The organism is Bacillus sp. z33, assembly GCF_058313615.1.
In genome coordinates this window covers 230,687-287,282 of record NZ_JBZFQN010000002.1, presented here as the reverse complement: position 1 = coordinate 287,282, position 56,596 = coordinate 230,687, and the positions used below count along the sequence as shown (strand labels likewise).

The 56,596-nt window shown below is 38.4% G+C and carries 62 protein-coding genes, 1 pseudogene and 2 riboswitches (2 of these 65 cut by a window edge); of the genes and pseudogenes, 24 read left to right on the top strand and 39 right to left on the bottom strand.

What is annotated here, in order from left to right; genetic code table 11:
* Positions 1 to 392: the 3' portion of a tryptophan--tRNA ligase gene (gene trpS / locus AC4G3L_RS08505; RefSeq protein ID WP_491076529.1), read on the top strand. It extends 598 nt beyond the left edge of the window; the window shows 392 of its 990 coding nt (coding positions 599–990); its start codon lies beyond the left edge, outside the window; it ends in the stop codon at positions 390 to 392.
* A gap of 694 nt (positions 393 to 1,086) precedes the next feature.
* Here the strand turns inward: trpS and AC4G3L_RS08500 are convergent.
* From AC4G3L_RS08500 to AC4G3L_RS08485, 4 genes are all read right to left on the bottom strand, one after another.
* Positions 1,087 to 1,848: a YjbA family protein gene (locus tag AC4G3L_RS08500; protein WP_491076528.1), complete on the bottom strand. Its 762-nt coding sequence runs from the start codon at positions 1,846 to 1,848 to the stop codon at positions 1,087 to 1,089.
* 93 nt (positions 1,849 to 1,941) lie between these two features.
* Positions 1,942 to 2,724 (bottom strand): DUF2268 domain-containing putative Zn-dependent protease, encoded by a 783-nt coding sequence (locus AC4G3L_RS08495; RefSeq protein WP_491076527.1) that lies wholly within the window; start codon positions 2,722 to 2,724, stop codon positions 1,942 to 1,944.
* Positions 2,725 to 2,861: 137 nt separating this feature from the next.
* Entirely contained in the window at positions 2,862 to 4,103 is a 1,242-nt protein-coding gene (gene fabF / locus AC4G3L_RS08490) for a beta-ketoacyl-ACP synthase II (protein ID WP_491076526.1), read from the bottom strand.
* A gap of 33 nt (positions 4,104 to 4,136) precedes the next feature.
* A complete protein-coding gene (locus AC4G3L_RS08485; protein WP_491076525.1) occupies positions 4,137 to 5,072 on the bottom strand; it encodes a beta-ketoacyl-ACP synthase III in 936 nt (311 codons plus the stop codon).
* A gap of 184 nt (positions 5,073 to 5,256) precedes the next feature.
* Here AC4G3L_RS08485 and AC4G3L_RS08480 point away from each other — a divergent pair, with 184 nt between their 5' ends.
* The gene (locus AC4G3L_RS08480; RefSeq protein ID WP_491076524.1) at positions 5,257 to 5,502 is read left to right on the top strand and encodes a hypothetical protein; all 246 of its coding nucleotides are present in this window, start codon (positions 5,257 to 5,259) and stop codon (positions 5,500 to 5,502) included.
* Positions 5,503 to 5,506: 4 nt separating this feature from the next.
* On the opposite strand, the gene AC4G3L_RS08475 is transcribed toward AC4G3L_RS08480, so the two are convergent.
* From AC4G3L_RS08475 to AC4G3L_RS08465, 3 genes are all read right to left on the bottom strand, one after another.
* Positions 5,507 to 5,698, bottom strand: a complete 192-nt coding sequence (locus AC4G3L_RS08475) for a ComZ family protein (RefSeq protein WP_491076523.1) — start codon at positions 5,696 to 5,698, stop codon at positions 5,507 to 5,509.
* Between the two features lie 66 nt (positions 5,699 to 5,764).
* Positions 5,765 to 6,517, bottom strand: a complete 753-nt coding sequence (locus tag AC4G3L_RS08470; RefSeq protein WP_491076522.1) for a Rossmann-fold NAD(P)-binding domain-containing protein — start codon at positions 6,515 to 6,517, stop codon at positions 5,765 to 5,767.
* Between the two features lie 59 nt (positions 6,518 to 6,576).
* A complete protein-coding gene (locus AC4G3L_RS08465; RefSeq protein WP_491076521.1) occupies positions 6,577 to 7,299 on the bottom strand; it encodes a hydrolase in 723 nt (240 codons plus the stop codon).
* A 263-nt stretch (positions 7,300 to 7,562) separates the two neighbouring features.
* On the opposite strand from AC4G3L_RS08465, the gene AC4G3L_RS08460 reads away from it, so the two are divergent.
* Positions 7,563 to 7,754, top strand: coding sequence for a YjzD family protein (locus tag AC4G3L_RS08460; protein ID WP_491076520.1), 192 nt, complete (start codon positions 7,563 to 7,565; stop codon positions 7,752 to 7,754).
* A 24-nt stretch (positions 7,755 to 7,778) separates the two neighbouring features.
* Here AC4G3L_RS08460 and AC4G3L_RS08455 read toward each other — a convergent pair whose 3' ends face one another.
* Genes AC4G3L_RS08455 through argC form a run of 6 tightly spaced genes read right to left on the bottom strand, consistent with a single transcriptional unit; the run spans position 7,779 to position 13,269 of the window.
* The gene (locus tag AC4G3L_RS08455) at positions 7,779 to 7,964 is read right to left on the bottom strand and encodes a YjzC family protein (protein ID WP_491076519.1); all 186 of its coding nucleotides are present in this window, start codon (positions 7,962 to 7,964) and stop codon (positions 7,779 to 7,781) included.
* Between the two features lie 47 nt (positions 7,965 to 8,011).
* On the bottom strand, positions 8,012 to 8,974 hold the full coding sequence (gene argF / locus AC4G3L_RS08450; RefSeq protein ID WP_491076518.1) for an ornithine carbamoyltransferase: 963 nt from the start codon (positions 8,972 to 8,974) through the stop codon (positions 8,012 to 8,014).
* Between the two features lie 57 nt (positions 8,975 to 9,031).
* Positions 9,032 to 10,195 (bottom strand): acetylornithine transaminase, encoded by a 1,164-nt coding sequence (gene argD / locus AC4G3L_RS08445; protein WP_491076517.1) that lies wholly within the window; start codon positions 10,193 to 10,195, stop codon positions 9,032 to 9,034.
* The gene (gene argB, locus AC4G3L_RS08440) at positions 10,195 to 10,965 is read right to left on the bottom strand and encodes an acetylglutamate kinase (protein WP_491076516.1); all 771 of its coding nucleotides are present in this window, start codon (positions 10,963 to 10,965) and stop codon (positions 10,195 to 10,197) included. Before argB ends, argD begins: the two co-directional genes overlap by 1 nt.
* 14 nt (positions 10,966 to 10,979) lie before the next feature.
* The gene (gene argJ / locus AC4G3L_RS08435) at positions 10,980 to 12,206 is read right to left on the bottom strand and encodes a bifunctional ornithine acetyltransferase/N-acetylglutamate synthase (protein WP_491076515.1); all 1,227 of its coding nucleotides are present in this window, start codon (positions 12,204 to 12,206) and stop codon (positions 10,980 to 10,982) included.
* A gap of 25 nt (positions 12,207 to 12,231) precedes the next feature.
* The gene (gene argC, locus AC4G3L_RS08430) at positions 12,232 to 13,269 is read right to left on the bottom strand and encodes an N-acetyl-gamma-glutamyl-phosphate reductase (RefSeq protein ID WP_491076514.1); all 1,038 of its coding nucleotides are present in this window, start codon (positions 13,267 to 13,269) and stop codon (positions 12,232 to 12,234) included.
* 501 nt (positions 13,270 to 13,770) lie between these two features.
* On the opposite strand from argC, the gene AC4G3L_RS08425 reads away from it, so the two are divergent.
* A complete protein-coding gene (locus AC4G3L_RS08425) occupies positions 13,771 to 14,406 on the top strand; it encodes a pentapeptide repeat-containing protein (protein WP_491076513.1) in 636 nt (211 codons plus the stop codon).
* A 212-nt stretch (positions 14,407 to 14,618) separates the two neighbouring features.
* Here the strand turns inward: AC4G3L_RS08425 and AC4G3L_RS08420 are convergent, their stop codons facing one another.
* The 8 genes from AC4G3L_RS08420 to AC4G3L_RS08385 all read right to left on the bottom strand — a co-directional run bounded on the left by AC4G3L_RS08420 (position 14,619) and on the right by AC4G3L_RS08385 (position 19,944).
* Positions 14,619 to 14,819, bottom strand: coding sequence for a twin-arginine translocase TatA/TatE family subunit (locus tag AC4G3L_RS08420; RefSeq protein WP_491076512.1), 201 nt, complete (start codon positions 14,817 to 14,819; stop codon positions 14,619 to 14,621).
* 141 nt (positions 14,820 to 14,960) lie between these two features.
* Entirely contained in the window at positions 14,961 to 15,419 is a 459-nt protein-coding gene (locus AC4G3L_RS08415; protein ID WP_491076511.1) for a GNAT family N-acetyltransferase, read from the bottom strand.
* Between the two features lie 394 nt (positions 15,420 to 15,813).
* A complete protein-coding gene (gene thiE / locus AC4G3L_RS08410; RefSeq protein ID WP_491076510.1) occupies positions 15,814 to 16,458 on the bottom strand; it encodes a thiamine phosphate synthase in 645 nt (214 codons plus the stop codon).
* Entirely contained in the window at positions 16,455 to 17,270 is an 816-nt protein-coding gene (thiD, locus tag AC4G3L_RS08405; RefSeq protein WP_491076509.1) for a bifunctional hydroxymethylpyrimidine kinase/phosphomethylpyrimidine kinase, read from the bottom strand. The genes thiE and thiD overlap by 4 nt, the downstream gene beginning before the upstream one ends.
* Positions 17,267 to 18,022: a hydroxyethylthiazole kinase gene (gene thiM / locus AC4G3L_RS08400; protein ID WP_491076508.1), complete on the bottom strand. Its 756-nt coding sequence runs from the start codon at positions 18,020 to 18,022 to the stop codon at positions 17,267 to 17,269. The genes thiD and thiM overlap by 4 nt, the downstream gene beginning before the upstream one ends.
* Positions 18,022 to 18,270, bottom strand: coding sequence for a hypothetical protein (locus AC4G3L_RS08395; protein WP_491076507.1), 249 nt, complete (start codon positions 18,268 to 18,270; stop codon positions 18,022 to 18,024). The genes thiM and AC4G3L_RS08395 overlap by 1 nt, the downstream gene beginning before the upstream one ends.
* An 85-nt stretch (positions 18,271 to 18,355) precedes the next feature.
* A riboswitch (TPP riboswitch) is annotated at positions 18,356 to 18,458 on the bottom strand.
* A 66-nt stretch (positions 18,459 to 18,524) separates the two neighbouring features.
* Positions 18,525 to 18,628, bottom strand: a riboswitch (TPP riboswitch).
* Positions 18,629 to 18,802: 174 nt separating this feature from the next.
* Positions 18,803 to 19,111, bottom strand: a complete 309-nt coding sequence (locus AC4G3L_RS08390; RefSeq protein WP_491076506.1) for a metal-sulfur cluster assembly factor — start codon at positions 19,109 to 19,111, stop codon at positions 18,803 to 18,805.
* 71 nt (positions 19,112 to 19,182) lie between these two features.
* Positions 19,183 to 19,944 (bottom strand): prolyl oligopeptidase family serine peptidase, encoded by a 762-nt coding sequence (locus AC4G3L_RS08385; RefSeq protein WP_491076505.1) that lies wholly within the window; start codon positions 19,942 to 19,944, stop codon positions 19,183 to 19,185.
* Between the two features lie 146 nt (positions 19,945 to 20,090).
* Here AC4G3L_RS08385 and AC4G3L_RS08380 point away from each other — a divergent pair, with 146 nt between their 5' ends.
* From AC4G3L_RS08380 to AC4G3L_RS08370, 3 genes are all read left to right on the top strand, one after another.
* Positions 20,091 to 20,909: a Cof-type HAD-IIB family hydrolase gene (locus AC4G3L_RS08380; RefSeq protein ID WP_491076504.1), complete on the top strand. Its 819-nt coding sequence runs from the start codon at positions 20,091 to 20,093 to the stop codon at positions 20,907 to 20,909.
* A gap of 75 nt (positions 20,910 to 20,984) precedes the next feature.
* Complete coding sequence (locus AC4G3L_RS08375; RefSeq protein WP_491076503.1) at positions 20,985 to 21,122, top strand: hypothetical protein; 138 nt, start codon at positions 20,985 to 20,987, stop codon at positions 21,120 to 21,122.
* Entirely contained in the window at positions 21,122 to 21,316 is a 195-nt protein-coding gene (locus tag AC4G3L_RS08370; RefSeq protein WP_491076502.1) for a DUF3813 domain-containing protein, read from the top strand. The genes AC4G3L_RS08375 and AC4G3L_RS08370 overlap by 1 nt, the downstream gene beginning before the upstream one ends.
* Positions 21,317 to 21,354: 38 nt before the next feature.
* Here AC4G3L_RS08370 and AC4G3L_RS08365 read toward each other — a convergent pair whose 3' ends face one another.
* Entirely contained in the window at positions 21,355 to 22,197 is an 843-nt protein-coding gene (locus AC4G3L_RS08365) for a YitT family protein (RefSeq protein ID WP_491076501.1), read from the bottom strand.
* Between the two features lie 135 nt (positions 22,198 to 22,332).
* Between AC4G3L_RS08365 and AC4G3L_RS08360 the strand changes: the two genes are divergently transcribed.
* The 5 genes from AC4G3L_RS08360 (at position 22,333) to AC4G3L_RS08340 (ending at position 26,262) form a co-directional block, all read left to right on the top strand.
* On the top strand, positions 22,333 to 23,190 hold the full coding sequence (locus AC4G3L_RS08360; RefSeq protein WP_491076500.1) for a DegV family protein: 858 nt from the start codon (positions 22,333 to 22,335) through the stop codon (positions 23,188 to 23,190).
* An 88-nt stretch (positions 23,191 to 23,278) separates the two neighbouring features.
* Positions 23,279 to 23,413 carry a DUF3941 domain-containing protein gene (locus AC4G3L_RS08355; RefSeq protein ID WP_491076499.1) on the top strand — a complete coding sequence of 45 codons (135 nt, stop codon included), beginning with the start codon at positions 23,279 to 23,281 and terminating at the stop codon, positions 23,411 to 23,413.
* 125 nt (positions 23,414 to 23,538) lie between these two features.
* A complete protein-coding gene (locus AC4G3L_RS08350; RefSeq protein WP_491076498.1) occupies positions 23,539 to 24,030 on the top strand; it encodes a YajQ family cyclic di-GMP-binding protein in 492 nt (163 codons plus the stop codon).
* Between the two features lie 261 nt (positions 24,031 to 24,291).
* On the top strand, positions 24,292 to 25,164 hold the full coding sequence (locus tag AC4G3L_RS08345) for an SDR family oxidoreductase (protein ID WP_491076497.1): 873 nt from the start codon (positions 24,292 to 24,294) through the stop codon (positions 25,162 to 25,164).
* Positions 25,165 to 25,395: 231 nt separating this feature from the next.
* Positions 25,396 to 26,262: an SDR family oxidoreductase gene (locus tag AC4G3L_RS08340; RefSeq protein ID WP_491076496.1), complete on the top strand. Its 867-nt coding sequence runs from the start codon at positions 25,396 to 25,398 to the stop codon at positions 26,260 to 26,262.
* A 66-nt stretch (positions 26,263 to 26,328) separates the two neighbouring features.
* Here AC4G3L_RS08340 and AC4G3L_RS08335 read toward each other — a convergent pair whose 3' ends face one another.
* From AC4G3L_RS08335 to AC4G3L_RS08320, 4 genes and pseudogenes are all read right to left on the bottom strand, one after another.
* Positions 26,329 to 27,357 (bottom strand): LacI family DNA-binding transcriptional regulator, encoded by a 1,029-nt coding sequence (locus AC4G3L_RS08335; protein ID WP_491076495.1) that lies wholly within the window; start codon positions 27,355 to 27,357, stop codon positions 26,329 to 26,331.
* An 18-nt stretch (positions 27,358 to 27,375) separates the two neighbouring features.
* Positions 27,376 to 29,055 (bottom strand): glycoside hydrolase family 13 protein, encoded by a 1,680-nt coding sequence (locus AC4G3L_RS08330; RefSeq protein WP_491076494.1) that lies wholly within the window; start codon positions 29,053 to 29,055, stop codon positions 27,376 to 27,378.
* A gap of 82 nt (positions 29,056 to 29,137) precedes the next feature.
* A complete protein-coding gene (locus AC4G3L_RS08325) occupies positions 29,138 to 30,679 on the bottom strand; it encodes an alpha-amylase family glycosyl hydrolase (protein ID WP_491076493.1) in 1,542 nt (513 codons plus the stop codon).
* Between the two features lie 34 nt (positions 30,680 to 30,713).
* Positions 30,714 to 30,799: pseudogene (locus AC4G3L_RS08320) on the bottom strand (sugar ABC transporter permease); the annotation flags it as partial.
* 170 nt (positions 30,800 to 30,969) lie between these two features.
* On the opposite strand from AC4G3L_RS08320, the gene AC4G3L_RS08315 reads away from it, so the two are divergent.
* From AC4G3L_RS08315 to AC4G3L_RS08305, 3 genes are all read left to right on the top strand, one after another.
* On the top strand, positions 30,970 to 32,712 hold the full coding sequence (locus AC4G3L_RS08315; protein WP_491076492.1) for a glycoside hydrolase family 13 protein: 1,743 nt from the start codon (positions 30,970 to 30,972) through the stop codon (positions 32,710 to 32,712).
* A 288-nt stretch (positions 32,713 to 33,000) separates the two neighbouring features.
* Entirely contained in the window at positions 33,001 to 33,384 is a 384-nt protein-coding gene (locus AC4G3L_RS08310) for a hypothetical protein (protein WP_491076491.1), read from the top strand.
* The gene (locus AC4G3L_RS08305) at positions 33,374 to 33,856 is read left to right on the top strand and encodes an aminodeoxychorismate lyase (protein ID WP_491076490.1); all 483 of its coding nucleotides are present in this window, start codon (positions 33,374 to 33,376) and stop codon (positions 33,854 to 33,856) included. Before AC4G3L_RS08310 ends, AC4G3L_RS08305 begins: the two co-directional genes overlap by 11 nt.
* 90 nt (positions 33,857 to 33,946) lie before the next feature.
* Here the strand turns inward: AC4G3L_RS08305 and AC4G3L_RS08300 are convergent, their stop codons facing one another.
* Complete coding sequence (locus AC4G3L_RS08300) at positions 33,947 to 34,393, bottom strand: DUF4240 domain-containing protein (RefSeq protein WP_491076489.1); 447 nt, start codon at positions 34,391 to 34,393, stop codon at positions 33,947 to 33,949.
* A 99-nt stretch (positions 34,394 to 34,492) separates the two neighbouring features.
* A complete protein-coding gene (asnB, locus tag AC4G3L_RS08295; protein ID WP_491076488.1) occupies positions 34,493 to 36,343 on the bottom strand; it encodes an asparagine synthase (glutamine-hydrolyzing) in 1,851 nt (616 codons plus the stop codon).
* A gap of 221 nt (positions 36,344 to 36,564) precedes the next feature.
* On the opposite strand from asnB, the gene AC4G3L_RS08290 reads away from it, so the two are divergent.
* Positions 36,565 to 37,134 carry a DUF2777 family protein gene (locus tag AC4G3L_RS08290; RefSeq protein WP_491076487.1) on the top strand — a complete coding sequence of 190 codons (570 nt, stop codon included), beginning with the start codon at positions 36,565 to 36,567 and terminating at the stop codon, positions 37,132 to 37,134.
* A 128-nt stretch (positions 37,135 to 37,262) separates the two neighbouring features.
* On the opposite strand, the gene AC4G3L_RS08285 is transcribed toward AC4G3L_RS08290, so the two are convergent.
* The 7 genes from AC4G3L_RS08285 to AC4G3L_RS08255 all read right to left on the bottom strand — a co-directional run bounded on the left by AC4G3L_RS08285 (position 37,263) and on the right by AC4G3L_RS08255 (position 42,295).
* Positions 37,263 to 37,568 (bottom strand): copper homeostasis protein CutC, encoded by a 306-nt coding sequence (locus tag AC4G3L_RS08285; protein ID WP_491077171.1) that lies wholly within the window; start codon positions 37,566 to 37,568, stop codon positions 37,263 to 37,265.
* Positions 37,504 to 37,956, bottom strand: coding sequence for a copper homeostasis protein CutC (locus tag AC4G3L_RS08280; protein WP_491076486.1), 453 nt, complete (start codon positions 37,954 to 37,956; stop codon positions 37,504 to 37,506). The genes AC4G3L_RS08285 and AC4G3L_RS08280 overlap by 65 nt, the downstream gene beginning before the upstream one ends.
* Before the next feature lie 245 nt (positions 37,957 to 38,201).
* Positions 38,202 to 38,903 carry a GNAT family N-acetyltransferase gene (locus tag AC4G3L_RS08275; protein ID WP_491076485.1) on the bottom strand — a complete coding sequence of 234 codons (702 nt, stop codon included), beginning with the start codon at positions 38,901 to 38,903 and terminating at the stop codon, positions 38,202 to 38,204.
* Positions 38,904 to 39,271: 368 nt separating this feature from the next.
* Positions 39,272 to 39,625: a YisL family protein gene (locus AC4G3L_RS08270; protein ID WP_491076484.1), complete on the bottom strand. Its 354-nt coding sequence runs from the start codon at positions 39,623 to 39,625 to the stop codon at positions 39,272 to 39,274.
* Positions 39,626 to 39,697: 72 nt separating this feature from the next.
* A complete protein-coding gene (locus tag AC4G3L_RS08265; protein WP_491076483.1) occupies positions 39,698 to 40,585 on the bottom strand; it encodes a fumarylacetoacetate hydrolase family protein in 888 nt (295 codons plus the stop codon).
* A gap of 16 nt (positions 40,586 to 40,601) precedes the next feature.
* A complete protein-coding gene (locus AC4G3L_RS08260; RefSeq protein ID WP_491076482.1) occupies positions 40,602 to 41,105 on the bottom strand; it encodes a DNA topology modulation protein in 504 nt (167 codons plus the stop codon).
* Entirely contained in the window at positions 41,102 to 42,295 is a 1,194-nt protein-coding gene (locus tag AC4G3L_RS08255; protein ID WP_491076481.1) for a DUF418 domain-containing protein, read from the bottom strand. The genes AC4G3L_RS08260 and AC4G3L_RS08255 overlap by 4 nt, the downstream gene beginning before the upstream one ends.
* Before the next feature lie 184 nt (positions 42,296 to 42,479).
* Between AC4G3L_RS08255 and AC4G3L_RS08250 the strand changes: the two genes are divergently transcribed.
* The 6 genes from AC4G3L_RS08250 to AC4G3L_RS08225 are packed head-to-tail and all read left to right on the top strand — an operon-like array spanning position 42,480 to position 44,359.
* Positions 42,480 to 42,701, top strand: coding sequence for a spore germination protein (locus AC4G3L_RS08250; RefSeq protein ID WP_491076480.1), 222 nt, complete (start codon positions 42,480 to 42,482; stop codon positions 42,699 to 42,701).
* A gap of 11 nt (positions 42,702 to 42,712) precedes the next feature.
* Positions 42,713 to 42,934 (top strand): spore germination protein GerPB, encoded by a 222-nt coding sequence (locus tag AC4G3L_RS08245; protein WP_491076479.1) that lies wholly within the window; start codon positions 42,713 to 42,715, stop codon positions 42,932 to 42,934.
* Positions 42,931 to 43,548 carry a spore germination protein GerPC gene (gerPC, locus tag AC4G3L_RS08240; RefSeq protein ID WP_491076478.1) on the top strand — a complete coding sequence of 206 codons (618 nt, stop codon included), beginning with the start codon at positions 42,931 to 42,933 and terminating at the stop codon, positions 43,546 to 43,548. The genes AC4G3L_RS08245 and gerPC overlap by 4 nt, the downstream gene beginning before the upstream one ends.
* 8 nt (positions 43,549 to 43,556) lie before the next feature.
* Positions 43,557 to 43,733, top strand: a complete 177-nt coding sequence (locus AC4G3L_RS08235; RefSeq protein WP_491077170.1) for a spore gernimation protein GerPD — start codon at positions 43,557 to 43,559, stop codon at positions 43,731 to 43,733.
* A 12-nt stretch (positions 43,734 to 43,745) separates the two neighbouring features.
* On the top strand, positions 43,746 to 44,141 hold the full coding sequence (locus tag AC4G3L_RS08230; protein ID WP_491076477.1) for a spore germination protein GerPE: 396 nt from the start codon (positions 43,746 to 43,748) through the stop codon (positions 44,139 to 44,141).
* Positions 44,141 to 44,359 (top strand): spore germination protein, encoded by a 219-nt coding sequence (locus tag AC4G3L_RS08225; RefSeq protein WP_491076476.1) that lies wholly within the window; start codon positions 44,141 to 44,143, stop codon positions 44,357 to 44,359. Before AC4G3L_RS08230 ends, AC4G3L_RS08225 begins: the two co-directional genes overlap by 1 nt.
* 5 nt (positions 44,360 to 44,364) lie before the next feature.
* Here the strand turns inward: AC4G3L_RS08225 and hlpB are convergent, their stop codons facing one another.
* Complete coding sequence (gene hlpB, locus AC4G3L_RS08220; protein WP_491076475.1) at positions 44,365 to 44,667, bottom strand: HNH nuclease-like protein HlpB; 303 nt, start codon at positions 44,665 to 44,667, stop codon at positions 44,365 to 44,367.
* Positions 44,668 to 44,964: 297 nt separating this feature from the next.
* On the opposite strand from hlpB, the gene AC4G3L_RS08215 reads away from it, so the two are divergent.
* Complete coding sequence (locus AC4G3L_RS08215) at positions 44,965 to 46,284, top strand: glycosyltransferase (RefSeq protein WP_491076474.1); 1,320 nt, start codon at positions 44,965 to 44,967, stop codon at positions 46,282 to 46,284.
* An 11-nt stretch (positions 46,285 to 46,295) separates the two neighbouring features.
* Positions 46,296 to 47,630, top strand: a complete 1,335-nt coding sequence (locus AC4G3L_RS08210; protein WP_491076473.1) for a nucleotide sugar dehydrogenase — start codon at positions 46,296 to 46,298, stop codon at positions 47,628 to 47,630.
* A 352-nt stretch (positions 47,631 to 47,982) separates the two neighbouring features.
* On the opposite strand, the gene addA is transcribed toward AC4G3L_RS08210, so the two are convergent.
* The 3 genes from addA to AC4G3L_RS08195 form a co-directional block, all read right to left on the bottom strand.
* On the bottom strand, positions 47,983 to 51,726 hold the full coding sequence (addA, locus tag AC4G3L_RS08205; RefSeq protein ID WP_491076472.1) for a helicase-exonuclease AddAB subunit AddA: 3,744 nt from the start codon (positions 51,724 to 51,726) through the stop codon (positions 47,983 to 47,985).
* A complete protein-coding gene (gene addB / locus AC4G3L_RS08200) occupies positions 51,716 to 55,198 on the bottom strand; it encodes a helicase-exonuclease AddAB subunit AddB (RefSeq protein WP_491076471.1) in 3,483 nt (1,160 codons plus the stop codon). The genes addA and addB overlap by 11 nt, the downstream gene beginning before the upstream one ends.
* An 807-nt stretch (positions 55,199 to 56,005) precedes the next feature.
* Positions 56,006 to 56,596, bottom strand: partial view of a TVP38/TMEM64 family protein gene (locus AC4G3L_RS08195; RefSeq protein WP_491076470.1) — the 3' portion only. The gene runs 21 nt beyond the window's last position; only the last 591 of its 612 coding nucleotides appear in the window; the start codon falls outside the window, past its right edge; its stop codon occupies positions 56,006 to 56,008.

Below are 56,596 nucleotides of genomic sequence, written 5' to 3'. Positions count from 1 at the left end.
AAAAATCGACGATCTCTTTATTGGATGATTTAAAACAGGTAGAAAAAAAGATCAAGAGCGCTGTTACAGATTCTGAAGGAATCGTGAAATTTGATAAGGAAAATAAACCAGGCATATCAAACCTTTTATCTATTCATTCTGCGCTTAGCGGAGAAAGCATTGAATCCATTGAAAAACGATTCGAAGGTAAAGGGTATGGAGACTTTAAAGCGGAAGTAGCTCAAGTTGTCGTTGACACCCTTCGGCCAATCCAGGAACGTCATCAGGAATTATTAAACTCTCCAGAGTTAGATGAAATCCTTGATAAAGGTGCACTTGAGGCAAATAAAGCGGCTAATAAAACATTACGAAAAATGAAAAATGCAGTTGGATTGGGCCGTAAAAGAAGATAACGATAAAACTTTAAAAGCTGAAGGAAGCTATATAGCTACTTTCAGCTTTTTTTGTAATCCAGCTTCAGGGCCTAACCGCTCGAGGTCATAAGGATAGCCACAGCGGAGGTCAACAGGATGTTGGTCACAAAGACGTTGCCACACGATGTGGCGTTTTTAGTCTTTGCTCCTTAAATAACCCTCCCTTCGCACCTCCTCTTATGCTTGTCGCGGCTGACCAAGGCCCTTTAGCTTTTTATTCAATCTAGCTTCAGGGCCTAACCGCTCGAGGTCATAAGGGTAGCTGCTGCGGGAGAGGAAAGCGCTCTCCCTTCGCACCTCCTCTTATGCTTGTCGCGGCTGACCAAGGCCCTTCAGCTTTTTATTCAATCTAGCTTCAACAGCTAGAAGCTCAGGACATAAGCATGACCTCTACAGGAGGGGAAAGCACCTCCTTCCGAGTCCCTGTCTTATGCTCCTCGCGGGCCAACAGGATGTTGGTCATGAAGACGTTGCCACAGGACGTGGCGTATTTTGTCTTCGTTCCTTAATTGAGCTGTTTCAGCTTTTTATTCAATCCAGCTTCGGCTCCTAGGAGCTCGAGTCATAAGCAAATACTCTGCGGGAGAAAAACCCTCCCTCCGAGTATTCGTCTTATGCTTGTCGCTCCTAGGCAGTCGCCTCAGCCTTTTAAGTAAAAAAGATCGACGATCCATTAGAGCATGGATGGTCGATCTCCTACTTCCATTTCCCAAAGCTTTTCAAAAAATGGTTGTCCTTTTATTAGTCGTTCGCATAACATGGCGTGTTTCTCTGTCCAGCCTATCTTCATTTCTGAATATAGCTTGTCCCAAATTTCATCGAAATCCATTTTTACAACAGTTGAATAGTGCTCCGGTGCCCATTCCGTATACCAATAGCGAATTTCGGCCGTATTGCTTGAACTTTTTAGTTGATCAAGTACCATGAACAGGAGTTGCTTTAGTTGACGTTCCCTTCTCGTTAACCCAAGCATAAAAGCCGGAGAGGGAGAAAGAATATGGTACTCTTTCTTCTTATAATCGGCAACCATTGTCTCGTAATCATATGGATGAGCATCAACATTACGGACCATATCATAGGCCAATTGCTCTTGCCTGGGTATTAATCTGCTCTTACGGATAGGGGTGGTATATCCTATCGTATCAATGGCAATGATACCAGTCCCATCTGTAGCAACAAAACAATAATCCATCGGAATTCTCTCATGATTCTTTCGAACATATGCCTTTTTGTATACATCTTGAAGAAGAGTGGAAGGCAATTCTAATAAATCATTTTCAATGTAATGAAAAAGAACTGGCTCCACTTTCAAAAGCGGAACCTGGTCAAGTAATTCAACCGTATCCTCTTTCCTCCACTCGTGAAAGCTGCAAATGTTATAACTGTTTTCTTCTCCTTCAAACCAATTTACCCAAACATCATGGAGATACAACATTCCCGAATATCCCTCACTTCTATCCTATTTGTCAATCATTATAGGCAAGTTGCTTGTATAATATTCCTTAATTGAGTGGCAAATTAATTTTCCTTAGCTTTTGGATAATCCTTTTAGAAATTTATCTGCAGATAGATCAATCATTTCCTTCGTTGTCAGCGAGTGAAGTTCTGCATAATCTTTAACCAGCTTATAACCTACCGCATACCCAGCCATTTTCGGCACGGTTCCGTGCCCAAACAACAACTTATCATGTAGCGGTTCAGACCTCTTCAATTCAAAATTCGGTTTAAATTCATTTTTAATCAGATTCTCTAAATCTGTTTTTTTCTCACTTGTAGTCCAGGGAGCTAAATAAGCTTCATTACAATATTCTGATACCGCAAATTCTGCAAGGCCTTCCATAATAATAGAGTCAGCCAGCCTATATTTAACCCGATTTCCTAAATGGTTCAATCTAGTCGTATGATGATACTCATGGACAAATAACGCTTCAAGCTCTTTTTCGTTCACGTTCTCTGTAATAAACAAAAATAGTTTATCCACATAAGCAATACCAGACTTATAATTATTGGGTGAGCGAAATAAGCTAAACACTTCACTCGCCATCGGGAATAGAAATATAGGTATTTCGGGTCCATTCCACGCTTTTCTATATTTTTTGTAATGATGCGCGACCCTGTTCCATACCTTACGTGTCTTCATCTCCTGGAATGTCTTTTTTGTTTTATAATTGGGCCTGTATAATCCTATTCTATTCAAAGCTTCAATCAAAACCTGTTCTCTCATATTCACCGTATCTAAAATATGTTCTTCAATTTGGTCACGATTATAAAAGGACTCATCTAACCATTTATCCGTGCCGATAACTCCCATTCCATTCACCCATCTTTGTTTATATTTGAATAGAGCATTATATGATAGGACATATAAATGGGAATCAATTAGGTAACGATAAAAAATAGCCCCTACCTTTTGGTTACCATTCCAAAAGGGGGACTAATTAAAAATGACTAACTGTCATATTTTTTAAAAACAATTGTGGCATTGTGGCCGCCAAATCCAAGTGAGTTACTCATTGCACAGTCTACCTGGCATTTTCTTGCTTCATTTGGGACATAATCCAAATCGCATACCGGATCTGGTGTTTCCAGATTAATAGTGGGTGGAACTATATCATTTTTGATTGCTAAAACCGTATAGATGGCCTCAACTCCACCTGCCGCACCCAATAAATGCCCGGTCATTGATTTAGTTGAACTTACTGGCAGTTTATATGCGTGGTCGCCAAAGACTGTTTTAATTGCCATCGTTTCATAGGAATCATTGTATTCTGTGCTCGTTCCATGAGCATTTATATAATCAATCTGTTCAGGAGCTAAGTTCGCATCATTAATGGCCATTTTCATTGCCCTTGCTCCACCTTCTCCCTCAGGGGCCGGTGCAGTGATATGATGAGCATCTCCTGTCGATCCATATCCAACAATCTCTGCGTAAATTTGTGCATTTCTAGCAAGCGCATGTGACAATTCTTCAAGTACCAGAATTCCTGCACCTTCTCCAATAACAAAACCGTCTCGATTTTTGTCAAATGGACGGCTTGACGTTTTAGGATCTGGATTAAAGGATAAAGCCGTATTGGCACAAAATCCAGCTACTGACATTTTCGTAATGGGCGCCTCCGCTCCACCTGTAATCATCACATCTGCATCCCCACGCTGAATGACTTTAAATGCATCACCAATGGAATTCGTACCCGTGGCACACGCTGTGACTGTACAGGAATTTACTCCTTTCGCTCCAAGAAGTATGGATACTTGTCCAGCAGCCATATCTGGAATAAGCATAGGTACAAAAAATGGACTGACCCGTCGATAGCCTCTTTTTTGGAATGTTTCATATTGCTGTTCGAAAGTCTCCATGCCGCCAATTCCGGATCCAATCCATACACCAACACGATTTTCATTCTCAGGAGTAATCTCCAATTTGGCATCCTCAACAGCCATTTTTGATGCTGCAACTGCATAATGGGTGAATCTGTCCATTTTTCTGGCTTCTTTACGATCAATAAAATCTGTAATCTCAAAGTTCTTGACTTCTCCAGCGGTTTTGGCAGGATATTCATCAGCATTAACTCGGGTTAATGGACCGATTCCTGAAACTCCCGCCAGGAGGTTCTCCCAATTTTCCTGCAGGGTATTGCCTATGGGAGATATAATCCCCATACCGGTTACAACTACACGTTTACTTTCCATCACAATCTCTCCTTGAGTTAGACTCGGTTTTTCTTATTTACCCCAACGCATCGCAACGGCTCCCCATGTTAAACCAGCTCCAAAGCCAACTAACACCAACAAATCACCATCCTTAATTTTTCCAGCTTGTACTTCTTCAGCAAGCGCAATCGGAATTGTGGATGAAGATGTATTTCCGTATTTATGAATTGTTTTGGACATTTTTTCGATTGGCAGCTCCAATCTTTGTCTTGCAGCTTCCATAATACGTATATTTGCCTGATGCGGAATAAGAAAGTCCACATCCTCTTTTGTCAGTCCTGCTTTATTTAGAACATTGATGGATGATTCGCCCATTTGTCTAACTGCAAACTTATAGACTTCCCGACCATTCATAGTGAGATAATCTTGCTTTTTTTGCAAGTGTATACCGCCAGATCCATCCGCACCAAGCTCAAAAGATAGAATGCCCTTTCCCTCACTGACAGGGCCCATTACTGCTGCTCCGGCTCCGTCTCCGAATAATACAGCCGTATTGCGGTCATTCCAATCTGTAATTTTTGAAAGTTTTTCTACACCTACTACTAAAATCGTACGGTAACTGCCTGCGATAATAAATTGACTTGCTGTTATTATTCCATAGGTAAAACCAGCACAAGCGGCACTGATATCCATCGCCGCCGCATTCACCGCACCCAATCTTTCCTGAATCATACAGGAAACAGTAGGAAAAGATTGATCTGGTGTAACGGTTGCCACTAAAATCATATCGATTTCTTCAGCAGTCACACCAGCATCTTGCATAGCCCTGATCGCCGCCTCATAGGCCATATGCGAAGAATCCATTGAATCATCGGCAATTCTTCTCTCTTCTATTCCAGTGCGTGTTCGGATCCATTCATCTGACGTATCAACCTTTTTTTCCAAATCAAAGTTTGTCACCACATTTTCAGGAAGATATTTTCCAACTCCTATTATGCCAGCATTCATCCTTACACCCCTCTTGCTATATTCATCTGATTATATTAATTGATATTATGACTTGGTGCTAATTTTAAAAGATTTCTGTCCCTATTGCAACAATTTTCCTAAAAAGATGAATGAATGTCCATACAAGCAAGCATAAGCAACATACATTATTTAGTAAGAATAATTCGTAAATGAGGTGACTGTCTTGAACGAGGAACAACAGAAAGATAGTACAGGAAATCAGGAGGCTTTTAATCGTTTCATGTTTGGTGAACGCGCTATTAAAAGCCAGACGAATAGTCCTCCCCCTGTAGAACAGCAACCATCCAATATAGATTACACTAAACTAATGGAGCATTCCGAAGTATTGATGACAACTTTCAATGAACTGAGTCCATATTTCAAGAAACTACCCGCGCTATTGAGTAAGTTTACAACTTTAATCAAGTAATTACCTATTGCTCATTTCTTTTTAAACGCCCGTCTTTAAATCCCTTTTCATAAGCTTCATCCATAACCGTAAAGAAAATTTCCATAAACGGCTGCATTTGCTGACGTTCTATTTCTAAACCAGCCTCACTTAATTTCTGTTTAATTTCTGAATAATGTTTCATAGCCATGGCCATATATTCAAGTTTTCTCTTCATGTATAACACAACCTTTCTAACTAACGTAAAAAAGAAAAGAGAGGAGGAGATAGGAGATACAGCAACCTAATAGCGCTTGATTTCCCTAACCCTTATATGCTTCTTAACTAAATTAATCCCCTCTTGCGGGGATATTTTTGTGACAGCCACATATTCCTTCATCCCTTGTCTTTGAGAAATCGGATTCCTCGTTTCTCCGTCATCTACAATAATCTGATATCCAATTTCTTTTAATACAAGTTGCCAATGCTTTTCAATATCAGAGTAAACCTGAAAAATACCATCTTCGATTCTTGATATATTTAAAATAGCTGTAACGGCATCACTTATATAGATTGCATCTCTTCTATATTCGAGTTCATATTGTTCAAAGGGAAATTGATCATGACTGAAGCATTTGTAAAAGAAGGTATTCGCTGGCTGCCATGGACCATAGATGGTTGGCATAATGATGGTGGTATTCACTTGATTGGATATATGATCGTTTTCCAGCCACTCTTTATCCATTACAACATAAATAAATGTATCCTCATTTTTTTTAGGGATTTTTTCTATATATTTAAGGCATTCTTTAGATTTTATATCTATGTCACTGATATAGAGAAAATAATTCTCCTTCCATTCACCCATTAGTTGTTCCTGATTTTTTAGTGTAAAATTTGAATTCCTGCCTAAAAATAATTCTTTTTCTTCCTTTTCTATTGGATTGACCCCAGTGGCCAAATCTACCCCAATAACCTCCAAACCTTCTTCCATTAACTTATTGCATATCTCAAATCCAACAAAGGAAAATGGAGACAGAATAATATGTTCAGGCATATAAAAACCCCCTGTCGGTTTATATAAATGTATTAAACCAAACAGAAGGTTATTCAGTTTTAAAGTTTTTTTTCATATTTTTTAAAAAATGAACTGATTTGATATGGAATAATATATCTTTTTTCGGCTGTAATATACTTAATCTCTGCTAAAGGATGTTTATTCAGGAAAGATTGATATTTAAACGGCAGATGACTTTCAAGCTTTTCGAGAATATGAATAACTAATATCGGTACATCCTCGCTTAATCTAATATCTTGTTTTTCCTCCATCCAATCTGCGAATGTATGATCATTCAAATGATAGGCCTGGTATAGCTCGTTTTTCATTTTTTTTAAGAAAAGCTTATTAGCTTTTTCTTTTGCATAGCTCTGTTTTACGGATAATGTCGGGTTCATTAATACAATGGAGCGTATCTTTTCTTTTAATTTTTCACAAATTGTATTTAATAATAATGCACCGGTTCCTTCAGCTAGGATATGAATTCGTTCATTCACAATTTCCTGGCGGATAAAAAAAGCATATAATTCAACAGCCAAGTCCGCTGCTTCATCATTCCCCCAGTGTGCACTGGATAAATGGGAACTAAATAAGGTATATCCTTTAGCCAATAAATTTTCAATCATCTGCTTTTTGCCAGGATGATCCAGCCAAAAATTAGCATTTTCACTTATATAGTGTCGATCCCCACCAAGTAACATAATCGCAAAACCGCTTGGCTGCTCCGGGTAAAAAATGGTTGTCCATTCTTTATTAAGTTGAAACGTTTTATGATTGATCATAACTTTCCCCTCAAATAACCTTAGTCCATTTTAATGTATGTCGTTATAAATCAATATGTCCGGGCTTATTAACCCTCTTATCAGAAAGGAAAATTTATTCAATTATTTCGCATTCATAAACTCTCTTCATTTGGGCTATGTTATGATAAAACCCAATGTAATAAAGGACAAACCATTTTTACATAATTTATTTAAATTGTTTCCAGGGTTTTGTAATGTATGATAAAATAATAACGGATTGTAAATGAACGGGGTGAGAAAATATGAAATATATTTTGACATTTATATGGACATTTGCATTAACACATATGGTGATTTATGTGACAAGTTCAATGGTTGAGGGCGGTAAATATGATTTCAATACGGCTACCATTCTAAGTGTGGTTATTACCTTATTGATTCTAGTCGTTTCAGCCATAATTCCCAATGATCCAGTACAAGAATCCGGACATTAATTTATTTCAAAAAAGGGCTGCTATTTAGCGGCCCTTTTTTGATACATATGTCCAATGACGATCATCATTGGTTGTTTCAGGAAAATACTCTCCTGCCTTTAATCTAACCTTCTTCGGGTTAACGACATTACTGCCAGTCTCCCCGATTTCAATATACTCACCATTGTTCGGTGCCTTTTGACCATGTTTAAAATGACGATTCTGTCCCAAAAAAATCCCTCCTTTTGTTCTAGAATCCCCAATTATTCTTTATCTTATTAGCTTGGTTTGACCATTAAATCCACCAAAAGTGCTTTTTGAGCATGTAAGCGATTCCCTGCCTGTTTAATGACGATTGAATGTGCAGAATCAATAATGGATGATGCTACCTCTTCACCTCGGTGTGCAGGTAAACAGTGCATAAATAGGTAATCTGCTTTGGCGCTGGCTGCTAATTGTTCACTTACTTGAAACCCTTTAAAATCAGCCCGCCTTTTTTCATTTTCTTTTTCTTGCCCCATACTGGTCCAAACATCACTATAAATGATATCTGCTTCGGAAACCGCATCCTCTGGACTATAGAACAATTCTATCTTTCCACCAGTAATAATGGACTCTGCCCTTGCTTTCTCCACCAAGCCAAGATTTGGTTCATAACCTGCCGGCGTAGCAATCGCGATATGCATACCCGATTTAACGGCTGCCATCATCAGAGAATTGGCAACATTATTGCCATCACCCACATAGGCAATCTTAATTCCCTGTAGATATCCCTTCTCTTCCTTAATAGTTAATAAATCCGCCAATGCCTGGCATGGATGTTCCAAATCGGTCAATCCATTAATGACTGGTACATTAGCGCTTGCTGCCAATGTATCCGCTCTTTCATGATCGGTAGTGCGTATCATAAGTGCATCTACATATTCTGATAAAACTTTAGCTGTGTCAGCTATCGGTTCACCTCTTCCAAGCTGCGAGTCATTTCCACTTAAAAAGATAGCATGTCCTCCAAGCTGAAGCATACCTGCTTCAAAAGAGACACGTGTTCTCGTTGAATTTTTTTCAAATATCATTCCTAAAATTTTCCCTTTTAAGGGAGTGTCCATATATCCTCTATTCATTCGCGCTTTTAACTCTTCTGCTAAATTCAGCAAATCAGTCAATTGTTCCGCATTAATGTCCTCAATGGACAGAAAATCTTTTTGGCTGAGTATTGATGTAGTGCCATACAGTAGTTTCATATCTGTTTTCCTTTCAGTAATAATATCGATTAATACTTGATACAGAATAAATAAGCATTATACCGTTGTGATACGTAGAGACATTTTGCATACTTCCTTCAGTATAGCTAAAGCTAATAAAAGCTCATCCTTTGAAACAGTCAGAGGGGGAAGCAAACGAATAACATGTGAACCAGCCGGTAAAACAAGTAATTGATGATCAAGGATTTGGCTGATATATGGAGCGGCCTCTACATGTAATTCAATCCCTATCATCATTCCGTCTCCCCTAATTTCTTTTATAACGGGAAGATCGTCAGCCGCTTTTTTCAATTCATTCATGAACCATTCAGCCTTATGCCTGACTCCTGCTAAAAATTCTGGATTACTTATTTGCATTAAGACCGCTTTACTCGCCACCAATGATATGGGATTGCCACCAAAGGTAGAACCATGCACACCCTTGCCGAATGCTTCATTCAATTCTTTTTTAGCAATCATGGCCCCTATCGGAAGACCATTACCAAGTCCTTTTGCTGTGGTTACAATGTCCGGTTTTATCCCTTGATACTTTAAATATGCATATGGATAGCCTGTTCTCCCATTTCCTGTTTGCACTTCATCTATAATCAGCAAAATATTAGCCTCATTGCATAATTGATAAAGACTCTGGAGAAAAGCTTCTTCAATTGGGATAATACCGCCTTCTCCTTGAATAACTTCTACCATAATCGCCGCGGTATCTTCATCAACAGCTGCACGGACTGCCTCCATATCATTAAATGGAACGTAGACAAAGCCTTCGAGCAAAGGCCCGAAACCCTCATGTATGCTGCTTTGCCCAGTAGCAGCCATAGCTCCAAATGTACGTCCATGAAAGGACTGTTGAAAGGTGATGATTTTTGTTTTTCCAGTTGCTCTTCTGGCCAGCTTAAGTGCCGCTTCATTCGCTTCTGCACCGCTGTTGCAAAAAAATACACCCTCCAATCCGGTAAGTTCATTCAGCTTTTCCGCGACTTCTTCCTGTATTGGAAGCTGAAATAAATTAGAGGTATGCCAAAATAACTGTAATTGATTCTCAACAGATTTTTTAACTTCTTCATTCTGATGACCGAGATTAACCACCCCAATGCCGGAAGTAAAATCAAGATACTTCTTTTTCCCCTTAGCTTCAATCCACGAACCTTCCGCTTTTATCGGGGTAATATCCCATTTTTTATAAACTGGTAATAGAGCAGACATTACATCACCCTCTCTTCAGCTCCAAGGAATGTACCCGACCACTTATTATTGGAGAAAAATCCGGATACACCGCTTGTAATTAATATCATTGACGCACCGTGCCTTTTAGCAGTTAAAGCAGCCTGCACTTTCGGAATCATTCCTCCATATATCATGCCTTGATCAATCATTTCGGTAATCTCATATTCCGTTATATGTCTAAGGATTTGATTGCCATTTTGTATGCCTATAACATCCGTTACAAATATGCACATTTCAGCCTGCAATGCCACTGCGACTGCTCCTGCAGCGGAATCTGCATTCACATTAAGCTTTTTGCCTTCTCTAGACATTGAGATTGGGGTTAGCACAGGATACATTCCATTTGATAATAGACTCTCCAAAAAATGGATGTTCACCTTTGTGATGGTCCCAACCTCCCCAAGCTCTTCTTTATTAATATAATCTGCTTCTAAAATGAATCCGTCTGACCCGTTTATACCGACTGTTTGAAATCCCCTGGATTGTAACTTATGCACTAGCTGCCTATTGGTCTTGCCTGCAAGGACAAGTTCTGCAATCTCAAGAGTCTTCACGGATGTTTTTCTTAATCCATTTTCAAACTGGACAGGGATCTCGAATTTCGCGAGCATGTCATTAATATCAGGACCGCCTCCATGAACAAATACAAAAGAATATCCACGAATCTCTAATTCTGTTATGCTATCAAAGAAATCATCGGTTAATTGATCAATAATACTGCCACCGCATTTGACAACGATTACCTTCATCAACACATCTCCCTTTATGTTCGATAGCTTGCATTAATTTTTACATAATCATATGTGAGGTCACATCCCCATGCAGTCCCTGTACCAAGTCCATCTGTCAATTGAATCTTGATTTGAACTTCATCACCAAGTAAATAGTCACGTGCTTGTTCCTCATCAAAAAGAATCGGTGCTCCAAAATGAAGAACTTCCACATGTCCAAAAAAGATGCTAACCCGCTCCTGGTTAAAAGGAATATTGCTTCTCCCCATCGCCCCTATAATCCGTCCCCAATTGGCATCTGCACCATATACGGCGGTTTTAACTAAATTTGAGCCAATAACAGTTTTAGCAAGGGCTTGAGCCTCTTGATCTGTTTCTGCCCCTGTTACGAGCACCTCCACAAGTTTAGTAGCCCCCTCACCATCACGAGCAATTTGTTTAGCCAAAGATTCAGAGACCACTTTTAACAGATCGACAAAACGGTTCCACTCCGGATGCTTTTCTGAGAGCATTTGATTATTTGCCATTCCATTCGCCATCACAATGACCATATCATTAGTTGATGTATCACCATCTACAGTAATTTGATTAAAAGATACATTCGTGACCTTTCTTAATGCTCGATGCAAGGCGCTTTTATCCACATTGGCATCTGTTGTAATAAAGCCAAGCATCGTAGCCATATTTGGATGTATCATGCCTGACCCCTTTGCCGCTCCACCCATTGAGACGACAACCCCATCGATTTCTGTTTGAAAAGCACAACTCTTTGTCCTTGTATCTGTTGTCAAAATAGCTTCTTCAAAATGGTCGGCCCCTGTCCCATGGTCTGTCAAATTCAGTTTGGCTATTCCATCGCATATTTTATCGATATCCAAGAATTCACCAATTACTCCGGTAGAGGCAACACCCACGTAGGAAGGTGGTAAATCTAATTTTTCCGCGACTTGTGAACGCATCAGATAGGCATCTTTTAATCCACGGCTTCCTGTACATGCATTGGCACAAGCACTATTTACTACAATTGCCTGAAGTTTCCCGTCAAATTTTAAGCTTTCTTTTGTTACCAGGATTGGAGCTGCCTGATACGTGTTTAATGTATATACTGCCGCAGCATTCGCCGGAACAGTCGAATATAAAATGGCCAAGTCATTACGTGAATATCGCAAACCTGCATGGATTCCTTCTGCCTGATACCCTTGCGGTGTAAGAATTCCTCCTTTTACTGCCTTGATCTCTTCATTCATAAGTACATTCATTAGTGATCTCCACTCCCTTTGTCTCTTATGGATAGACTGGATAAAAACCTAACCCTTCTGTTTCTTCTAGCCCCATCATGATATTTGCATTCTGAATTGCCTGACCAGCAGCTCCCTTAACTAGATTATCAATCACAGAAACCACCGTAACTCTTCCGGTTCTTTCATCTAATCGGAAACTGATATCACAAAAGTTTGAGCCATAGACTTCCTTTGTGGAAGAAAAGCAATTTTCACCTCGATATCGGAGAAAGTATTCATTTTGATAAGATTCAAGGAAAGCATTGTTGATATGATCAGCTGTAACATCAGGCTTTACTTTTGCATGCATCGTTACCATAATTCCGCGTGTCATAGGGGTGAGATGTGTAGTAAACATAATCGGAGTGAGCGCAGAATCCCATTCTGTTAATTGTTGCTCAATCTCTGGAATATGCTGATGCTGATGAACTTTATAGATTGATAGATTTTCATTTACATGAGAAAAATGGGTTGAATCATTACTCTTTTTACCTGCTCCTGATACACCTGATTTTGCATCGATAATAATGTCAGATGATTCAATTAATTCACTCGATAAAAGTGGTCCCAATCCTAACAAAACAGCAGTAGGGTAACAACCGGGATTTGCAATCAAACGACTCTCACGAATCTTATCCCTGTTCCATTCAGAGAGCCCATACACGCTTTTGTCTAATAAATGACTAGGTGCAGGTGTCTCTTTATACCACTTTTTATACATTTCGCCACTTTTCAACCTGAAATCGCCGGATAGATCTATAATTTTCACGTCATATTCAGATAATTCCGGGATAAGCTCCTTTGAAATACCGCTGGGCAAAGCTAAAAATACAAGCTCACTTTGTTTTGCAATGAGCCCGGGTTCTACTTCATTTAAAATATGTGGGAGAAGTCCATAATATTGCCTATTCTCAGAATCAAGGCTATTTCCAGCACTCGACGATGAATATACAGCCGTTAAACAGAAAGTTGGATGATTCGAAAGTAAACGTATCAATTCCATTCCGCTATATCCTGTAGCCCCTACAACAGAGACATCCATGTTTCCACCCCGCTTATTGATTGTATATTCTGTAATATCTATCTATTATAGTATGTATATTTATAAAATTAAATGTATTTTTATTTAAATTCTAAAAATTGGTCTTTATCCCTAATCAACATCGTTAAAATCATTAGCTTCCATGATTAAATGAGTAATAGGTAGAGCAAGTGCCAATCATTCATATATTATTAATCCTTACCTGTTATGGTTGCAAAAGCCGCTATTCACCAAAATTATGATTAACCACCTACCATTTATGTATAGTTTTAATGATCTTTCCAACCTTTATTTAACAACAAAATAAAAGATACTCTAATTTGATCACTACATAGAGGATCCTTATAGCACTGGACTTTTAATAATTTGCTTCATACTTCGTGATATACTAAAGCCTCACTCTAAAAGGACAGTTCTTTCATTCGATATATGAAAAGGTTTTGTTAAAATGCTATATAATTGTTTTTAGATAAAAAATGAAGGTTAGAAAGTGGGAAGGTTATGAAAATTGATACACCAAAAATATCGTTAGAGTTAACCGAAAGGAACTTTTCTGATATTTTTCATGAGGAAGATCCCATACTAGAAATGTGTATAATCTCCAACTCTGATTTTACAAATGAAGTTGTTGATCGAGCACGCCTATATAATTCAGTGATTACTAATTGTCGGTTTTCTAATACCGATTTTAGTCATATTGAATTGGTAGATGTCCGTTTTGAAAATTGCGATTTATCCAATGTTAACTTAAGTAATTCTTCCATTCATAGAGTAGAATTTATTAACTGCAAATTACTGGGATGTAATTTTCCTGAGTCTTCTATTCGTAATGTGAAATTCGAGAATTCGATATTAAACTTATCTACATTTGGATATTCAAAGCTTGAAAAAGTAATATTCAATGAGGTTTCATTAGAAAACGCAGATTTTTATGACTGTAAACTTAAAAAAATAGAATTTAATTTATGTAACCTGAATGGAGCAAACTTTGAACAAACATCATTAAAAGGAATCGATATTAGTTCTTCTAATTTTGACTCACTTATGATTTCCATAAATGATTTAAATGGATGTAAAGTATCAACACACCAGGCTATTCAATTTGCCTCCTTATTAGGATTAATTATTAAAGAATAGTGCTGATGCTTGATATATGGATTTCCTCGGTATCAGATAGCAATTCTCTCTTTTTTAATCATTAAAGGACCTAAAGAAAACCATTGATAAGGGCTTAACGTATGCGTAAGAAACCCTCAACAATATTCAAAAAATAAAGAAGGAATTCAGAATATGGACTCTATAACATCCTTCTGAATTCCTTTTGTCTACAATCAGAAACTCTTATAGAATTAAAGAGTTTTTGTTTTGTCAATTTCTATCTTTTCATTCTTTTTATCATCATCTTCAATCATACCTTTTGTCGCAGTTTTAAACTCTCTTAATGTTTTTCCGAATGCTCTCCCTATTTCCGGAAGCTTTGATGGTCCAAAAATCATTAGTGCGAGTACTAAAATCAGAATAAGCCCTGGTATTCCAATATTTTGAAGCATATATTTCTCTCCCATCCGAATATAAGTCTGCTAAAATTTAACATTATTCTCATAGTCATCCTAACATTCTCATAACTTAAAGACAATTATCTCTACTAGTATTCATTTACAATTGACCCAATCCCGCAATCTTTAGTATGACTATAGTTTTCTTTCCAAGCGGATCATATCCCTGCATAATATTCCGTTTTCATATATGGGCTCAGGGTAATTCCGACTAAAATAATCATGGTCGATCCCCATTATTCTAAAGCCTGCTTTTTGATATAAAGCCAGTTGATTGAGACTAGAGTTCCCGGTTCCAATTTCTGCAATGCGATACCCTTTAGATACTGAAAAAGAACAGCCATATTCAATCAGGGTTTTCGCGTATCCTCTTCCCTGCCATTTTTCATCGATTGATAGGTTCTTAATTTCAACCCGGTCTGGTGTATTTGGACGGATTATTATGATTCCTGCCACATTCCCATTCAGGCAGAGTTCAAAAATCCAGCCTGTTTTACTATACTCATCTATCTGCTGTTTAGAAGGATCTGCTTTCAATAATAGCTCCCAATGTTTGTCAGTGAGTTCTGTACAACTGCTAATCTTTTCAATCATCACTTGTTTCATCCCCATTAATTAATCTATATGTCTAATGCTCGTATGTTTAGTTCATCTAAAGAGAGACAAAATGTCTATTCTAACCTTAACCCAACTCCTAATGTTTTACCAAATAATCACAATCCGGTAGCGCTCATATGAAAAAAGACGAACAGCTGTTTATAACAGTGATCGCCTTTTCATACGAAATTATTTGGTTACCTCATCATGATAAGCAATTAAAATAATATCTTTATCTAATTGCTCACTTAGTTCATCCTGATACTCATTTGATTTAATCTTCATTTAATTGTGCTACGTCATAACGATGCATGATGTTCCTCCTGTATGTGTAATGACAAAGAGAACTTCTCTTTCCTTTTTTATCATTCCCATAGGCATTGCATCCGTTTCATGCTTTTACACTTTTTGTCATCTCAAGCTTAAACAGTTCAACTGCCTTAGTTGGATGTTCACTTAATGAGATGGCAGAAACAACGGCAATTCCATCTGCACCTGCTTCTAACACTTCGCGTGTATTGTCCGGTGTTATGCCGCCTATCCCTACAATCGGCAGTTCTGGATAAAGATCTGCCACTTCTCTTAAAAATCTGGTCCCGCTAGGTTTCTTGGCATCACTTTTCGAATTTGTAGGAAATATAGGTCCTATTCCTACATAATCGGTTCGATATTTAATGGCTTCTTCCACTTCAGCCATAGTGTGTACAGATACGCCAACCCATTTGTTCCCCATCATTTTCCTAACTTTTTGTACCGGTAGATCATCCTGTCCGATATGAATACCATCCGCATTAAGAGCAATCGCTAATTCGAGATCATCATTTACAATAAACGGTACATCATATTGTTTACAAAGGCGCTGGCAGTTTTTTGCAAATTCCAGATATTTAGTTCCTGAGAATGCTCCCTCACCCTTTTCCCGAAATTGAAAAGCAGTGATTCCCCCTTTTAATGCTTCTTCAAGCACTTCTAATGGATTGTTTAAGATATTTTGTGAACCCATTACAAAATAAATACGAAGGAGATGTCGATTCAATTTAGAATCACCTCACATTTTTCATACTGATTATAGGCAAAATGATTCGTCGGCCCATGCCCATGTCCCAATTGCAAATCATATTTGATTCCCATTTGGATGAATTTTTTCGCCTCTAAAATTGCTCCAAGGGTCGAATATTCATTTGCAAGAAAAGCCGTAATCGCTGCAGAAAAGGTACATCCTGTTCCATGCGTATTTTTTGTGTGTACTCTTTCCGATTGCAAACTGAATGTCTCTCTACCCACCAAATAGACTGTATCCTCAGCAACCTGTTGATTATCTATATGGCCGCCTTTAATGACCACGCATTCTGCTCCATAGCTCATCATGATTTCTGCTGCCTTTTTTCTATCATCTGCAGTTACGATGTCTATTCCACTCAGTACTTCCGCTTCCGGTATATTGGGCGTAATCATAGTAGAGATAGAGAATAACTTTTTACGCAGGCTGTGAACTGCCTTTTCATGCAATAGACTCGCTCCGCCTTTTGCAACCATAACCGGGTCAATAATAAGTGGGATGTCGAGATCCTTTAGTACGTGGTATACTTCCTCAATAATTTCCTCAGAATATAACATACCTGTTTTAATCGCTGCTACATTAAAATCTTCAACAAGTACTTCAATTTGCTTCCGAACAAACAAAGGATCAACAGGATAGATTTCATGTACTCCGTTTGTATTCTGCGCTGTTAAAGACGTAATGGCTGATGTCCCAAATACTTTTAACTCCTGAAAAGTCTTTAAATCAGCCTGGATTCCTGCTCCACCACCACTATCAGAACCAGCAATCGTCATAACTACTTTCATATCAAGTCCTCCCCTCTGGATAACCGATTCAATTCATTTAAAATAACTGTCTGGAAATCACCTACATAGTTAGATTGTTTACCGGCCAAACTGCCGATAAGTTTATATTCATGTAAAAGTTCCTGCAAATGGACAAGATTTACCTCCTTGATTGTCAATGCAGCAGCAGAAATAGCACTTAACAAGCACCCTGTACCGGTAATCTGTGTCATGTTGATATGGCCTCCTTCTACCATGGTGCATATGGATCCATCCGTTAAAACATCTTTCTCTCCAGATACAATCACAAAGCAGTTATATAAATTGGCGATTTTCTTTGATTCCTTTTTAAGATCCATCTCACCCGATCCACCATCTACTCCCTTTTGTGTCCAGTCGACACAAGCAATGGTGGCAAGCTCCCCTACATTGCAACGAATCAAAATAAAATCAATTTCTTCCAAGAATTCCTGAACACTTTCTTTACGAAATGTACTCGCTCCCACGCCAACCGGATCAAATACAACTGGAATACCATGGATATTTGCTGCCTTTCCGGCTGTCAGCATAGCTTCTTTTGTCCGTTTATTGAGTGTTCCAATATTAAGGAGTAAAGCATCTGCTTTACTGACAATTTCCTCTATTTCATTTTCTTCATCAGCCATAATAGGAGCTGCTCCAACTGCCAATAGGCCGTTTGCCTGTAAAGGTGCTGCCACATAATTAGTCATACAATGAATAAGTGGCTTCCTATTCCTAATTTGTTTAAGCATTATCTTAACCCCTCCGGAATCCAACTTTGTTTAGACATCACCATTTCTCCAAAAATCCACTCGTACAAAAAGCTTTTATGGAAAAGTTCTATTAACTTGTTTTGCTTTTGTTCATGGGCATGGCGCACATAATAGTTCAAACTCTCTATTGGCAATGTTCCATCGGCGAGCTTTAATATGAATGGATAATCAAACCTCCCTTTCCAGCAAACATACTCCTCTCTTCGCACTTCGTTGCAAAATGCCATTTTCAGCCCTCCATTTTTTGGTGGACGTATGGAAAAAGACCCTTTAATAGTGTGGGTATTTCACATACTAAAAAAGGGTCTCATATCAACTGATGATATTGCTCCCTACGTCAGTATTAACTGTACAGGTTCAAAGGGTCAGGTTTTACCTTCTCAACTCGCATTCATGAGTCCCCCCGCAATCAAAACTATTTAATTGGAAACAAAAAAAGCTCTTCTAAAAACCTGAAGAGCTTTTCGCACATATCCAATAGGCCTATGTACTAATTGCTCCCTACGCCAGTGTTAACTGACAGGTTCAAAGGGTCAGGTTTTAACCTTCTCAACTCGTATATAATGAGTCCCCCCGCAAATAATTTGATTATTTTTACTTTATCAGAAATAAAAGCTATTTTCAATCCAGTATGCTAATTACTTTATGCCATTTGCTAATATGGATTTTGATTCAATCGCCTTTTTTAAAGTTCCCCGTTTCCTCATTACCACTGCATAAAAGAAGAGAGCCCATAAAACAGCTCTCTTCTTTTCTCAATTATCGGATGCCCAAGGCAATTTTTGCATAGCGGGACATACGATCCTTTGTCCATGCCGGTGTCCAAACAATATCCACATCTACATTTTTCACTTCCGGCAGTTCTTTCAATGCATACCGTACCTGATCGACAATGGTACCAGCCAAAGGACAGCCCATAGCTGTTAAAGTCATTTTAACTGTGACGTCACCTTCTTCAGTCATGTCCACATCATAGATTAACCCTAGGTTTACTATATCAATACCCAATTCTGGGTCTAAAACTTCTTCTAATGCACTCATAATACTATCTTTCATGTCTTGGTCCATATTCATTCTCCTTCCATCACATTCATGCTTCAATCCTACCAAACTTTGGTCAATCTGACCATTCTTATTCCTTATACAAGCTTCTCTTCTATAAAGTTTACAGCCTCTAGCAACCCTTTTCTTGTTACGGCGTGTCCGGCATTTTTTTCGGATATATAAGTAATCATCCCTGTTTCTACTTTTTCTTGGTGTTTATCAATAAATGCACGACTACCTGCAATAGGTACGACCGGATCCTTTTCCCCATGCCAGATGAAAAGTGGCCGATCTCTTAATTTTTCAGGTTGCAGGGATAAATCAAATTTTTCAAGAGAACTGAATACTTTCCATTTCTCTTCTTCCGTAAATCCCAAATCAATTCCCTGTTTCTCAAATTCATTCACTTGGTACTCTGCAAACTTTCTATAGGCCGGATTCCCCATCATACTTACTCCAACACGAATCCAATCATATTGAGTTAACGCACCAAGCGTCGTGATTGCGCCCATAGATGTCCCGCCAAGGCCTATACAATCATGAATCGCTAATCCATGTTCAGTGATATATTTTTTAATTATATGAAGTTCTTTTATGGAAGTTATGACAATTTTCCAAAATGACCTAGATAAATTCTGTGTATCCCCATCTTCACGTTCCCCGTGCAAGTACGCCTCGGGCAAAAATACTCTGAAACCTTTTTCTGCCAGGAGGTAAGCATAGTGTAAATTATGTTCTTTGGCGCTGGTGAACCCATGAAGAAATATAAATCCGGGAATAGGGACATTATTCATATCCTGCTTACCTACAATAAGCATGGGAATGTGTTCTACATATACTTTTTCTACTTGTATCATTGTTATTCCCCATTCTTTACATATATTTTACAAACCAAACAATACCAATAAACCTTTATACTTGTTATGATATATAAAAGAAGATTCTAAATGGAATTAATTTAACTTATAATTCTAGAATAAACTTAATTTAGAAGGAGAGCCATATGACAGATAAACATTTAATTGTACTTGATTTAGATGGAACTTTGTTGAAAGATGATAAAACCATCTCTCCTCGTACTAAAAACGTATTGCAAACATTACAAAATAATGGCCATGAAGTCATGATTGCAACGGGCAGACCTTACCGTTCCAGCGAACCATACTATCGTGAAATGCAATTTAAGACACCGATTGTAAATTTCAATGGTGCCTTTATCCATCATCCCCTGCATTCAGACTGGGGCATGCATCATTCACCGCTTGATATTAAAGTTGCCAAAGAGATCGTGGAAGCTTTGAATGATTATCGTTTCCACAATATAATCGCCGAAGTAAAAGATGATGTGTATTTCCATTACCATGATGAAAAATTAATCGATATTTTTCAACTCGGAAGCCCTAGTGTAACTACAGGAGATCTCCGCCAATTTTTACAGTCAGCCCCTACATCCATGCTCATACATTCCGATGAAAATGATGTTGCCGAGATCAGAAAACATCTTTCAGATGTCCATGCTGAAGTTATTGATCACAGGCGCTGGGCAGATCCATGGCATGTTATAGAAATCGTAAAAAGTGGGATGAGTAAAGCCGTTGGTGTTGATTTGGTCGCAAAAGATTTAGGGATATCCAGAAAGAATATTATCGCATTTGGCGATGAAGATAATGATTTAGAAATGCTTGATTATGTTGGCACGGGCGTCGCTATGGGTAATGGCATCGAACAGCTGAAAACGGTCGCTAATCATATTACGTTATCGAATGAAGAGGATGGAATAGCCGTCTTTCTTGAAGAAAAATTCAATATTAAGTCTGCGTGACTAACAATATCTCCTGTTGGTTATGATAAAAACGACTCGTTTTAGAGTCACAACTTGAATGCGGGAGGTTTTTCCATGGGAAAAAGGAATAAATCAAAGCGCTTTGTCCAACAGGGTAAGACCGCTGTTTCCAAACATAGTGAGCGATTCCCATATCGGACAACTATGGAAGAGGCGGAAGCAGCAGAAAATTCTACCTGTGGAGGACTGTAATGCGTAATGAATTATTTAACCGTGCTCAGAAAGCAGTAGAATTAGCCCAGATAAAAGGCTCTAATCAGCAAGAATTAATTACCAAAGCACGCAATGAGCTTTCTTCTGCATTTGCAAACTCTACTCTGGCTGAGCAGGCTCAATTGCATACCATGCAGGATATACTGGATTCCCTAGAAAAGCATTCAAACTAATGAAAAAGAGCACAAGACTAAGGTCTTGTGCTCTTTTTTTAATCTTTACGGAAAGAACCGATAACACCGGTAGATTGAACGATATTCGTAAAGGCATGTGGGTCGACTTCCTGAATAATACTCTGCAAATCATAAAGTTCATAACGGCTGATTACAATCATCAGCATATTTTTATCTTCACCAGTAAAGGCTCCGACAGCAGGAATCATCGTAATTCCGCGTACCAACTTGGAATGAATGGCCTGTTTCAATTCATCGGCGTGTCTCGTTACAATCATAGCCGTAACTTTTATATGTGTTGTATGAATAGCATCAATCACTCTCGTAGATACATATAAGGAAATCATGGTATAAAGTGCCTGTTCTTCTGAATACATAAGACCAGCTATTGCCACAATAGCTCCATTCAGCATTAAAAAGTAAATACCAATTGGCTTATCATTGATCCTTGAAAGAATCATTGCCACAATATCCATACCACCCGTGGATGCACCAAATCGTAAGGTGATTCCAATACCGGCTGCTCCAATTACACCACCGAATACAGCATTTAGAATAATATCATCGGAATAGGATTGCACAGGTAAAATTTCCAAGAATAAAGACATTAATAGAACTGCTATAAAACTGTACATTGTAAATGAACGCCCAACCTTAAACCAGGCTAGAACAGCAATTGGAATATTAAGAGCAAGTAATAATACCCCCGTTGATACATTGATATTCGTAAACATATCCAATGCTGCAGAAATAATTTGTGCTGTACCCGTAAACCCACTCGCAAATATGTTCGCGGGAATTAAGAAATAGTTCATTGCAATTGCATTTAATAAAGCTCCAATCACAACAGCAAGTACTTTTTTTGTTTCATTCCAAACCAAATTTAGCTCCTCCTTATGTTGACAACTACAAATAAATTCCCCATGATAAGATAGGTGTGTGAACAATTTTGTTTTCTAAAAAAGATTGTAGACTTATAATTAAACTAAGAAAATTTTAAAAAAGTAGGTGTCTATATGAGTGTACAAATTTTGGCCGATAGTGCAAGTGATTTGCCATTAGAATACTTCCAGGATAACAACATCATTCTTTTTCCATTAAAAGTACATCTTGATGACAATGAATATGATGATCAAGTTACCATCAAACCAAAAGTAGTCTACGATGCCATGCGATCAGGAAAATCACCTAAAACATCACAGGTGTCTCCACAAAATTTTTATGAAAAATTTGAACAGCTGGCAAAAAATAAACAACCCGGCCTTTATATCGCCTTTTCTTCCGAATTAAGCGGTACCTACCAAACAGCGGTTATGATGAGAGACGAAGTTAAAGCTGAGTACCCAGATTTTCATTTGGAAATAATAGATAGCAAATGTGCATCCTTAGGATATGGTCTAGTCGTCATGGAAGCCGTACGCAAGGCTGCCAAAGGAGCCACCATGGAAGAACTGAAAAAAACAGCACAGTTTACTGCCTCCCATATGGAACATTTGTTTACCGTGGACAATGTGGAATACCTGGCTCGAGGCGGACGAATATCCAAAACTTCAGCTTTTATCGGCGGATTATTGAATATCAAGCCACTGTTAAATGTTGAAGATGGTAAACTGATCCCACTAGACAAATTCCGCGGCCGCAAAAAACTAATGCAAGCCGTAATCGATACCATGAAAGAACGCGGTGACCAATTAGATAAACAAATAATTGGTATCAGCCATGGTGACGACATCGAAAAGGCTATGGAATTTAAGCAATTGATTGAAGAAAATTTCCACCCAAAATCTGTTTATATTTCATCTGTCGGCGCAACTGTTGGCGCACATGCCGGTCCAGGAACGATCGCTATTTTCTTCCTAAACAAACTATCCTGACTCTGTATTCTGATGTATACATATTTTTCCCTACTAGCAACATACTAGACATATTCACAGTAAATAAATTGCAAGGGGGATAGCACACATGGCCTATCATACTTCAGATAACAATAAAAAAGCCAGAGATAATCAAGCTAAGCATGAATTAAAAAATATCCAGGAAGAGAAAAACCGAAAAGCCGGGAAAAAATCTTTTTCAAAAAAAACTGATCACTTATAAGTAAAATCTCCATCTCACATCTTAACTGTGTATAAAGAGGATTTCAATTAAAATCCTCTTTTTTAATTGTATTTGAACTTATATAGAGGTTTTTTTATAATGAAAATAAAAAACGGAGGGATAATATGGCTAAAGAAAGCTCATTTGACGTTGTTTCAAAAATTGACCTATCCGAGGTATCAAACGCTGTTACGATGGCTGTGAAAGAAATTAAAACACGCTATGATTTTAAAGGAAGTAAAAGTGATATTCATCTGGAAAATGAAGAACTCGTTCTTGTTTCTGATGATGATTACAAAATGGAGCAACTGAAAGATGTTTTAATCAGTAAACTGATTAAACGTGGCGTTCCTATTAAAAACCTTGATTATGGAAAACTGGAGGGTGCTTCAGGCGGGACAGTTCGGCAAAGAGCTAAATTGGTACAAGGCATAGACAAAGAAAATGCCAAGAAAATCAATGCTATCATTAAAAATTCAGGTAACAAAGTAAAATCCCAAATACAGGATGATCAAATCCGCGTGACGGGAAAAAACAAAGATGATCTTCAGCAAGTTATCGCCGCGATTAGGGAAGCTGATCTTTCCATCGAGGTTCAATTTATCAACTTCCGCTAGTAGTTACATAGGCTGAAAGAGAAAAAGCTTAAATAAACTGCACCTCTATTGCCAGATCCAATTTAACAATTGCAGGTGCAGTTATTATACTGGATTTACTCCGAATGAATAATCATTTCTCTCTATTTTAAGACCCTCTTCAACTACGTTGCACCCCTCTTTTTATTACCAAATAGCTAAATAATTATACTTTCCAATGTTTCTTTTTCCATAAATGAGGAATAACAATAGGGAAACATTAATTGGAAAGGATGTTGCGAAATGAATGAAGATATAAAAACCGGTAAAGATGGATTTCCAGCCCAAGAACAGGATACTCAACCAGGTGTAACTAAAAAAATGAAACCTGAGCCAAAAGAATTCGACGAAAATTATAAAGGCAGCGATAAATTAAAAGGAAAAGTAGCAATTATCACAGGCGGAGACAGTGGGATTGGCCGATCCATTGCCCACTATTATGCTAAAGAAGGCGCCAACGTTGCGATTGTGTATTTAAATGAACATGAAGATGCGAATAAAGCAAAAGATTTAGTAGAAAGCGAAGGCGTACAATGTATGCTATTGGCTGGAGATGTCGGTGACAGTGCTTTTTGCCGTGAAATCGTTGAAAAAGTTAAAAGTGAATTCGGCAAAATTGATATCTTAGTCAATAACGCAGCTGAACAGCATCCTCAGGAAAGCCTGTTGGATATCAGTGATGAACAATTAGAAAAAACATTTAGAACCAATATCTTTTCACAATTCTATTTAACAAAAGCCGTCCTTCCTCATTTATCTAAAGGAAGCTCAATTATCAATACAACATCTGTAACAGCCTATCAAGGTAACGCACAATTGATTGATTATTCTTCAACAAAAGGTGCCATTGTTTCCTTTACCCGTGCACTTTCCAATAATATTGCCAGCAAAGGAATCCGCGTGAATGCAGTTGCACCGGGTCCAATTTGGACACCATTAATTCCAGCTACATTCGAAGCTGATAAAGTAGCTGAATTTGGCCAAAATGTGCCACTTGGACGCGCAGGTCAACCATCTGAATTGGCACCTACTTATGTTTATTTAGCAAGTGATGATTCCAGCTATGTCAGCGGACAAGTACTCCATGTAAATGGCGGATCTGTTGTTAATGGTTAATTGATCGACTATTTAGTTCGGTACTATTTTCAAATGAATGGGTAACAATGCCTTGTGATTGTTACCCTTTTTCTATCCCTTTCTTCTAATTTTAGACTATTTCTTAAATCAAAATAATCCTATTAAAATGCCAAACATACAATCTATTACTTTATGCTTTAGGAACATGTTTGATTTCTCCAAAGAGTGGAAAAGTAGACACATAGATAAAAATAATGGAGGTATTTAGTTATGAGTGAAAGATTTGAAAGTGCACCAGGACAGGAACAGGAAGTTCAACCAGGATTGCAGCATAAAATGGATCCTGAACCAATTACCGTTTCATCTTCCTATAAAGGCAGTGGTAAATTAAAAAATAAAGTTGCTATTATCACAGGTGGTGACAGTGGAATCGGCCGATCCGTTGCAGTCTACTATGCCAGAGAAGGTGCTGATGTCGCGATTCTTTATGTCGACAGAGAGCAGGAAGATGCTGAAAAAACAAAAGAGCTTGTGGAAGCGGAAGGCCGTAAATGCTTATTAATCACAGGAGATGTCGGTTCTGAGGAAGTTTGTATAAACGCTGTGGAAAAGACAGTGGAAACATTCGGCAAACTTGATATTCTTGTTAATAATGCCGGGGAACAGCATGTTCAGAAGGAATTTACCGACATTACAGCAGAACAATTGGAACGTACATTCCGAACCAATATATTTGGTTATTTTTACATGGCGAAAGCAGCCTTAAAACATCTTCCAAAAGGCGGAAAAATCATCAATTCTGCCAGTGTTACAGCCTATCAGGGGAATCCATTGTTAATTGATTACTCATCGACAAAAGGGGCGATTGTATCCTTTACCCGTGCCCTCTCCAATAGTATTGCTCCTAAAGGTATTTATGTTAATGCTGTTGCACCAGGTCCTATTTGGACACCATTGATTCCAGCCTCCTTCTCTGCAGAACAAATCGAGGAAAGCTGGGGACAAAATACTCCGCTGGGACGTATTGGACAACCCGATGAGTTAGCTCCAACCTATGTTTACCTGGCAAGTGATGATTCATCCTATGTATCTGGTCAAACTTTGCATGTGAATGGCGGCAGTGTCGTTAACGGATAAACGATATATTATAACAAACGGTGAAGAAACCAGATAACGTTTCTTCACCGTTTTTTTATCAAGTTATTAAAGTAACTCCTTTTTGACAACTGAAGACCGAATAATTAGTTGATGCGGAATAATCATGCGCTTGGTCGGCCCCTTGGGGTTCTTAATTTTAGAAATCAATAATTTGACGGCCTGATATCCCAATGTTTCAATATCAATATCAACAGATGAGAGCGGAGGCTTTGACAATTGTGAAGTTAAAATATTATTAAAGCTTACAACTGAGATATCCTCCGGAACACTGATATCCATCTCATCGAGCATGTTTAGTACACCAAGCGCCATAAAATCATCTGCTACAATCAAGGCTGAAGGAGGCTTTTCGAGATTCATTAATTGTTTGACAGCTTCTTTTCCACCTTCAAGCATAAAATCTTCATGAATCGCATATTCCTTTAAAATTGGTATTCCAGCTTCCTTCAATACTTCTTCATATCCTCTCATCCGTTCAATCGTGACGACAAGATGAGCACTACCCCCAATAAAGGCGATATCCTTATGGCCATTCGACAGCAAATACTTAGCTACATCTTTACCCGCCTGAAAATTATCGTTGTCTACGTACGTAATACTGCTATCATGCATAGGAGGCTTTCCGATAACAACAAACGGGTACTTCATTTTATAAAGATAGTTCAAAACTTTATCATCTATTTTGGAATAGAGTAAAATTACTCCGTCCACTCTGCCGCCATGGATCATTTTTTCAACTTCGTCAAATATCCCATCATCTGATATACCTGTTGTAATTTGCAAGCCATACAAATCTTCATGCGCTGCCTGACTCAACCCTTTCATAACTGTGGAGAAAAATGGATTGAGAAATGATCCATCACCGGACTTTGGCATAACAATGCCTAAAACTTCACTCGATTTATTTGCCAAACTTCTCGCAATAAAATTCGGATGATATCCAAGTTCTTCCATAACATCTCTAACTCTTCTTTTTGTTTTCTCACTTATTCGTGAATTATTGGCAATTACTCTGGATACTGTCGACGGTGCCACATTTGCCAATTTCGCTACATCTTTTATCGTTATCGCCATACGATTGTTCCCCACTTCCTATTTAGCGATTTGATTGAAGAGATAGACTCTTGATTCATATGGTAATAAATAGATGCTAATCTGTCCGTCCACTTCATTATACTGATTATTATAATTACTAAGAATAAGCTCACCTGTCAACCCATTGAACACCGGAAGTTTAATAGTCTGCTGATACTCACTGAAATTACAGATCACTAATGCCGTTTGCTCATCTGTAAATCTAGAGTACATGTATACATTCGGATCATCCTCGAAATAAAGCTTATACTCACCATAAACAAGACAATCGTACTTCTTGCGCAACCGAATCATTTCTTTATAAAAGGAAAGAATTGAACTTGAATCATAACGCTGATCGTTGACATTAATCGCCTTATAATTTGGGTTCACCTTCATCCAAGGGATACCCGAAGTAAATCCACCGTTTAGCGACTTATCCCATTGCATAGGTGTTCTAGAATTATCACGTCCGTTCTTCCAAATCACTTTCATAATATCTAGATGGTCTCTCCCTTTTGCCGTTTCCAGCTGGTAATAATTCTTCATACTAATATCATCGTAATCATGAATAGAAGGAAAAGCCACATTAGTCATACCAATTTCCTGGCCCTGATAAATAAAAGGAGTACCCTGCATAAAGAAATACATAGTTCCCAGCATCTTAGCACTTTCTTTCCAATACGCCTGATCATTTCCAAGCGTTGACACAATGCGTGGTTTATCATGATTTTCAATAAATAACGCATTCCATCCTTTACCATGTAACTCAGTTTGCCATTTTGATAGGATTCGTTTTAATGCTACAAGATCGAGATCCACTTTGGTTTCTTTTTCCCATAAACTTAAATGCTCAAATTGAAACACCATATCAAAAGCACCGTTATTTTCTCCTACCCATGGGTCTGCATCTTCGGCACTTACACCACTTGCTTCCGCAACCGTCATAATGTCATAGTTTGAGAAGGTGTTCATTTTTAATTCTTGAAGAAAATCATGAATTCCGTCTTGGATCGTGTACATCTTGAATCCTTTTATTCCGCCACTTTTCACCCCTGAGTCATTCGGATAACCACTCTTCTTTTTAATATGGCTAATTGCATCAACCCGGAATCCATCAATCCCTTTATCCAGCCACCAATTGACCATTTCGTATACAGCTTCCCTCATCTCCTTGTTTTCCCAATTCAAATCCGGTTGCTTTGCTGCAAATACATGCAAATAATATTGCCCGCTTTCCACATCAAATTCCCATGCACTGCCGGAGAAAATACTCTCCCAATTATTAGGAGGGATACCAGGTCTGCCATCACTCCATATATACCAATCTCTTTTCGGTGAATCCACTGCCGTTTTGGATTCAAAAAACCAAGGATGTTCATCACTTGTATGGTTAACAACGAGATCCATTATAAGCTTCATACCCCGTTTATGAACATCCTCAAGTAATTCGTCAAAATCTTTCATGGTTCCAAATTCGTCCATGATTGATTGGTAATCACTGATATCATATCCATTATCTACATTTGGGGACTGATAAATAGGGCAAATCCAAATAACATCTATCCCCATCTCGGTTAAATAATCTAGCTTACTAATTACTCCCTGCAGATCACCGATTCCGTCTCCATTTGAGTCTTTAAAACTCTTTGGATAAATCTGATAACAAACTGCTTCCTTCCACCACTTCTTATTCAAGCACTTTCATCCTCACTTATGTTAATTAATCCATGGTTGTTATTAAAAAAAATGGAGAGATATTAGATCCCTCCATTATATTTCAAGTATGGTTGTTTTGCTGTTTGCCTTTTTTCCAAGCCAGATAAAGAAAAATAAGAAATGCGATAATAACGAAGACAATAACAGCCATATAAACGTAATTCACGCCACTTTTTTTAGCTGCCAAATAGACTTCTGATGTCTCACGATCCAATGTGATTGAATAGGTATCCTTGCTTTCTCTTACCATATCTCCGTTAAGCCTGCCACGTAACTCTTCATTTGATGCAAGCTTAGTTGGATCGAGTTGAATGGTTTTTGTTTTCGAACTATTATTAATCGCAACAATCATTATTTGGTCTTTATACTCTCTTTTATAGACGGCCATACCATCTTGCTCATCCAAAAGCTCAAGTGTTCCTTTTCGCAGAGCCGGATACTCGTTGCGTAATTCTGATACTTTACTAATATATTCAATTAGGTCCTTGTCTGTTCTAAAATCCATCATCTTTCGATTATCGGGTATCTTATTGCCATTTAAGGCTATTTCAGAACCGTAATACACCATTGGAATGCCAGGTGTTGTGTACATATAGGTCATAAGTAATTCCCATCTTGTACCTGGGAATTGATTATTATCTTCCATTGATTTTGTGAATCTGGGAATGTCTTCATTATCAACCATGATTCCCAACTGATGAGGCTGACTCATTGATTTCAACCGCTCACTCCAGATAGAGAATAATGAATCCATCTCCTGGTCCGGTTTAGCAAATACCCTTCTCAACGCGTTCATTTGTTGATCATCTATTATCCCGGAAATACCTGAATTCTGAAGGGCAACCAAATTAGATTCATTTTCAATAGTCCCGTTACCAAGCAGAAAGAAATCATTCTTCACTGATTTCATTTCTTTACTGAAGGTTTCCCAAAAATCAACAGGCACGTACTGAAGACTATTTAACCGGTAGCCATCAATATTGGTTTCAGTAATCCACCACTTTGCAGCATCCAGCAAGTAGGCAGCAACCTCAGGATTTTCCTGTGCCAAATCAGGCAATCCGTCTATCCATCCAGTCTGTATACCTTCCTTTTGGCTACCCGAAGCCAGTACATTTTTATCATGGAACCACTCTTTTTTTGCTGGTTCTTTAAGCCATGGATGATCAGGCCCAACATGATTCGGATTAAAATCTACAATTACTTTCATATCACGTTTATGTGTTTCTTCAACAAGCTTTTTAAATTCCTCTAATGTTCCATAATTCTCATTAATTTTCTTGTAATCCAAAGCCCAATTCCCATGATAGCCTGATTCTGTGTTTTCAACGATTGGATTCAGTGCGATAGCGGTAAAACCCATTTCCTGCAAATAATCAAGTTTTTCAATGATACCGGCAAAATCCCCGCCCTGGTATGTATTAAAATTATCCAAGTCTACACTAAAATCGTTTTTCGTATTCCCGTTATAAAATCTGTCCACCATGATGAAGTAGATGGACTCATCCTGCCAATCTCCGTCCGCTTTTTCAGCAGCAGATACAGGTACTGCATAAAGCAAGATTAACGGCATCAGCAGTATGGCCATTACCTTTTTCAACATATATCTGTCCCCCCTATTTCTCCCATAAATAACCTTATCCCTTTGTACCGCCAGCCGTCAATCCGGAAACAAAGTATTTTTGGAAGAATAGGAAAAAATTACGATTGGACTTGCAATTAAACCCATTTCAAAAATTATTGAGTTAGTTTCCTTTAAATTATGGGTAGAAATACAATGGTATAATCTGTTTTTTTTAGATTGATATACTGCCTTGAACTGATATAGTTAAAGTCAGGGTAGCGCAAGCGTTTGCATTTATTTTTCGTATATACTGAGAGGAGAAATATCATATGGATAAAGCATCTGTTATACACTTTGCCCGAGATCAATTTATGTACAGTTCTTCAATAAACTCCATCACGATTATGATCATGAGTAAGAAAAATGACATTACAAAAATGGAATTAATACATGGGGATCCCTATGTATTTAAAGAAAGCAAATGGATTTACCAAGCTGAGGATATGAAATACACGGGCAGTGATGAACTTTATGATTATTGGCGCTATACCATTGAACTTCCACACCGAAGAGCTCGATATGCCTTTCGCTTAACTGACACGAACGGAGAAACAGCCTATTTTTCCGAAAAAGGATTTTATGAGGAGCTTCCTGATATCGGCCTACTATTTGCCCTGCCATACCTTCATCATACAGAAGTATTCAGTGCTCCTGAATGGGTTAAAGATACGGTTTGGTACCAAATCTTCCCTGAACGCTTTGCAAATGGTGATACCAAATTAGACCCTAAAGGTACACTTCCATGGGGAAGTACAGAACCAACAACAACCAATTTCTTTGGCGGTGACTTAGCAGGTGTCATTGATCATTTGGATTATCTAAAGGATCTCGGTATAAACGGTATTTATTTCACACCAATATTCCATGCCTATTCCAATCATAAATATGACACGATTGATTATATGGAACTTGATCCGCAATTCGGGACGAAGGAAACATTAAAACTGCTCGTAGAGGAAAGTCATAAACGTGGAATTAGAGTGATGCTCGATGCTGTCTTCAATCATAGCGGCTATCATTTCAAACCATTTCAGGATGTACTTGAAAAAGGGAAAGATTCCAAGTATAAGGATTGGTTCCATGCACACAACCTTCCACTGGATGAAAAGAATCTGAATTATGATGCTTTTGGTTTTGTAGAAACCATGCCAAAATTAAATACAAAAAATCTGGAAGTAAGAGAATACTTGCTGAATGTAGCTAAGTACTGGATTCGTGAGTGTAATATTGATGGCTGGAGACTTGATGTGGCCAATGAAGTGGATTTTGATTTCTGGCGTGATTTTCGCAAAGCCGTTAGATCCGAAAAAGAGGATGCGTACATACTGGGGGAAATCTGGCATGATTCCATGCCTTGGCTGCGTGGAGACCAATTCGATGCCGTGATGAATTACCCATTTTTAACAGCTATATTAGAAATGTTCGCTAAGAAATCGATTACGCCGGTACAGTTCGCTGAAAAAATGACGAAGGTGTATCATATGTACCCTCACACTGTGAATATGGCCGCTTTTAATTTAGTCGGAAGCCATGACACGCCAAGAATTTTAACAGAATGTAAAAACAATTTAGATGAGATTAAGCAGATTTTCACGATATTACTAACCTTTACAGGTACACCATGCCTTTATTACGGTGATGAAATTGGGCTTGATGGTGAACAGGATCCGGGCTGCCGTAAATGTATGCCTTGGGATGAGGAAAGCCAAAATCTGGATCTGCATAAGCACGTACAAACTCTAATCAACTTGCGCAAAAAACATAAAGAACTTGCCAATGAAGGCGATATTCTCTTTGTCTCTCATGATCCTGAAGTAGTCATGTATAAAAGAGAAAGCGAAGACTCTCTTTCCTATGTTTGCATTAATCTTGGCAAAGAACCTAAATCTTTATCTATGGATGAATGGAAGGAAGCCAAACCTCTTTATATGGATTCTAAAAGTCAATGGGATAATAAGAACCAGCTTACCCTTTCAGAAAGCGGGTATACGATTCTATCAGTCTCCAAATAAGTGTAAGGCCACCTAATATGAACGGCCCCTTAAAAGTTAAACACCAATCTAACTTTTAAGGGGTTTTTTATTTATTTTCTAACTTATCTACTCTTCCACATCTTTAAATAGAATTCCACAAAAGGAACTTTTTTACATTGCAGTGCATACAACAGTGCGGGTACACTTAAGAGAACTCTTCTCATAGAGAAGATTACAAGTTCTTTTCATTTTAGCGATTTTAGTCGTAATTTATTAGATTTTCTATGTATAATAGAAAGAAGATTTTTTTAGGAGGATTTAAAACTAATGAAAATAGCGCTAATCATTTTATTTAGTATAGCAGTCGTTTTGCTCCTTATTTCATTTCTTAAAATGAAGAAGCAGGAGGAAAAAGAAACAAAGCAGCTGGATACCTATTATGCTGTCATGCTGGATGAAACAAATAAGTTGCAGGAACAAATCAACAAACTAGAACTACATGAAGAAGTTACGGCTAATGAAGCTGGTATCATGGGATATCACACTGAGGAACGTCAAGTCATGATCAAAATGCTAGATTTATACAAACGCGGCTATTCCACAAAAAGTATTGCCTCTATTACCAAACTGACAGAGGATGAAGTGTTAGGAAGGCTTGCTGCATATGATAGTCCAAGCCAAAGAAGGAGGAAAGCAGTCCATGACGCCTAAAGTTTTAAGCAGTTTTGCTGCAGGAATAATTGTAGCAGCAGGTGTATGCGGTGCTGTGTATTTTTCCTCCTCCGAAGAAGAAACAGTTACTCAGGCTTCAGAATCTCCGAAAAATGCCGTTACTAAAGAACTGACAGAAGATGAAATGAAGGATGAGTTATCTTCTTTGGGTTATGTTATAAAAACAGAGGACGAATACTCTGCTGAACTGAAAGAAGCAGAGAAAACAGCAAAAGAAACCTCAGATCAACAGGATCAAAAAGTTATCTACAAAACAGTAATAAATGTAGCTAGCGGAATGACCAGTATTGATGTGGCAAACGCCTTGGTTAAAGGAAAAATTATAGATAATGCTTCCAGTTTTACAAAAACAATTGAAAGCAGGAAGTTAGAAAACAAACTGAAACCTGGCGTATTTGAAGTTGATAGTACAATGTCACTAGATGAAGTAATTAGCCAAATTTTTAAATAAGAAATAACAGCCGGGAACCGTGGTAAATGTACATTCCAAAGGGTTTCCGGCTTTTTTATATCATGCCAATCCTTTTCTAAGGTTCCTTTTCTAACCTAGAGGTTCTTCTCCAAATCTTTCCCATAAAACCGGAAATAAATTTTCCGGATCCTCTTCTTTCCACTCAAATTCTATATCAGGTACAGGCTTCAACCCCTTTTTTTCAAGCACATCCAAAAACTCATCATATATATTGTCATCCCATTCCGTATCACCTGTCTTGATGAGGGTATAGGCATCCAATCCAACAGTTAACAATTCTTCATTTTGCAGGAACCCTTCATCATCAAGGTTAACTTCACTTATGTATTCAGCTAAAAATTCAGGATTTTTCGTTACTTTGTTAAATATCTCTTCTCCCTGGCCAATCAACCATCCACGAAAATAATCAAATGTATCGTCAGAACATCCGCCCATCAAAACAAAAGCTGCTCCCCATAAGCGAGATTGATAACTAGCGTACATTAATTTTTGAAATATAAATTCAAATTTTCCCATGACCATTTATAACATATTATTTAAGAAAGCATTAATTATAAGTCACATTATATGCAAATCAAAAGGCTGCCGATAGGTTCTCAGGCAGCCTAAGTTAATTCAAGAATCTTCCAAAATGATATTATAGTGTTTAAACCATAAATGCACCTGTATCAAATAAGCAAGTAATTGTGGACCGGACATTAATTGACCATACCATGGCGTTTTAAATGAAGATCCTCCTGATTCTACAAGGGCTTTCAGCTGATCTCTGTCAAAGAATTCGTATAAGGGGGAATCTGTATCCTCCAGCAGTTCTTCGAGCCACTTCTTCACCAGCTTTGTATAAAGGGGATTATGTGTTTTCGGATATGGGCTTTTCTTTCTATACAGGACTTCTTCTGGAAGAATTCCCTTCAAAGCTCTTCGTAAAATGCCTTTTTCACGGTTATCTGCCATTTTCATATCCCACGGTATATTCCATGCATACTCCACCAAGCGATGGTCAGCAAATGGAACCCGTACTTCCAAACTGGCTCCCATACTCATCCTGTCTTTCCGATCCAATAAATTAGTCATAAACCAAGTCATATTTATATAAAATAACTGCCGCCTTTTCGTTTCTATATCAGATTCCCCTGAAAGTAAAGGCGTCTCAATTATACTTTGTTGATATTTATCCTTTACATACTCTTCAATGGAGAGTTTATCTTGCCAGTCTTTCCTAAGTAATTGATGCCGTTCATGTATAGAGCGCATCCATGGAAAAGTATCATTTGATAACTGTTCAGGATTATGAAACCACGGATAGCCTCCAAATATCTCATCCGCACATTCTCCAGAAAGGCCGACGACATACTCTTTTTTTATTTTTCTGCAAAACCAAAGTAAGGAAGAATCGATATCAGCCATCCCTGGTAAATCTTTTACCATCATAGCCTCACTCAGATTGGTGATTAATTCTTCCTGGCTGATTACACAATAATGATGCTTTGTTCCAAATTCCCGGTTCATTAATTCAATCCAATGCCCATCTGCATTTGGCTGGAATTCATTCGCCTGAAAATGGGCAGCATTATCTTCATAGTCAATTGAGTACGTATTGAGCGCAGGTTTTCCCTCCTTTTGAAATTGTTTGGAGGCGATGGCTGTTATCGCACTTGAATCAAGACCTCCTGACAGGAACGTACATAGCGGAACATCTGAAACCAATTGTCTCTGCACAGCATCTTTCACCAGAAAACGGACCTTTTCCGCCGTTTCATCCAGATTATCGCGATGTGCTTCACTCTTCACATTCCAATAACGTTTAATCTCTATTCCATCCTTATTAAAAGTTAACGTATGCCCTGGACGGAGTTCCTTGATGTTTTTAAAAACCCCTGATCCCGGTGATCGAGATGGACCAAGTCCAAGTATTTCGGCAAGCCCTTCTCTTGTCAGAATCGGCTTAATTCCTGGGTGAGCCAGTATTGCCTTTATTTCAGAGCCAAACAGAAATTGACCATTTTGCAGGGAATAAAAAAAAGGTTTTACCCCCATTCGGTCTCTTCCCACAAATAATTGTTGTTTGGCTTCATCCCAAATCGCAAAGGCAAATATCCCATTAAAAAAATCCACGCATTTTTCTTGCCATTCCATATAGGCAGTTAACAGAACTTCAGTGTCCGAATGGCCAGTGAATGAATATCCTTTTAATAATAGTTCTTTGCGAATATCTTCTGTATTGTAAAGTTCACCATTGTAGCATAGAACAAAACGATTTCCATTTTTTTCTCGAATCATTGGTTGTTTTCCACACTGTGGGTCGACAACAATGAGCCTTTTATGTCCCAAACCGACATGTTGGCTATCCCATATATTCGTATCATCAGGTCCACGTTTAGAGAGTGTATTCGTCATTTTAACGAGAATCTCTTTCTCTTGATTAATAGATCGATTAAATTCAACCCAGCCAGTAATACCGCACAAAATACATCATCCTTTCAAACAAGCAATGGCCCAATCCTGCTATCATGATATGCTCCAGACACAAAGTTGTTAATTGTCCAACTTTAAGGAATAGAGTTATAAAAAAAGATGCTTATGTAAAGAAATAGAAGACAGTGCCAAAGATTTTATATAATGACAAAATGGAATGCAGGACTTGAGTTTTACATATGACTCTTTTATCTGCACTTGGAGGCGCACACATGAAAAATCAACTTAGAATTCAACTATTAAGTCAGCAGCTAAGAGCATATACAGAAGGAATTTTTGAAAACATTAATGATCAATGGGTCTTTTTCGATGAAGAAACGGATGAGGCCTACCCACTCGAGGAATATATGAATAACGAGATATCCATCTATCGCAATAATCGCTGGCGTAAGGGCACTTTGGTTGAGGACGGAAAGTTATTATCAGGCAAAGAAATTATATTTATAAAAGATGAAGATCAGGTCCGGATCAAAAAAAACTTACAATATTCTTTAGAGCGTTTACTTGAAGATTTACAGGACGATGCCTTCTTTCAATTCATCACAACGTTAAATAGCATGAATTTTTCTGTCTATGATTGTATATATGGATATAATCAACTATCCTTTTCATCCGCGGCGCAATTAACGGGCACGAACTTTTTTATCTTTGATAATAGTGACTATATCTGTTCCCTCCATCATCATTTTTTCGAGCACAATAAAGAACACAACCGCTTCGAATTCACCCTGAATACGGGCAAACGGATGGTCATCGAAAAGCTATTAAGAAATAAAGACTAAGGAATGAGGCAACATCTGTTAATCCACATCTCCAATTTAAAATGATATAACCAAAGGGACTTCCGTCTGAAGTCCCTTTGGTTATATACAAAAAAACACCCATCTAAAAATATGAGTGTTCCCTTCCATTACTTAATCCCAAAATATTCAAGCAAGTATTTGGTCTTCTTAAAGTCGAACCCGTTGGCAAATGATTTGTCTTTTCGGACCCCTGTTCCAAAATGGTACTCCTTTGCATCCAGAAATGAATGTAATTCCTTGATATTCTCTGTATCAAGGCCACCGCCTACCAATATCTCAGGACCTGACCATACATCTGATAAAGCAACCATCTGCTTTAATTTTTCCCTACCTTCATAAGCGCTTACCTTACCGCCGGAAGTTAGAACCCTTTTTACATGTCGGGAAATACTGACAAAGAACTTCAAGCCCATCTGCATGAGTTTTGAGTTCATCGAATGCCCTATGAAATGTAATATCCAAATGAGGTACTTCCTTTATCACTTTCTCCAAAAGAGCTTGGTCAATTTCTCCATTCTTCAGACAGCCAAATACAATTCCACCTACACCCAAATCTGAAAAGGCTTGAAGATCTTCCTTCATTGACATCCAATCGAATTCATCATATTCAAATGAATAGCCGTGTGGGCGCAGCATCACCTGAACAGGAAGCTTCACACCTTCGATGACACGCTTTACCGTCCCGTAACTTGGAGTCAATCCGCCTTCCGACATGGCAGACACTAACTCCAGCCGGTTAAAGCCAAGCTGTTCTGCTTTAATGGCATCTTTTTCATTTTCAATAATGCATTCCAAAATCATATGATCACCTGCTTCTCGTTCAAACTATTAAATCCACGGATTGATATCCCGGAGAAAAAATTTATTTCATAAACTTCATTATAACAAAACGAACCGTTAATTTTTTAGGCGATACTTATTATAAGAGTTTTTAGTTAGAATTAACATATTATCATTTAATGCAAAAAATATAGGTTTGACTCACTCCATCAATTTAGAAAGAAATGTCCCCAATGAATGACAAAATCACTTTTTTACAAATGGGGCTAAGTGTTAAGTTCTTCATTCATTGGAATTATAACAGCGTTGCACGCTTTTTCATAAAATTCCAACGGGCCAGCCTGCCCAATAATAGCATATTCATAGCCCTTTTCTTTCATCTCTCTTAAGCAATGATGAAGGAGGGTGTATCCTATTCCTTGCTCTCGGTTTGATAAAGAAGTACCCATCGGACCGAACAATCCCTTCTTTTCTACATCAAAGCAAGCAAAACCATTAATCTGGTTTTTTTCTATAGTGATGAAAATAGGAATATTCTCTTGTGAAAATCCATTTTCAACAGAGGGTATCCATCTGTTTCCGAATTCATTTTCTACAAAAGACTTTAACCATGCAGCATCATTTTTCTCTGCTTTCCTACAATTTATATTACTTGTTGAAATGGTTGGGAATTCATAATCCTTTAGAGGAACAATCATATCTCTTGGAGATGATACTATTCCAAGTATGCCTGAAACATCTAATCCATCCAGTAAGGCACTTGTTAAATCGTCATTGCATCTAAATAGCGCATCAGCTAAATGGCCCTCATTTAAATAAACTTGTTTAAAATGTTTCATTCGGTTACACGCACTTATTAGTACCTGTTCAGTCGATAGGGAAATATTTATTGTAAAGGGTTCATAACTAATTCCTTGTTCGTATTTATTGGGGTATATTTCCTTAACTCGCTCATCTACTAAATCCAAAAGTTTTGGATATCTAAGAGATAGCTCAGCACAGACACCTGTCTTCTCGAGCAATATACCTAATACTAAATGGACTGGATAAACCATATTTGTTGTTCTTTTGGCCTCTATTTCTGCATGTTTAAAAATCCTTAAAGTACGTCCAGTGTATTTCAGGGACCCTCATCTCCCTTCCTAGTTTTTAAGAATTCTAGAAGAGTAATTGAAACACCTCTTATTATAAAGATTTTATACAAATTCCTTTAGTAAAAGGGAGATGTTATCTTCTTTATGGATTAACTATATGGCTAGCCTTCCTACCACTGACCATTCTTCCTATGAAAATAATCAAAATAAAAAGCCCAGTCTTCATCGACTGAGCCTCTCTCTTATCCGAATATTTGAATACCAAAAGGTAATCTAAAGCCAAGCAATAAAACTAAAACAAATGCAATCCAAAACTGGATTAAGAATGATTTGTGATTTTTTCCTTTTGATCTCTTCACATTTGTCATTTCCATTGCAGCGATTACCCAAATACCAATAATCGTCTTGGCGATATACTCTCCACTAATATTGGAAACTTTCATTAACAACATGATACCAGTTGCAATAATTAATATGTATAGCACCCTATTAATCATCATCATTATTTTTAAATTTTTACCTGTCATCTTTAAAGACACTAAGAACACAATAATAGATAACACCCACATGAAAATATGTTCATAAGTTCCACCCATAAAATCCCCCACTTTCAACATTATTCAACATAATAGTAGCATAATAGCATTTAATGTACGACTATTACGTCCTTACTCTTTACGTATTGTTGATTTTAATGTTCCAATTGCTTCAATCGTTATTTCGATCACATCATCGTCTTTTAAATATCGCGGTGGTTTAAAACCTTTCCCTACCCCAGCCGGTGTACCCGTTGCAATGACATCTCCAGGCTCTAATGTAATTCCTTTAGAAATAGTTGCAATAATTTCATCAATCGGAAACAAAAATAAGGATGTTCTGGCATATTGCCTTGTTTCTCCATTCACTTTTGTTTCAATTTCGAGATCTTCCGGGTGCGGTACTGCATCTTTTGAAACAATCCAAGGACCTATCGGACATGTACCATCCAGGCTTTTCCCCAGGAAATACTGTTGATGTCTGGATTGCAGATCACGTGCTGTAATATCATTTAAGATGGTATATCCGAAAATATAATCATAGGCTTTTTCGCGGGATATCGAGGTTCCCTTTTTACCGATTACAATAGCCAACTCCCCTTCATAATCCAGCTCATTTGTTACTTCTTTATGAAGTGGAACGGGTTGTTTATGGGCATTAACCGTTGTTGGAGCTTTCGTAAACACAATCATATCTTCTGGCACAATGCCTCCATCAAACTCCGTTGCATGTGCTGCATAGTTTTTACCTACACAAAAGATGTTTTTGCTCGGCCTTGGCAATGGAGCTAACCATGTCAATGAATCTATATTTTTACCCTCTATTTTCTTTGCAGCCTTCTCCCACTTTTCAAGTTTCGGCAGCCATGATTCAGATTCTTCAATCAATACTTGCAGGGATACCGGCAGTCCTTCGAGCTCCGGGCAGCTTTGTTTAATTGCTTCCAAAGAATAAAAAGTATCATGATCAATAAGTCCGGCTACAGATTGTCCATTTTCCTTAATCGTTGAAAATTTCATCTTTCATTCATCCCTTCTAAGATAAGTTAGCAAGCCACTTTTCTAACTGTTTCCTATTTCTAAAATGGTAAATCTGTTTGTCATCTATCTTTTGAAGCTTCTCACGTAACCTCGGTGCCTGTTTCTTTTCAAATCCCCATACCCATTTGATAAATTCCCAATCAAGCTTTTCTTGGCATCCTTCATTCAGATCTGGTCGTGTCTTTCCATGATACATAAATCGCCGTTTAATCACGCCATATAAACAAGACCACCTAGAATAATCGAGGAAAATAACCATGTCTGCTTGATTTAAACGAAGATCCATTGTCCGATTAAAATTGCCATCTATAATCCATAAGGGCTTACCGGCTAGACTGCTAACAAAATCATCCCATTCGTTTTCCGGAGTTGGAATCCAGCCTGGACGCCAATAATAGAAATCCAGATGATAAACGGGCAGACTCAATACTGACCCAAGTTCTTTCGCCAAAGTAGACTTGCCTGTCCCTCCGCTTCCGACTATCATGATTCTTTTCATTGAGAAGCACCAACCTCCTTTTCCCGTTTGAATGATGGTTTATCCCAGTACGTAACGATTCTCCAAACATATTCAATTGGTCCCAATCTAAAATATCGCAACCAATATTTTGCAAATACCAGTTGGAACAGGATAATCAGAAAAGCGAGGATGGAGCCCATAAATGCTCCTACATCTCCATATAATCCAAGTCCATAGGAATAAAAGAGTAACGTACATATAATAGAATGCATGAGGTAGTTCGTAAGTGACATTCGTCCCAGCCTGACAAAAGGAACAGCTATTTTTCTTACCTTAGGAGATTTTTCATAAAGAAGGGTAATCCCTGTAATAATAGCCAGTGTCAGTAAAGGGCCGCCAAAAGAATCCTGCAAAAATTCACTCGCATAATTTTGGCTCGACAGATACGGATACATTTTTAAAATAAGTCCTATCGGTAAAGATACCAGGAACATGATCCGTATTTTTTTATAATGGACTTTCAGATTTGAAATCCATCCCAGCTTAGCAAATGCCATTCCTGCCAGAATACATGGAAAGACTGATAAAAATATGAAAATCATATTTGGCAGTCCATTGACAGCAACCCAGTCATTAAATCTTAGGGAAAAAATCTCTGCGAACGTCCCGCTTGAATAGATCTCAATGGCTTCATTTATTTTTGAAAAATCAGTTTTTAACAACCCTGATGTTGGAGTCATTAATTCGATCAGCAGCATAAGTAACCCTAATATTCCATAAGGAATGGTATATAACCATACCGATAAGTGAAGCAATGTTTTACCTTTTAATCGATAAACAAGCAGCAAAAGAAATCCACAGATGGCATACGTGATTAAAATATCCCCATGCCAAATTAGAAATGCATGAATCATCCCTAGCAAAAGTAGAAATATCATCCTTCTCGTAAATAAAGCAGGAAATGAAATTCCCTTTTGTTCTGCTCTTTTCATTAAAATAACCGTGCCAAAACCAAATAAAAAAGCAAATAACGGGTAAAAATTACCCTGTGCAAAAATATCAATTAGGGCGTATGTATAGAAATCTACCTTGTTCTGCCAATAATCATATTCAAGATATAAAAACGGTGAATGAAAATCAAGCATGTTTACAAGCAGAATTCCAACAATTGAAATTCCACGCAGAAAATCTATGACATGTATCCTCTTTTGATCTGTTATAGATTGCAAAACTACCTCACCTTTCTTCCAATAATTTCTTTTAAAACTAGTGTAGCAGTTTCTGTGAAAAACCCCTATTAAAATATGTATTCTAAAAAGCTGGAGGTCCCTCACCTTTGGAGCCCATTACACATATACTGTCAAAGAATTGTTAAGGAAGGAAGACACAGAGATACCCAAGGAAGGTGTTCATATGCCAGGTATTGTAGGTATTGTCCAGATTCTCAGCATTGGGAGCAGTGGTGTATTTAATGTAGGGGATATTTATAAAGTTACTCCCTACTCTAATGCCAAGACATTTTCCGGAGCGGGATCTTTTAATACGGGTGACTATGTAGCTGTGAACAATCCTTATAGTGCTACAAATACGTTTGATGCAGATACCGTTGACCAACCAATTGCATTTACGTTATAGAGGTGAAAGAAATGAACATCTTTGTTAAACAAACCATTATGATTAATACAATTAAAATTAACGCAATTGCCAATGCTTCCGTCCTGCAAATTGGAAGTGCCGGTATCATAAAGTCAAAATCCCTTATGACCAATTCCGGCGGATTTGAGGCACCGGCTCCAAAAGCGAATCATCCCTTTTTTGCGACTGAAGAGAATACTCCTCAGGTCCAAGTCCAGGATAGGAAAGGATGAGTCATTTGCCACAGGATGTAAGCCAATTCCTTTACTATTTACAAAACACGCTGGAGTCCCAGCAACAAGCCATTTATAAACTTGAAGAAGATATAAAGAAATTAAAAGAGGAAATAACAGTAGCAAAACAGCAGGCGCCGATTCGAGTGGACCGAATTGAATATAAATTTGACCAATTGAAGGTGGAAAGATTAGAAGGCACCTTGAATATTGGCTTAACTCCATCAGATTTAGAAAAAATTGATGAATTGGCAATCGATCATCACACCCCTCCCGGTCCATTTCTTTTTCCAGCCAGAGACGAATTTGTCCATCAATTATCGAGCGAGGTCTTACTCGACCTAAATAATAATAAGGACGAAATCTTTAAAAGAGCCGAAAAAATCTGCGAGCAAAAAGCAGATGACACCATGCGCTCCTTTATCATGGAGGACATTGCCAGACAGCTGCCACAGCGCATACATCATTATTTAGACCAAACGCCCCCTCATAACCGAACAGAGCATAAAATTCCGGATATACGGGAGCAAATATCAGAAGTTATGAAAACGGATATAGAAAACGCCATCATCAGATTTATGGAGGTTTATCCTGATTCAATGAAGGAGCAGTGAGCAACGTGATGAATTTCCATGTCGTGAATGAACAAATAAAGGTTGGCTGTATTAAATTAATTTCAGTATCAAGCTCTTCAGTCATTAAAATCGGCGACACTGAAACCATGCAGCTTTTTTCGGCATCTGACACCCCATTAAATGCCATAGAGTTTGGGCCGTTACAGCCCATCGTCAATCGATAGAGAGGATTTGCTATGTGGAATAGGACATCGGTTGTCGACAATATCCATGTGTCCATCTTATCAAGGGGAGCTAGCTTTGATATTGGCGAAATCCAGTATTATTATTCAGTTGATAATGTCCTTGCCTATCAACGAGAACAGGAACTCTTTTACGGACAGGAAGGAAATTTTGGTGATTACGCAGTCTTCTACTCTGTACCGGACTTCGAACCAATTGATGAGATGATTCAAGTTAATTTCGAACATCAAAATCCATATCTTTTTGTCGATTGCATCAGAACGCAGGCTATTTCAGCCTCCTCTTTATTACAAATCGGAAACGGGCGATTTATCCGTTCCGAAACCAGAGTTATGAATGTCAGACAACTCATAAATAGGCCTAGAAATGAAAGAAGGGAGGAAACTTAATGCCTGCTTTTGTCGGTTCCGTTCAAGTTCTCAATGCAGGAAGCGGAATTATTCAATTCGGCGACTCCTTTGTTATATCACCAAAATATGCCAGCAAAAGTGTGAATGGTTCAGGTTCCGGAATTAACGGAGGAATCATTTTTGATACAAACGGAATTAGCGGAAACTCAGTTATTGGTATAAGTGGAGTTGATCAGCCGATCTCAGCGAACAATTAAATCTCTCACCTTCTTCCGGCCTTATAGCCGGATTTTTTTATTCTCGGCAATTTACCTGCCGGCTGCTTTTTAATCCAATTTAAATATTTCTTTATTTCAGGGTCATCCCTCAGTTTCTCAATCGTATTAAGTCTGACGGCCAGCTCCGAGTTTGGATAAAGGGCATGAACTTGTTTATGGCAAGGAATACACAGCTTGGAGGTATCTTCGGGACCTCCGCCAAATTCCCGTGGAATTAAATGGTGAACCGTTCGTTCCACATGGTCCCGTAAACACAATTCACACTTACCTCTTCCTGCTTTGGTCAATATGACTCCCTCCAATACCCTTATATTTACATTTTGTAAAATAAAAAAGTGTGAATTCTATCTTATCTTTTATATTGCCATTTCAGATTAAAATTGATTCAACTCTTATTTATCCAAATGGAATGATTCCCCAACGTTCTCTCTAGCTTTAATCCTCGGAACTTTACATTTCTATCATTTACCACATCTGTCACCATTTTTCCTATTCAACAATGCATACTTCTCATGCTAATATACATTTTGTGTAAAATCTTATGTTTATATATATATACAGGAAAGGGTGGAATGTCTCATAACATGAATTTAACTACAGAAACTATAAGAGAGAAAAAGAGACATGTACCGGAACCACTGATTGTTGAAAGTACAGGCCGTCGATTGGTTGCAGTGGTATTATTCGGTATCTTTCTATCTTTAATGCTAAATTTGAATTTTAGAGTGGATAAAACAATTGAATACTATTTAGGAGCATTTATGTCAATAAGTTTTATCTACCTGTTGCTTAAATTGCTATTGTCTTTCTTTTACGTACCATACAAAGACGAGCCTAATAAAAACTATAAAGTAAGCGTAGTAATCCCTAATTACAATGAAGGGGAAGAGTCGGTAGTAACAGCAATCGAGTGCTTATTAGAACAGGATTATCCTGTGTATGAAATCTTCTTTGTAGATGATGGCAGTACAGATTTGTCTGGATACAATCGCATTGTAAAAATGGCAAAAGAATTGGAAGGAAAAGTTGAAACAAAAATTATTACACATCGTTTTCTAAAAAACAGAGGGAAAAAGCAAGCACAAGCCTGGGCTTTCAAACAGGCAAAGGGCGAGATCATCATGCTTTGTGATTCAGATGGATATATTTATCCAAATGCGGTACGTGAATTACTGAAGCCGTTTAATGATGAAAAAGTAACATCTACTGTTGGACATATTGCTGCTCGTAACGAAGGAGATTCTATTATTTCCAGACTTCAGGATATTATGTACCATAATGCTTTCCGGGTCGGTAGAGCATCACAATCTGTGACGGACTGTGTAGTGGTTTGTTCCGGTGCATTATCAATGCACCGGAGAGAAATTATTCTGGAGCATATGGATGAGTTTTTAAAGGATGAAATCCTAGGCATAAATTGTGATTCTGGCGATGACCGATGTTTAACACATATCTCCTTGAAATACGGAGGAAAAACAAAGTATCAATCTACTTCTCAATGTATTACTGATGTGCCAGTCACAACAAAAACATTCTTTAAGCAACAAGTAAGATGGGCGAAATCATATTATTTATATACAATTCTATCTTTAAAAGAATATGCGTGGAAGAAACCGTCCCTGGCCTTATGGCTACTTGGAGAAGGTTGCCTATGGATCATTTTCGGCGTTTCACAGTTAATAGCTCTTTGTCATTGGAATGGTGAATTTTCATGGATTTTGCTTACATTTGGTATTTTCTACACGATTTTAACTACTTTGATTAATGGAGTGTATTACGCTTTTAAGCGGCCACTTATTTATTTATTGATTCCTTTCTTTGCGATTATTCAGTTGCTTATGCTATTCCCGATTCGACTTTATGCTCTGATTACAATTAATAAAAAGGGATGGGGAACTCGTTAGGAGGAGTATTGATGACAACAGAAACAGTCAATATAACTAGAACGCACTATGAAAAATTAAAATATAAAATTGATTCTAAAACCGCTATTGTAGGAACTCTTGGGATGGGATATGTAGGTCTACCAAATATGGTCTCAAAAGCACGGAAAGGATTTCAGGTAATAGGATTTGATCCAGATAACAAAAAGGTGGAATCTGTATTAAAGGGTGAAAATTATATAGCCGATGTAGATTCAGCTGAATTAAGTTTACTAGTTTCCGAGGGGAAAATTAGTGCCACCTCTAATTTTTCTTACCTGAAAAACGTGGATGTAATTTTAATTTGTGTACCTACTCCCATTGATCAACATAAGAATCCGGTTCTATCTTTTGTGGACTCTGCTGCAAGTGAAGTTGCTAAGTACGCAAAGAGTGGCTCTCTAGTCATCCTAGAAAGTACAACGTATCCATCAACTACCGAGGACTATATTGTTAGCAAATTAGAGGAGAAGGGCTTTGTTGTAGGTGAAGATATCTTTGTCGCTTACTCTCCAGAGCGGATTGATCCTATGAATAAGGTGTACAATGTTGACAACACGCCACGAGTTGTAGGAGGTCATACGAAAAAATGCTCTATTTTAACAGAGGCATTTATCGGTGGAAAAGTTAAAACTGTTACTTCTACAAAAGTAGCAGAGATGGCAAAAGTATTCGAAAATACTTTCCGTTTCGTAAATATCGCTTTGGCAAACGAACTCGCCGTTGTTTGTGATAAAATGAATATAGACGCTTGGGAGGCCATTGATGCTGCGGCTACAAAGCCTTATGGATTTATGCCCTTCTACCCATCCGCAGGAATCGGTGGACACTGCATCCCTGTGGATCCGTTCTACCTGAGCTGGTATGCGAAACAATATAATATCAGCGCAAAGATGATTGAAGTATCAAGTGACGTTAATGACTATATGAATGATTTCACTGTCAATAAAATCACTGATATTTTAAACCGCCGAAAAAAAAGTATTAATGGCAGTCGTATAGCTATCCTTGGTGCGGCGTACAAGCCAGATATTGATGATGTACGAAGTTCCGCGATCTATCGTTTATATAGTTCACTCGTTTCTCTACAAGCTGAAATTGATGTAATTGATCCTCACGTTTCATCTTTTAAAGTACAAGGAAAAGAAGTTCCCGTATTCGATATCAATTATGAAACAATGGGAGATTATGACCTAATCGTTATTTTAACCAATCATTCATCTTTTGATTATAATCAAATTGCCTCAAAAGCAACGGCAATTTTGGATACAAAAAATGCTTTTAAATTCGTGGATAATGAGATTCTCGGAGAATATTATAAACTGTAAACAAAAAGAGATCTCCAATAAGTCTCTTTGGAAAAAAGGTGAAAAAAACAAAACGTTTTTTTCACCTTTTTTGTTATCATCGTTTATCGTGCTTACTTTTAAGAGGGTGCTGCTCTAAAAATAGCTCCTATCCTACTCCATTTCACTAGCAATTAGATTATCTCTGAGATAACATGAATACGTTTTACAGTGGTACTAACCTGGAAGTTTAGTTTATATCAAATGCTCTTCTCTATTTTTGTCTTTACTTCTTTACCTCTCTTAAAAAATTATCCATTAATATTTGATGAAAGAACATAAAAAGGATGACACACTACGTATGATTCCCATACATCTGTGTCACCCTTATTAGTTAAAGTTTCAATACATGTGTGCCATCAAAGAACAGTAAATATCTTTCTGATACTTTTCTTTTCAGAATTTGTTCAATGGCTCTTGTATATAATTGAATCTGTTTTTCATATCTTTCTTTTAACACAGGCTCTGCTTCTTCAAATCCATTTTTGAAACGATCCGTGATTGCGTCTGTTTTATAATCAAGCAATACGAGGCCATTTTCATCCTCAAACAGGCAATCCACTATCCCCTGCACAAGAATGTTCTCTTCACCAGCCTGCCAATCCTTATACGCTTCATGAGCTGGAAATGCCATAGTAAATGGTATTTCCTTACGCACTTTTTTAGCATGCTGCAGACGTTGTCCCAATTCACTCTCAAAAAAGCTTAATATCTGATCAACTCTAATTTCACTGACTTGTTCCTTCGTAGCAAATTCCTTCATCACCAAAAACTCGAGCAGAGTCTGAATAGACTCTTCTGTGACCGGTTTCGTAACATCCAAATGCTGCATTACCAAGTGCATCATGGTTCCTTTTTCAGCAGGTGACATTGTTTTTTGCTGCATAAAGGCTGGTCTCTTTAAGTTCATCCTTTTAAAGGTGGCCTTTACTAAATCAGTTGCACTGTACTCATCTTTTGAATCATTCATTCGTTTTAACTCGGATACAGACTGCTTGGAGCGCCCTGTAGTCGCGCTTTTAAATCGATAATCCCATTCGATTTGTTCCCTGACCTGTTCTTTATATTCTGATTCAATCGCAATGGGCTCCATTTGCTCAATCGATTGAAATAACAGTTTGCTCTCCAGGCTCTCTTCTTCTTTTGACGACTGCAGTGTATTCGCCTTTCGAACATGAACCTGCCATTCGGATGGATGAGCAGCAATCTCAAGCATCGAGTCGCCGGCAATTGTCCCCTCTTTAAATATGCGATGCCTAACCAAGGAAGGCCCAATCCAATCCATATAGGAAGTAGCATTCGCTCTTGTATAATCCGGAAGCAGCCAACCTTCTTTATTCTCAAATACAGACCATTTCTTAAACGATTTTTCAGCATCTGCCAGGGTTCCTATTAAGTACAGCTTCTCTTTTGCACGGGTTAACGCAACATACAGAACACGCATTTCTTCCGCTATATTTTCGAGGAGCTGCTTTTTCTTAAAGGCAATCTGCGGCAAGGAAGGATACGTGATTCTTAATTCCGGATTCACATAGCGAAAAGCCAGCCCCAGATCCTTATCCACTAAATAGGAACGTTTTAAATCCATTTGATTGAATTTTTTAGATAGTCCTCCCAGGATTACGACAGGGAATTCAAGTCCCTTACTTTTATGAATCGTCATAATTCGGACGACATCTTCCTGTTCACCCAAGGCACGTGCCGCACCCAAATCACTACCTCTTTCTCTCATCCGATCGATAAATCGGAGAAAGCGGAAGATTCCTCTAAATGAGCTTTCCTCATATTGTCTGGCACGATTATATAAGGCCAATAAATTAGCCTGCCTTTGCTTACCGCCAGGCATCCCGCCAACAAAATCATAATAGCCGGTATCTCGGTACAGCTGCCAAATTAAATTGGACAATGCCCCCTGACGAGCCTGGTTTCTCCATTCGTGAAGGTAGTCAAAGAACTTCTTCACTTTTAAATAGACAGCGCCATATTTTTCAAAGGACCCAGTCTGGCAATAGGCTTTTAATGCATCATAGAAGTGTCCCTTGGGTAAGGTAATCCGGATATCGGATAAGTCCTCCTCATCTAACCCTACTATAGGAGAACGTAGCACAGACGCGAGTGGAATATCCTGATACGGATTATCGATTACTTGAAGAAGTGAAATCATAATGGCCACTTCTGTCGCCTCAAAATATCCTGTTGAAAGATCAGCATAAACAGGTATACCCTGTGCCCTAAATTCATCCATAATTTGAGGGGCCCACGGCATGGAGCGCAGCAAGATAACAATGTCCCGATAGGTAATGTTGCGGTGTGTTTTCGTTTTGGCATCATACACTTTGCGGCGTTCACCAATCATCTGTTTGATCAATTCAGCCATTTGCCTTGCTTCTAACAAAACCGTCTCCAGATCTTCGTCTGTTTCATCATTATCCTCGGAACCATAATCCGTTCCCTCTGCTGCTTTATCAATCAAATACAGCTCCACCGGAAACTGCTCATCCTCAGGATAGGCTGCTCCTTTTTTCAGTTCAGCTGCTTCATCATATTCAATTTCACCAACCGTTTTCCCCATCAATTGTTTAAATAAAAAGTTAGTACCGGCCAATACTTCACTACGGCTTCGGAAATTTTTATTTAAATCAATCTTCATTCCGGTATCAATCGGTTCTGTCGAAAACCGACTGTATTTTCCCATGAAAAGATTTGGTTCAGCCAGACGGAATCGATAAATCGATTGTTTAACGTCACCAACCATAAACATATTGCCGGTTGATTCACCGTCCTTTGTGACAAGCTGCAAAATTGTTTCCTGCACCATATTGGTATCCTGATACTCATCGACAAGTACTTCCTTGAACTTCTCGCGATACTCCAATGCAACATCCGTTGGCTTTAATACTCCATCCTCATCAATTGCCAGAATTTCAAGAGCCATATGTTCCAAATCGGAGAAGTCAACAATCCCACGTTCAAGCTTTTCTGCCAGGAATCGCTCTTGAAACGCTATGACCAGCTCGGCAAGCGTCACCACATATGGCTTCATATCAGCTATATCCTTCAAAAAACTATCTGCTTTTCGAAAGAATAAGTCGCTCGAGATTCCATTGATCAATTTCTTAACATCATCTCTCAATTTCTTGGCTTGACCCGCTAATTCCTCATCACAAGTCCCTTTGCGGATCGTTTTAGCTTTTGCAAAGCTAGCCTGCGAAAATGTATCCGCCATCGATTGCCAGTCTGCTTCAAGCGATTCAGATAATTTGTTGAGCAGCTCTTCATCTAATTTAAATGTTTCGCCAAGGGCCGCCGGACCATCAGGCAGCAAGGTTAATTGATAGCCTTCATGCGTCATTTCCTTTGCTGCCGCTAGGCGCATCATAATATCAAATTTCAAGACAGGATAGAAAGGCAATTGCTCAATCTTAGTATGTTCCCCTACCTCATACATATCGACAAGGCTCCGGAGCCACTTTTGCGGGTTGGGGTTAGACCGTGAGAAGTCATCTAATACACGAATGATATCCAGAATCGTACGGTCACTGCGGTCATCCGTAAAAGCATCGACAAGTCGGAAAAATGGTTCATTATCTGAGATTCCATATTGCGTTTCCAATACATCCTCAAGAACTTCATCTTTAATTAATTCAATTTCCGTTGAGTCCCCGATTCGAAAACCAGGATCGATATCCAGTAAATAATAATGGCTTCTCACCACATCCAGGCAAAAGGAATGCAGGGTTGAGATATTCGCTTTATTCAACAAGCTGAGCTGTTTCCGTAAATGCCTGGATTCCGGATTCTTCTTAATTTCCTTCTCCAGCGCTTCGGCAATTCGGTGGCGCATTTCAGCAGCTGAAGCATTCGTAAAGGTAGCAATCAGTAAACGATCCACGTCAAGAGGGTTATCTTCTGAAATAACCTTTCTGATAATCCTCTCAACCAGTACGGCCGTTTTACCACTTCCGGCCGCTGCAGCTACCAGAATATCATTTCGATCCGCTGTGATCGCTTTCCACTGGTCATCTGTCCATAAAGCATCTGCTGGTTTTACGGGAATTTGTTTCGGGTTATTCATCATCTTCTTCTTCCTCCTCCCGTATAGCCTCGAAGATTTCTTCTTTTTTAGCTGGTTTAAATACTCTGTATTCATTACTCTCAAGAGAAGGATCAAACTGACAAACCGTTTTATAATTACAGAATGTACATGGTAATTTATTTTGCAGGCGATAAGGTTTAATATCAGCCACACCGCTCGTAATCGCATTTCCTGTATCGGCATACATTTTCTTCATATGACGGCTTAAAAGAGAAAACTCTCCTTCACTTGCGATCCGAGAAGCTGCCGTGAAATGCCCGTCCTTTTTAAAGCCAGCCGGCACAATCATGGATTCTCCATTTTCCAGATCACTGTCCATCATCTTAACAACCTCGTCATCCCCTAAAAGCAATCCTTTCATTTTAAAGCTTTTAAAGACTTCCCGTTCAATCTGCTCTAACGTATAAACCCCGTTATTTTTAATTAATGGATTGTGAACATGGAAATAAAGGACACCCGCAGGCTTAGCTTGTGCCCCAACCAAGAGTGGTGAGTGCGTGACTACAATATCCAGGTAGGTCAACATTTGCAAGGCTATTCCATAATAAACTTCTGTAAAGTTCAAATCCTTCGAGCTCGATTTATAATCAACGATTCTTAAATAGGTTCCATCATCTGTGGTTGCCTGATCTATCCGGTCAATTCGCCCAGCCAGCTCCATCTTAGTTCCATTTTTAAGATCAAAAGTCAGAGGCGGCAATGTACCACGACTGCCAAATCCAAGCTCAAGTCCAATTGGTGAAAACTGGCTATTTTTAGCCTGTCCACTTAGGGTAATAGAAGCTCTGGCTACAATTTGCTCCAGCTTTCTTTTTAGATAATGGAACCGGTTTGATGATAATAAGATTTCATTTTGCAGCTTGGGAGCCATGACCTCTACTGCTGTTCTGGCTAATTGGATACACTGTTCCCGTGATAAAGCGCCCCAGCTTGTACCGCGCTCAATAATTTGTTCCGTCATCCACTGCAAAGCACCGTGGAACATTTCACCGATATCAGGAGCTTCTAAACGATAAATATCCCGTTCCCTAAGTTTTAAGCCGTGTGAGGAGAAATGAGCAAATGGGCAGCTATTGAAGAGCTCCATTCTCGACACACTGCCCTGGATTGTCTCTCCATACAACTCAACTGCTTTTTGATCAGGGATTTTCTTTGCTTTATTTTGATAGGAAAGTGCAGAAAGGACAAATGCAGCCTGATCCTTCATTGGACCGTCTTGTACATATTCGTTATATACATCCCACCAAACAGGTGATACTGGATAATTTCTTCTCTTCTGCTGAAGCTGACTTGCCAAAAATGACAGCGTTGCTCTCGTCTGAACCACATACTCCAATTGCAGCGCATCACTCATTTCAGCCGGATCATGCACAAAAAAGGTTTCTTTCACCGCACCGAATAAATCCTTCACACGTTTAATATAAGAGGACGCTAATAATTGCTTGCCTTCATCATCAGCCAGTGGATAGGAAAAATAAATATAGTCTGATGCAACCAGAAAAGCCTTGTATGCAGCAAACTCCTCATCCAACAATTTGGTGCTCGATGTTGGGGCCAACTTAATTCCGGAAGAATGTAAGGTTTCCCGATCAGCATCCGAAAGAATTCCCCCTTCACTGACTTTGGAAGGAATCACTCCTTCATTCAAGCCTGCTATGAAAGCTATTTTGACATTTTGGGGACGTGATAAATCCATATTGGCCACCACAACTTGGTCAAGAGAAGGCGGAATTAATGAAAAGTTCAACGTTTCCATCCCGCTCTCTAGGATTGCAGCAAAATTCTTTAACGTAACCGGCCTGTCCCCAACAATTTCTACAAATTGATCCAGCAAATCAATGACACCATTCCATACCTGATCGTGCTCAGTTGCATAGATGAGCCTGCCTGCTTTTTCATCACTTTGGGCTTTTCTTTCAAGCTTTTCCGGTATATTAAGCTCATCTAAATACATGTATAGAGCCTGAGCATAATCTGTACCATTTTTTGCCTTCTTAAAACGATTTGCAAGACGGCGAATGGGCTCTGCCACTTGTTCTTTCGTTTCATTTAACAAGGCTTCCATTTTTAACTCTGCATCTGTCTGAGCACTGTCCACCAGCTCAAGGCCGCGGTTTCTTTTATATGTCCATTCTTGTTTCTTAATCCAGCGGTCACCATAATAACCTCTCGACAATACATAATTTTCGAGCAGGGCAGCGTTCTCCCGCTCCTTTGGTATATACGCATCTTTCGCAAATAAAAGATCTGTCTTGATTGCCCGAAACATCGGTTCATAACGCCAATTATTCGTTACGGCTTCAAGAGTCGACCGTATTAACTCAACTAGAGGGTGATTGAGCATCGGCCTCTTTTGGTCAATAAAGACAGGTATGCCATAGTCCGTAAAGACGGTTTCAATCACTTCAGCATATTCCTGACTGTTTCTCATTAACACAAATATATCTCTGTACCGATATCCCTCTCGTACACTCTTCAAAATTTTACGCGCGATACCTTCCACCTCAGCCCTTCTGTTTCCGGCTGGGCAAAATTCAAATTGCGGCGTACGCTCGAATACGGGTGCCGGTCTGTTGGCAAACCATGTATCCAAATGCTGCATAGATTCGTTCTGTATAAAACGATGCGGCTCTTTAAATACACGATCCTCCTCAACCTGTACTCCGTTTTGAAGTGCGATTTGATACAAATCAAAATAAGTTTCACCTGTCATTCTAAATAAATGCAATGGATCAGGTGCCAAATCTTTGAATGGCTGATCCAATGTCAAGGAAACCGTCACATTCCTGCAGTGTTGCATCAAGCTTGCCATAATCCCATATTCTTGAGTTGTAAAGCTGTAAAAGCCATCCACATAAATTTCAGCATCCCGCAAGTAGGATGATTCAGGCATCTTTTCTACCAGTAAATTAAAGTAGTCCTCCGAATCAACGTACTGTCCTTCCAATTCATGTTCAAACCCATTGTATAAAAGAGATAGATCATCAAGCTTCGAACGGAGAATCGGTGATACATCACCATTTGTCTGGTTTAGCATCTCATCAGGAGTAAGACAGTATCGCTTGCACTCCTTCAACAAATCACTTAATTGAGTAATAAACCCCTGCTTATCACTCGAACGTTGAAAGGTCTTTAATTCGTCCTTTTTTTCCTCCATGATTTTACGGATCACCATGTTGACACCGACATTATTTAAATGCCGTCTGCCCATGCCGCCTGTTTCCTGCAGAACCTTCCATGCCAGCCGGCTAAAACTGAACACTTGGGCACGTATCATCCCGCCGAGATTTGGCGTATTGATTAATTCCAGCTCAGCCTGAAAAGTCATCTGATCTGGAACAATATATATAATTGATGGACCTTCCGGATCATTCTCCAGCTTAGCCCTAATATCATTTAAAATGGTTTCTGTCTTACCAGTCCCTGTTTTTCCAATATAAAATTGCAAAGACATTAAATGTGCCTCCCCCCTTTATATCTATCTCTCTATTTTATCATAATTAATAACGTTTTCTCCTCAATTGACTCTATATCCCATCATTGTAAAAAATGGTTTATTTTAATTGTGACAATAAAAGTTTGTGCTATATACGCAGGAAATGAGAGAGAAGGAATTAATCTTATGGAGAAGACAAAAAAGACACTAATTTAAAAATCACAATCTGTGAGAGACTACTTTCACTACAAAGAAAAACAATGACCATTTGTATTCATGATCATTGTTTTAATTAGTTCCATATTAAATTATAAGCTATTAGTAATTAACAAATATAAAGCGGAAAAGTCCAACGTGTGTAAGCTACAATAGATATTCCAGCCATTCCGACCGACGAATCCCACTCCTTCTCCTTCCTTTATCTCTCAAACGTAATATTTTCAAATAGCTTTGTTCCGCCATAGTTTTTTTAATTTGTTGTACACTGCATACAATCATGGTATGAACTCCTCTCATGCTCATACCTTATACATGAAAAGAAGCCATTAGGAAGTCGATATAAGACTTCCCCATGGCTTTCGAATTCCTATTTTACCGAGGGTATAGAGACTTATTATCGTTCTTTATTCATATGAATTTCCTAAAAAGAAATTGCACATGAAAAGTAGCACGAAGCAATGACAAATTTTTAAAAGCCATTACAAACATACCTTCACAGAACGATTCACTCTACACCTCCTTTAACGAGTTAATTTAATTATAATTAAAAACGTCCAGACAATTATTAACAGCTGCTGTTTTACTCTTCATAGATGTCTTGCCATTCTACGAAGGTTCCTTCTGGTCCACACGGTTTAAACGCATCTCGACTTGTTTACCTATAAGCCATAACAGGACAATGACGATACCAACAATAATACTTTTAACCGGTTCGCGAATTAAAGACATAATGTCATGGCCAATATAACTAATAGTAAAGATCATAACCAATTTTCCCGCAAAGACTGCAAGCATATATTGTTTTGGACTAATGTCAGATAATCCACAAACTATATTTACAATCGCGGAAGGAGTAAATGGGAAACAAAGCATGATAAATAGCGGGCCAAATCCATGATGATTGATCCAACGCATTGCCTTTTGCACAGCTGCATGTTTATGTACAAAGGATAGGGCTTTTTTCTTTCCATATTTTCTGGACAAATAAAACACAACCATCGCGCCAGCCACAGCCCCTGTCCAGGATAAAAGAAATCCAAGCCACAAACCAAATGCATTGGCATTAGCCGTCACAAAAACAAACAAAGGCAAAAACGGAAGAAACGCTTCAAAAAAAGGGAGCAGCAATCCCGGTATGGGACCCAAGTTTCTATAATCACTTATTAATTTGGCTAAGTGCTCCATAGTTAGCCAATC

What these genes read in the sequence shown, in the direction of transcription:
- AC4G3L_RS08500 (WP_491076528.1), bottom strand. Translation starts at nt 1,848, where the DNA reads ATGTTGTATCTCCATGATGTTTGGGTAAATTGGTTTGAAGGAGAAGAA.
- AC4G3L_RS08495 (WP_491076527.1), bottom strand. Translation starts at nt 2,724, where the DNA reads ATGGGAGTTATCGGCACGGATAAATGGTTAGATGAGTCCTTTTATAAT.
- fabF (WP_491076526.1), bottom strand. Translation starts at nt 4,103, where the DNA reads ATGGAAAGTAAACGTGTAGTTGTAACCGGTATGGGGATTATATCTCCC.
- AC4G3L_RS08485 (WP_491076525.1), bottom strand. Translation starts at nt 5,072, where the DNA reads ATGAATGCTGGCATAATAGGAGTTGGAAAATATCTTCCTGAAAATGTG.
- AC4G3L_RS08475 (WP_491076523.1), bottom strand. Translation starts at nt 5,698, where the DNA reads ATGAAGAGAAAACTTGAATATATGGCCATGGCTATGAAACATTATTCA.
- AC4G3L_RS08470 (WP_491076522.1), bottom strand. Translation starts at nt 6,517, where the DNA reads ATGCCTGAACATATTATTCTGTCTCCATTTTCCTTTGTTGGATTTGAG.
- AC4G3L_RS08465 (WP_491076521.1), bottom strand. Translation starts at nt 7,299, where the DNA reads ATGATCAATCATAAAACGTTTCAACTTAATAAAGAATGGACAACCATT.
- AC4G3L_RS08460 (WP_491076520.1), top strand. Translation starts at nt 7,563, where the DNA reads ATGAAATATATTTTGACATTTATATGGACATTTGCATTAACACATATG.
- argF (WP_491076518.1), bottom strand. Translation starts at nt 8,974, where the DNA reads ATGAAACTACTGTATGGCACTACATCAATACTCAGCCAAAAAGATTTT.
- argD (WP_491076517.1), bottom strand. Translation starts at nt 10,195, where the DNA reads ATGTCTGCTCTATTACCAGTTTATAAAAAATGGGATATTACCCCGATA.
- argB (WP_491076516.1), bottom strand. Translation starts at nt 10,965, where the DNA reads ATGAAGGTAATCGTTGTCAAATGCGGTGGCAGTATTATTGATCAATTA.
- argJ (WP_491076515.1), bottom strand. Translation starts at nt 12,206, where the DNA reads ATGAATGTACTTATGAATGAAGAGATCAAGGCAGTAAAAGGAGGAATT.
- argC (WP_491076514.1), bottom strand. Translation starts at nt 13,269, where the DNA reads ATGGATGTCTCTGTTGTAGGGGCTACAGGATATAGCGGAATGGAATTG.
- AC4G3L_RS08425 (WP_491076513.1), top strand. Translation starts at nt 13,771, where the DNA reads ATGAAAATTGATACACCAAAAATATCGTTAGAGTTAACCGAAAGGAAC.
- AC4G3L_RS08420 (WP_491076512.1), bottom strand. Translation starts at nt 14,819, where the DNA reads ATGCTTCAAAATATTGGAATACCAGGGCTTATTCTGATTTTAGTACTC.
- AC4G3L_RS08415 (WP_491076511.1), bottom strand. Translation starts at nt 15,419, where the DNA reads ATGATTGAAAAGATTAGCAGTTGTACAGAACTCACTGACAAACATTGG.
- thiD (WP_491076509.1), bottom strand. Translation starts at nt 17,270, where the DNA reads ATGAAAGTAGTTATGACGATTGCTGGTTCTGATAGTGGTGGTGGAGCA.
- thiM (WP_491076508.1), bottom strand. Translation starts at nt 18,022, where the DNA reads ATGCTTAAACAAATTAGGAATAGGAAGCCACTTATTCATTGTATGACT.
- AC4G3L_RS08395 (WP_491076507.1), bottom strand. Translation starts at nt 18,270, where the DNA reads ATGGCATTTTGCAACGAAGTGCGAAGAGAGGAGTATGTTTGCTGGAAA.
- AC4G3L_RS08390 (WP_491076506.1), bottom strand. Translation starts at nt 19,111, where the DNA reads ATGGACCAAGACATGAAAGATAGTATTATGAGTGCATTAGAAGAAGTT.
- AC4G3L_RS08385 (WP_491076505.1), bottom strand. Translation starts at nt 19,944, where the DNA reads ATGATACAAGTAGAAAAAGTATATGTAGAACACATTCCCATGCTTATT.
- AC4G3L_RS08380 (WP_491076504.1), top strand. Translation starts at nt 20,091, where the DNA reads ATGACAGATAAACATTTAATTGTACTTGATTTAGATGGAACTTTGTTG.
- AC4G3L_RS08375 (WP_491076503.1), top strand. Translation starts at nt 20,985, where the DNA reads ATGGGAAAAAGGAATAAATCAAAGCGCTTTGTCCAACAGGGTAAGACC.
- AC4G3L_RS08370 (WP_491076502.1), top strand. Translation starts at nt 21,122, where the DNA reads ATGCGTAATGAATTATTTAACCGTGCTCAGAAAGCAGTAGAATTAGCC.
- AC4G3L_RS08360 (WP_491076500.1), top strand. Translation starts at nt 22,333, where the DNA reads ATGAGTGTACAAATTTTGGCCGATAGTGCAAGTGATTTGCCATTAGAA.
- AC4G3L_RS08355 (WP_491076499.1), top strand. Translation starts at nt 23,279, where the DNA reads ATGGCCTATCATACTTCAGATAACAATAAAAAAGCCAGAGATAATCAA.
- AC4G3L_RS08350 (WP_491076498.1), top strand. Translation starts at nt 23,539, where the DNA reads ATGGCTAAAGAAAGCTCATTTGACGTTGTTTCAAAAATTGACCTATCC.
- AC4G3L_RS08345 (WP_491076497.1), top strand. Translation starts at nt 24,292, where the DNA reads ATGAATGAAGATATAAAAACCGGTAAAGATGGATTTCCAGCCCAAGAA.
- AC4G3L_RS08340 (WP_491076496.1), top strand. Translation starts at nt 25,396, where the DNA reads ATGAGTGAAAGATTTGAAAGTGCACCAGGACAGGAACAGGAAGTTCAA.
- AC4G3L_RS08335 (WP_491076495.1), bottom strand. Translation starts at nt 27,357, where the DNA reads ATGGCGATAACGATAAAAGATGTAGCGAAATTGGCAAATGTGGCACCG.
- AC4G3L_RS08325 (WP_491076493.1), bottom strand. Translation starts at nt 30,679, where the DNA reads ATGTTGAAAAAGGTAATGGCCATACTGCTGATGCCGTTAATCTTGCTT.
- AC4G3L_RS08315 (WP_491076492.1), top strand. Translation starts at nt 30,970, where the DNA reads ATGGATAAAGCATCTGTTATACACTTTGCCCGAGATCAATTTATGTAC.
- AC4G3L_RS08310 (WP_491076491.1), top strand. Translation starts at nt 33,001, where the DNA reads ATGAAAATAGCGCTAATCATTTTATTTAGTATAGCAGTCGTTTTGCTC.
- AC4G3L_RS08305 (WP_491076490.1), top strand. Translation starts at nt 33,374, where the DNA reads ATGACGCCTAAAGTTTTAAGCAGTTTTGCTGCAGGAATAATTGTAGCA.
- AC4G3L_RS08300 (WP_491076489.1), bottom strand. Translation starts at nt 34,393, where the DNA reads ATGGGAAAATTTGAATTTATATTTCAAAAATTAATGTACGCTAGTTAT.
- AC4G3L_RS08290 (WP_491076487.1), top strand. Translation starts at nt 36,565, where the DNA reads ATGAAAAATCAACTTAGAATTCAACTATTAAGTCAGCAGCTAAGAGCA.
- AC4G3L_RS08285 (WP_491077171.1), bottom strand. Translation starts at nt 37,568, where the DNA reads ATGGGCTTGAAGTTCTTTGTCAGTATTTCCCGACATGTAAAAAGGGTT.
- AC4G3L_RS08280 (WP_491076486.1), bottom strand. Translation starts at nt 37,956, where the DNA reads ATGATTTTGGAATGCATTATTGAAAATGAAAAAGATGCCATTAAAGCA.
- AC4G3L_RS08270 (WP_491076484.1), bottom strand. Translation starts at nt 39,625, where the DNA reads ATGGGTGGAACTTATGAACATATTTTCATGTGGGTGTTATCTATTATT.
- AC4G3L_RS08265 (WP_491076483.1), bottom strand. Translation starts at nt 40,585, where the DNA reads ATGAAATTTTCAACGATTAAGGAAAATGGACAATCTGTAGCCGGACTT.
- AC4G3L_RS08260 (WP_491076482.1), bottom strand. Translation starts at nt 41,105, where the DNA reads ATGAAAAGAATCATGATAGTCGGAAGCGGAGGGACAGGCAAGTCTACT.
- AC4G3L_RS08250 (WP_491076480.1), top strand. Translation starts at nt 42,480, where the DNA reads ATGCCAGGTATTGTAGGTATTGTCCAGATTCTCAGCATTGGGAGCAGT.
- AC4G3L_RS08245 (WP_491076479.1), top strand. Translation starts at nt 42,713, where the DNA reads ATGAACATCTTTGTTAAACAAACCATTATGATTAATACAATTAAAATT.
- gerPC (WP_491076478.1), top strand. Translation starts at nt 42,931, where the DNA reads ATGAGTCATTTGCCACAGGATGTAAGCCAATTCCTTTACTATTTACAA.
- AC4G3L_RS08235 (WP_491077170.1), top strand. Translation starts at nt 43,557, where the DNA reads ATGAATTTCCATGTCGTGAATGAACAAATAAAGGTTGGCTGTATTAAA.
- AC4G3L_RS08230 (WP_491076477.1), top strand. Translation starts at nt 43,746, where the DNA reads ATGTGGAATAGGACATCGGTTGTCGACAATATCCATGTGTCCATCTTA.
- AC4G3L_RS08225 (WP_491076476.1), top strand. Translation starts at nt 44,141, where the DNA reads ATGCCTGCTTTTGTCGGTTCCGTTCAAGTTCTCAATGCAGGAAGCGGA.
- AC4G3L_RS08215 (WP_491076474.1), top strand. Translation starts at nt 44,965, where the DNA reads ATGAATTTAACTACAGAAACTATAAGAGAGAAAAAGAGACATGTACCG.
- AC4G3L_RS08210 (WP_491076473.1), top strand. Translation starts at nt 46,296, where the DNA reads ATGACAACAGAAACAGTCAATATAACTAGAACGCACTATGAAAAATTA.
- addA (WP_491076472.1), bottom strand. Translation starts at nt 51,726, where the DNA reads ATGATGAATAACCCGAAACAAATTCCCGTAAAACCAGCAGATGCTTTA.
- addB (WP_491076471.1), bottom strand. Translation starts at nt 55,198, where the DNA reads ATGTCTTTGCAATTTTATATTGGAAAAACAGGGACTGGTAAGACAGAA.